We start from the raw sequence: 56,231 nt of genomic DNA, 5'->3' as shown, positions 1-56,231 counted from the left end.
TCGGGCGGCGCGGGCTGAGGTCGAGGAACGGCTCGCGCTGGCTGGAGGCGATCCGCTCGCGGGCTCCGGAGGACCGGCTGGCGCAGGCCCAGGAGAAGCTCGCCGGGCACGGGGTGGCCGTGCTGGTGCTGTCGCGGCTGGTGCCGGCCGGGCGCATACCGGTGATGCTGGCGTGCCTGCTGGCGCAGTGGCCGCTGCGCCGCTTCTCCCGCGGCAATCTGCCCGCCTGTCTGGCCTGGGCGCTGACGTACCAGGTGATCGGCGTTCTCGGCGGCTCGCTGTTCGAGGAGCCCTGGGAGGGCGTGGCGGCGGCCGTCGTCCTCACCATCCTGATCGGCGCGGCGCCGAGCGCCTGGCGCCGGCTGCGCCGCCCGGCCCCTGGGCACCGCTCCGGCTGAGGCCGCCGCCCCGCGGCGCCGCTCCGGCTCGCCCGCCCCGGCTCCCCCGCCCCGGCTCCGACCCGTCAGGTGGGACGGGGGGACTCACGTGACTCACGTGAGGACGCGGGACGCTCCGACGGGGAGGTCCCAGAGGTCCTCTCTGGGCAGGCCCGCCCTGGTCCAGGCGGTGCGGACGCGGGTGAGGGGTTCCAGCACCGGTTCGGCGGACAGCACGAACGTGCCCCAGTGCATGGGGGCCATGCGGCGGGCGCCGAGGTCCTGCGCCGCCCGCACCGCCTCCTCCGGGTCGCAGTGGACGTCCCTGAGCCACCACCGGGGGTCGTAGGCGCCGATGGGGAGCAGGGCGAGGTCGATCCCCGGGTAGCGGCGGCCGATGCGGGAGAACCAGTGGCCGTACCCGGTGTCGCCGGCGAAGTGGACGCGCTGCCCGTCGGGCGCGGTCAGCACCCAGCCGCCCCACAGGCTGCGGCAGGTGTCGGTGAGGGTGCGCTTGGACCAGTGGTGGGCGGGCACGAAGTCGAAGCGGACCGCCGCCCGCCGCCCGCCGCGCTCCCCGTCCGGGGCGCCGTCACCGCTCCTCGCCGGCAGTTCGGCCGCCTCCCACCAGTCCAGCTCGGTGACGCGGGTGAACCGGCGCCGCCGGAACCAGCGGCCGAGGCCGGCCGGCACGAACACCGGTGTGTCGCGCGGCAGCCGGCGCAGCGTGGGCGCGTCCAGGTGGTCGTAGTGGTTGTGGCTGATGACGACCGCGTCGACGGGCGGCAGGGCCTCCCAGGCGACGCCCACGGGCGTGACGCGGGCCGGGGTGCCGACGATGCGCCGGGACCACACCGGATCGGTGAGCACGGTCAGCCCGCCGATCCGGATCACCCAACTGGCGTGTCCCGCCCAGGTGACGGCGATCGTGCGGGCGTCCACGCGCGGCAGCGGACCGGGCTCGTAGGGCAGCAGCGGGATGTCGGCGAGGCCCTCCTTGCCCGGCCGCACGGCGCCCTCGCGGGCGAACCGGGCGATGGCCTTCAGGCCGGGCAGCGGGGCGGTGAGCCGGTCGTGGAAGCTACGGGGCCACACGCGCGGCTCGCCCAGCGGCCGGGGCGCGGCGAGCGGCGGGAAGGGGGCTGACCCCGGGGCGAGGGCGGTGGCGGTCGCGGGGTCGTCGGGCTGCGGGATGCTCCGGGCCGGGGTCGTGGGCGTGGTCGCGGTCGTGGAAGTGGTCGACTCGGACTGCTGCGTCATCGAGGGGGCTCCCATCGCTGAGCGTCGTCGCGGAGATCGTCGAAAACCGACCTCAGGGACATCAACGCGCGTTGCACGTGTGGCAGTTCCAACGGCGCGGGAGACCGGAGGCATTCCTCGCGCTCCTCGTCCGTGCCGTCGATCAGGTCCGCGGTGGACAGCCGTACGCGCAGCGCCCCGAGGTCGTCGCCGAAGCGGTGGCCGCCCGGTGCGGGCACGCCCAGACGCGCGCCGAGCCATTCCTCGAGCTCCTGCGCGTCGCTCACCCCGTGGGCGGCGAGGGCGCCGCGCAGGGGCCCGAGGTCGACGTACAGGTGGCGTCCGGCCTGCGGCGGACGGGCCGGCGCGCCGGCCGCGACCACGGCGGCGTGCGCGGCGCGGGCCACGCGCGCGTGCAGGCGTACGGAGGCGGTCAGGCGCTCGGTGACGGCGTCGGGCTCGTCCAGGGCGTAGGCGGCGGCGACGGCGACCGGTTCGGCGATCCGGGCGTCCAGTGCGGTGAGGACGTCGAGCACGCGCGCGTGCAGCGCGTCGCCGGCGGCCCCGGCGGGGAAGCGGGCGACGGCGGCCGGCCAGCCGGCCGGCAGGAAGGCGCCGGCCAGGTCCGTGACGACGCTGACCCGTTCGGGGAGCATCTCGGCCGGGCTGAGCAGCACCGTCTCGTGCGGCTCGTGCACGGTGTCGCGCCAGGTCTCGTCGCTGACCAGGTGCAGTCCCTCGCCCGCGGCGGCCTCGACGGCCTCGTGCAGCACCTCGGGCGGGGCCACGGTGGCGGTGGGGTCGTCGGCGACGGACAGCACGAGCAGCCGGGGGTCGCCGCCCTCGGCGCGGACCCTGCGGACGGTCTCCAGCAGGGCGTACGGATCGGGTACGCCCCCGCACTCGGCGGGGGTGGCGACGGGGAAGGCGGGCCGCCCCAGCAGGCGCGCGTACGGCACCCACCAGGCGGCGCACGGCCGCGGCACGAGGACGTCCCCGCCGAGCGCGGCGGTCAGCGCCAGCAGCAGGAAGGGCGCGCCCGGCCCGGCGGCCACGCGGTCGGCGGGGGTGGGCAGTCCGCGGCGCATCCAGTAGCCGCGGGCCGCGTCCAGCAGCGCCGTGCCGCCGCCGATGGGCCTCTGCCGGGAGCGGCCGGCGGCCGCGGCGAGCGTGGCGGACAGCTCCGGCAGCACGGGCAGACCGTCGTCGGGGAGTGCCGACGGCCCGTAGCGGACGGGTCCGTGGCCTTCCAGGTCCGTCCGCCGCATGGGATACCTCCGCGCAGTCCCTGGTGCAGTCCCTGGTGCCGTGCCGTGCCGTGTCGTGTCGTCGTACGCCGTGACGCCGGGACGCCGTGACGTCGTGTCGATGGGACGCCGTGGCATCGTGTCGCCGGGTCGCCGCGGGGGCGGGCCGGGTCGGCGGGACCACCGGTCGGTCCACAGGACCACCGGTCGGTCCGCGGTGACGGGTCCGTCCGCGGCGGAGCCCCTTCGGCCCGCGAGTACCCGTAACGGCGCCGTGTCATGGCCCGTCCGGCGCGTCGCGAAGGTCACACCGCTCGCGGGTGTCACGCGGCGCGGGACACCGGCCCCGTCAGCGGCCCGCCCGGTCGCGGCGCCACACCCGGTGCACCGCCGCGCCGCACGCCGCCGCGATCAGCGCACCGCCGCAGATCAGCGCGGGCAGCGACGCGGTGAAGGAGCCGCCCTGCCCGGCCCGCACACCGTGCTGGACGGCGCTGCCGGCGCCGTCGGCGCAGTCGCGGCCGGAGCGTCCCGTGCGCTCGGATCCCCCTGTGCCCTGGGAGCGTCCGGCGTGGTCGCCGCGGTCGGTGCAGGGGGCCGCGGGGCCGTGGGAGTCGTCGGCGTGGGAGTCGTCGTCGTGGGAGTCGTCGGCGGCGGAGTCGTGGGGCGCGGGCAGCCGCCCCGGCTCGCGCGAGGCCCCGTCCCCGGAGCCCGTGTCGCGGCCGGAGCCGCCGGGGGCCTTCGATGCGGCGCTCAGTGCCTGGGCCGGGTCGCGCGCCGGGGTACCGGAGGGCGGGTCGGCGGGAGACGGGTCGCCGGAGGCCGGGTCGTACGTGCGGAGGTCCGCGGGGTCGCGCGCCGGGTCGCCCGCTCCGGCGCCCGCCGCGTCGTCCACCGCGTCGTCCGTCGCGCCGTCCGTCGCTGCGTCCGTCGCTGCGTCCGTCGCTGCGTCGACCGGATCGTCCGCCGGGCCGTCCGCCGAGTCCCGGGCCAGGGGCTGGGGCTGGGGCTGGGCGGGGTCGTACGACGCGTCCGGCGCCGCCTGGTCCGCCGGGCCGGCCGGGTCAGCCGCTGGGTCGTGCGCCAGGGCGTCCTGGAGCAGCGGGTCCTGGGAGGCGTCCTGCGCCTTTGCGGCGCCGGACGGCGACGCCCCGGGCGCCTGGGCGGTAGGAGTCGCCGCGGCCGCCGGAACGGGCAGCGCCTTCCTCCGCGGGGCACCCGTGACTCCGCCGCTCCGGGTGCCGGTGCGTCCGGTGCCGGTCGGCGGTGTGCCGGGGCGGCTTGCGCTGGTGGCTGGGGTGCCGGCACCCGCGGTGCCTGTGCGTCCGGCGTCGGTGCCCGTGGTGCCGGAGTTGCCCGTGCTGGTGCCCGCGGTGCCAGGGCGTCCCGTGCCGGCGGCGCGCGGGGTCTTCCGGAACGCCTCGGGGCAGGGGCCGGTCGCGTGCGTGCCCGGGGCGAGGGGAAGCGCCGGGCCTTCGTGAGCGGTGCCCCCGGCCCGCGGGCACGTGGTGGGGGCGGGAGCGGGGCTGACGCCGGAGCCGGCCGGGCGGAGGGCGTCCGCCGCGACGGCCGCGGTCGCGGCCGTCGCCGTGGCGCCGGTTATGAGGCCGGCCAGAACGGCGGCGTGCAGGGCGCGGGGGACGGTTCGGCGCATCGGCGGGGCTCCTTGGGCCGGCGGCGTCTGAGGGCACGGCGCGTGCCTTCCTTCCGCAGCCATCACAGCCTCCGGCGCCGCGCTCCGCGCGCGGCCGAGCCCCATTCGCGGGACGGCGGACGGCCTATCGGGTGACGCCGGCAGCGGCGGCAGCGGCCCCCGACGCCCCGCATCGCACCCGACGCCCCACGGGCGGGGGTCACGCACGGGCCGGGGTACGCACGGGCCGGGGCAGGCACAGGCGCGGGCCACGCACGGGCGGGGTCACGCACAGGCGCGGGCCACGCACAGGCGGGGTCACGCACAGGCGCGGGCCACGCACAGGCGCGGGCCACGCACAGGCGGGGTCACGCACAGGCGCGGGCCACGCACAGGCGCGGGCCACGCACAGGCGCGGGCCACATCCTGGCGGGGTCACGCACAGGCGCGGGCCACGCACAGGCGCGGGCCACGCACAGGCGCGGGCCACATCCTGGCGGGGTCACGCACAGGCGCGGGTCACGTCCTGGCGGGGTTCACACCCCGTCCCGCATCACCTGGTCGCGCAGGCGGTCGCAGCAGCGGCTGATCAGGCGGGAGACGTGCATCTGCGAGATGCCCAGCTGCTCGGCGATCCGGCTCTGGGTCATGTCGCCGAAGAAGCGCATGTACAGGATGGCCCGCTCCCGCTCGGGCAGCGCCGCGAGCCGCGGCCTGACGGCCTCGCGGTCGACCACGGTGTCCAGCGCCGGGTCGGGCGAGCCGAGGCAGTCGGTCAGCGAGTAGCCGTCCTCGCTGCCGGGCAGTTCGGCGTCGAGCGAGAGGGCGGTGAAACTCTCCAGCGCCTCCAGGCCCGTACGGGCGTCCTCCTCGCTCATGCCGGCGTGCTCGGCGATCTCGGCCACGGTGGGCGCGTGGCGGCCCGGGACGGTCTGGGACAGCTCCTGCGCCGCGAAGCGGACCCGGTTGCGCAGGTCCTGCACCCGGCGGGGCACGTGCAGCGTCCACATGTGGTCGCGGAAGTGCCGCTTGATCTCACCGGTGATGGTGGGCACGGCGTAGCTCTCGAAGGCGTTGCCGCGCTCGGGGTCGTACCGGTCGACGGCCTTGACCAGGCCCAGGGCGGCCACCTGGCGCAGGTCCTCGTAGCTCTCGCCGCGGCTGCGGAAGCGTCCGGCGAGCCGTTCGGCCATGGGCAGCCAGGCCTCGACGATCTCCTCGCGCAGGGCGTCTCGCCGCGCGCCGGGAGGGAGGGTGGCGAGCCGCTGGAACGCCTCGGCGGTGTCGGGTGCGTCGTCGTGCGGGTGGTGCCTCGCGCTCGCTTGAGTTCGCATGGTGCGTCGCAGCTCCCTCGGAGTGCTCGGGGATGGACGGTCACCGTGGGCGCGCGAACCCGGCCGGACCGCGGCACGCGTGGGCGGCCTGGGCCGCTCCCACGGACGTGCCTCCGGTCCGAAGCACTGACTGTGCCCCTGCCCCCGCCGTCCCGTCGCAAACACCCGGTGTCGGCCGACCCTGCACGGGTACGCGGGGGCCACCCCTGACGATGTGGAGGGAGACATGCAGCGAGGCAGCGACCGGCTGAGTGCCCACCGTGACGACGAGATGAAGCACGAACTACAGGGTCTGCTCAGGTCCGGCCATCCCACGCGGAGCGAGGAGTGGCACGACCCGGAGCCCACCGCCGAGGACGACCCGCAGGTCTGGGGTGGTCCGGTGGCGCCGGGCGACTCCCGGGCGTCCCTGGAGACGGTGCGTCTGGAACTGGCCAGGATCCTCGGCCGCAGCGCCTTCCCGGCGACTCCGGGCGAGCTGATGAACGTCCTGCGCCGCAAGAACGCGCCCGACGCGCTCATCGACGCGCTGGACGCCCTGCCACGCAAGGCGCGCTACACCAATGTGCAGGAGCTGGCGAAGGAGCTGACCCGCACCGAGCGGCCCGCGCGGGAGGACCGGGCATAGGCCTGCGCCCCGGGGGTACTGCGGGCGTCGTCGTACCGCACGACCGACCGCGGCATCCCCCGGCTCGCCCACGGGCAGGAAGGGCCCCGAAGTGATGGCTGGACTCGTGAGGGACGTGATGACACCGGGCGTGGTGGCCGTGCGCCCGGACGCCTCGGTGGCGGAGGCGGCACGGCTGATGCGCTCGCAGGACATCGGCGACGTGGTGGTGGCCGACGGGCAGGAGGTCGTCGGCGTGCTGACCGACCGCGACATCGCGGTGCGGGCGGTCGCCGAGGGCCTGGACCCGCAGACGGCCAGCGCCCGCTCGGTGTGCACGCCGGGCGTGCACATCGTGGGGCCGCACGACCCCGTGGCGACGGCCGTCGCCCTGATGCGTGAGCACGCCGTACGGCGGCTTCCGGTCGTCGAGGACGGCCTGCCGGTCGGCATGGTCGGCCTGGGCGACCTCGCCGAGGCGCTGGACCCGGAGTCCACGCTCGCCGGCATCAGCCGTTCCGAGCCTTCTTCCGAACCCCCTTCCGGGCCTTCTTCCGGGCCTCCTCCCGGGCCTTCTTCCGGGCTTGCGGCCGGGCCCCGTTCCGGTCCCCGGCCGGAGTCGGGGCCGCGGGGGCCGCGGGGCGGGTCCGGGAACTGAATCCGAGCACGATCCAGCACGATCGAGCACCTGACCGAGCGCTGGTACGGGCACTACGAGCACTACCGGCACTACGGGCACGGGGTACGGGCCCGTGCCGCGGGCGCCGTCGTACGTGCGACGGCGCCGACGAAAGGAACCCTGAGACATCATGCGCATCGCATTTCTGACCGCCCCCGAGGGCGTGGAGCAGGTGGAGCTCACCGAGCCCTGGCAGGCCGCGAAGGACGCGGGGCACGAGACCGTGCTCGTGTCGACCCGGTCCGGTGAGGTCCAGGCGTTCAACCACCTGGACAAGGCGGACACGTTCCCCGTGGACGAGGTCGTCGCGGAGACCTCCGCGTCCTCCTTCGGCGGGCTGGTCCTGCCCGGCGGCGTGGCCAACCCGGACTTCCTGCGGATGGACGAGAAGGCCGTCGCCTTCGTGAAGGACTTCTTCGACGGGGGCCGTCCGGTGGCCGCGATCTGCCACGCGCCGTGGACGCTGGTGGAGGCCGGTGCCGTACGGGACCGGGTGCTGACGTCGTGGCCCAGCCTGCGCACGGACATCCGCAACGCGGGCGGCACCTGGGTGGACGAGCAGGTGAAGGTCTGCGACCACGGGCCGAACAAGCTGGTCACCAGCCGCAAGCCGGACGACCTGAAGGCGTTCTGCGAGACGTTCCTGGAGGTGTTCGCGCAGGAGACGGCGGGAGCGGGCTGACCCGCGCCGCTTCCTCCCCCGCAGGGCAGCACAACGGCCGGCGTCGGACGTCGGCCGTTGTGCTGCCCTGCGGCTGCCCTGCGGCTGCCCTGCGGCGTGCTTCCCGCGGAGCCCGCCGGCGCACCGCAGGAAGCACGCCGGCGGACACGATCGGGGCCGGACGGGCCCCGCCGGGTCAGGCGCGGGGAGTCGCCGACTCCCCGCATCCGCGTTCCCGTGCGCCTTCCCGGGTGCGGCTCGCGGCGATCGTGCGCCGCGGATTGCGGCGCAGGTACTCCCCCTCGAGCTGCGCCATGCGCTCGTTGTGCGCCCGCAGCGCGTCGTTCGAGCCGTACAGCAGGGTGTCGTGACGCGTGCGGTGGATGGTCTCCAGCTCCTTCATGAGCTGTTGATCGTCCAGCCGCCCCGGGTCGACTCCGGTCATGGTGTTGCCCCGCTCGTCGTGTTCGTTCATGTGGTCCGGGTACCCGCCCGGCGTGCACTACCACCGAACGGCATCCGGGAGGGAGCCATGGATCTCGCTTTTCTGAATCCACTGTACGAACACCCGGGCCCCTGGGCCTCCGTGTACGTCGACACCTCCCGGCGCTCGGAGGACATGGCGCACGAGCTGCATCTGACGGCGCAGGCGATGGGGCGCGAGCTGGCCCAGCAGGGCGCGGGCGAGCCCACCTGCCGGGCGGTGGAGGACGCGATCGACGAACTGCGCCACTCCCCCGACCCGCACGGGCGGGCCCTGTTCGCACGGGAGGGCACCGTCGTCCTGGACCCGCACCTGGCGCGTCCGCCGCAGGGCGGCAGCTGGGCCGAGTGGGCGCCGCTGCCGCGGGTGGGGCCGCTGCTGGACCTGGCGGGCGAGGACCCGGTGGCGATCGTGGCGTACGTCGACCGCAAGGGCGCGGACTTCGAGCTGCGCAGCTCGCTGGGGAGGCAGAAGGCCGCCACGGTGGTGGGACAGCAGTGGCCCATTCACCGTACGAGCAGCGTCGACTGGTCGGAGCGGCACTTCCAGCTGAAGGTGGAGAACACCTGGGAGCACAACGCGGCGGAGATCGCGGACGCGCTGAGCGTGTGCCAGGAGGAGAGCGGGGCCGATCTGCTGATCGTGGTCGGGGACGAGCGGGAGCGGCGCGAGGTGCGCGAGCGGCTGCCCAAGCGGCTGCAGGACCGTGTGGTGGAGTCGGCCCACGGGGCCGGCAGCAGGCTGCTGGACGACGAAGTGGAGCGGATCCGCGCCGAGCACGTCCGTCGGCGGGTCGAGGCGGAGCTGGACCGCTTCCGGTCCGCCAAGGCCCCCGACGACGAGGGCCGTGTCCGGGCCGTGGAGGGCGTGCCGGCGCTGGTCGAGGCGGCCCGTGAGCACCGTCTGGAGGAGCTGCTGATCGCCCCGGACGGCCCCGACAACCACCGGGAGGTGTGGATCGGCGAGGACCCGGACCAGCTGGCGGTGCGCCGTACGGATCTGGAGATTCTCGGTGAGCAGCACTCCTGGCCGGCCCGTGCCGACGACGCCCTGCTCCGCTCCGCGGTCGCCACCGACGCGACGGCCCTGTCCCTGTCGCCGGTGGCACCGACCGAGGAGGACATCCCGTCGGGCGGCCTGGCCGCGATTCTGCGCTGGCGCTGAGCCCGTCCCCGGCCGGGGGCGGGCCGCCCACCGCGACCCGCCGCACGGCGCCGCCGCCCCGACGGAACGCGCGGCGCCCGCGGCCGGCCGGGACGGGGCGCCGCTGCCCGGCAGGCACGCCGGGACGGCCGCACGCATCCGAACCGCACGCTCCCTGCCGCACCCCGCCGACGTCCCCGCACAGGCGGCAACAGCGTCGCGCGGCCGGCCATGCGGGTACGCCCGCCTGCCCCCTGTCGGCCCGGGCCGGGGCGGGGCAGGGCAGGCACTCGGCCCGCCCCGCCCGGTCTCACCGGGCCGCGCGGCCGAGCACCGTCCGATCGGACTCGTCCGGCGACGCGATGCGGGTCGGCATGGCCGGACGTCGCCCTCCCCGCGTCCCCGGACGCCGGCTCCCCCCGCCGGGCCGGAGCCGCCCGGTCCGCGGGCAAGGCTCGCGGGCAAGGCTCCCCGGGGCCCGCCCGGGCAAGGCTCCACCCGGGCCCGCCCGGGCGGCGCTCCACATGGACCGGCCCGGTGCCACCGGGGCTGTCTCGCGCGCTTACCTCGCGCGCTCGACGCGGCGCTCGTCCCAGACCGGTTCGGTCGTCTCGCGGACCCTGCCGTCGCTGCCGAAGACCAGGTAGCGGTCGAAGGAGCGGGCGAACCAGCGGTCGTGGGTGACGGCGAGGACCGTGCCCTCGAAGGCCTCCAGCCCCTCCTGGAGCGCCTCCGCGGACTCCAGGTCGAGGTTGTCGGTGGGCTCGTCCAGGAGCAGGGCCGTGGCACCGGCCAGCTCCAGCAGCAGGATCTGGAAGCGGGCCTGCTGGCCGCCGGAGAGGCGGTCGAAGGTCTGCTCCGCCTGACCGGTCAGCTCGTAGCGGCGCAGCCGGGACATGGCGGCGCCGCGGTCCTGCGCGTGCTCCTTCCACAGGATGTCCAGCAGGGTGCGCCCCCGCAGCTCGGGGTGCGCGTGGGTCTGGGCGAAGTGCCCGGGGACCACGCGGGCCCCCAGCTTCCACCGGCCGGTGTGCGCCACGTCCTCGCCGGCCAGCAGCCGCAGGAAGTGCGACTTGCCCGAGCCGTTGGAGCCCAGGACGGCGACCCGTTCGCCGTAGAACACCTCCAGGTCGAAGGGTTTCATCAGGCCGGTCAGTTCCAGGCCGGCGCAGGTGACGGCGCGTACGCCGGTACGGCCGCCCCTCAGCCGCATGCGGATGTCCTGCTCGCGCGGCGGCTCCGGCGGCGGCCCCGCCTCCTCGAACTTGCGCAGCCGCGTCTGGGCGGCCTGGTAGCGCGAGGCCAGCTCGTGGCTGACGGTCGCCGCCTGGCGCAGGTTCAGCACCAGCTTTTTCAGCTGCGCGTGCTTCTCGTCCCAGCGGCGGCGCAGCTCCTCGAAGCGGGCGAAGCGCTCGCGCCGGGCCTCGTGGTAGGTGGCGAATCCGCCGCCGTGCACCCAGGCGTCGGCGCCGCCGGGTCCCGGTTCGACCGACACGATCTTCTCGGCGGCGCGGGCGAGGAGTTCACGGTCGTGCGAGACGAACAGGACGGTCTTGCGGGTCTCCTTCAGCCGTTCCTCGAGCCAGCGCTTGCCGGGCACGTCCAGATAGTTGTCCGGCTCGTCCAGCAGCAGCACCTCGTCGGTGCCGCGCAGCAGCGCCTCGAGGACCAGCCGCTTCTGCTCGCCGCCCGACAGGGTGCGCACCTGCCGCCACTGCGCCTTCTCGTACGGCACGCCGAGGGCGGCCGTGGTGCACATGTCCCACAGCGTCTCGGCCTCGTAGCCGCGGGCCTCCGCCCAGTCCGCGAGCGCCTGGGCGTAGTCGAGCTGAGCGGCCTCGTCGTCGACCGTCATGATGGCGTGCTCGGCCGCGTCGACGGCCCGGGCGGCCTGCCGGATGTGCGGCGGGGCGACCGACACGAGCAGGTCGCGCACCGTGGTCTCGTCCCGTACGGAGCCCACGAACTGCCGCATCACGCCGAGGCCGCCGCTGACGGTGACGGTGCCGCCGTGCGGCTTGAGCTCGCCGGAGATCAGTCTCAGCAGCGTCGTCTTGCCCGCGCCGTTGGGTCCGACGAGGGCGACGGCGGCCCCCTCGCCCACGCGGAAGGACACGTCGCCGAGCAGCGCCCTCCCGTCGGGGAGGAAGTACTCCAGGTGCGCGGCTTCCAGATGTCCCATGACCACGCATTCTGCGGGCGCCCCGAACACCTGGGCAAACACTTATCCGCAGCTCTCCCGGCCGACGCGCCACCACCGCACCCCGCGGCGCGTCCGCCCCCGCCGCCTGCGCAGCCCCCCGCCTCCCCCGCCGCCGCGGCGGCCGGCGCGCGCGGCAGCGGCCGAGGCCGTTGCGGCGCGGGCGGCAGCGGCCGGGGCCGGCCGCCGGGGCCGGGCGTCGCGGGCGGCGTGGGCGTCGCGGGCGTCGCGGCGCGGGCCCCGGCTCCCCGCGCCCTACCCCGCCCGCAGCGGCCGGCCGGCCGGGCCCGGCTCTCCCGTAGGGGTGATGGTGGCGTCCGCCCAGGTCAGGGCCGTCCAGCCGGTGGCGGGTGTGCCCTCCAGGGCGACCACTCCGGTGTTGCGCAGGGAGTGAGTGGCGGCGAAGTCCGCGTCCAGGTTGCGGGCGCGGACGGCGGTCCACAGCCGGATGGCCGCGCCGTGGCTGACCATGGCGACCGTGCGCGCCCCGCCGCGGGCGGCCTCCGCGACCACCGCGTCGTACCGCGCCAGCGCCTCCGCGCCGGTCTCCCCGCCCGGCCCCGGCATCCGCAGGGACGTTTCTCCCGCGGCCCAGGCCAGCACCGTGCGCATGTACCGCCGTCCGCGCTCGGATTCGCCCGGCTCCCTCTCCAGCTCGCCCGCCGACAGTTCCCGGAGGCCGTCGCGGACGAGGACCTCCAGCCCGCGCGCGGCCGCCAGCGGGGCGGCGGTGAGCTGGGTGCGCACCAGGGTCGAGGCGTACACCGCCTCGACGTCCTCCCCCGCCAGCGCCCCGGGCAGCGCGGCGGCCTGCCGCTCGCCCAGCTCGGTCAGCCCCGGCCCGGGAACGGCCGTGTCCAGCAGCATGTCCACGTTGGAGGGCGTCTGGCCGTGGCGTACGAGGAGCAGGCGCATGGGGACCTTTCCGGTCGGGGCTCGAGCTGCCGTACGGCGCACACCGCGCACAACAAACGGCCGCTTCAGGGTAACGGTCCCTGTATGAGCCCAGACGTCGACCTCACCGCCCCGAAGACCGGTGCCCACTCGGTTCTGCGGCGCCTGCTCGCGGTGGACTCCCGCCTGTTCGAGTTCGCGGCCGAGCGGCACTGGCCGGGCGCCGGGCCCGTGCTGCCGCGGCTGAGCCGCAGTGCGAACCACGGCGTGCTGTGGTTCGCGACGGCGGCGGCCGTGGCGGCGAGCCGGACACCGCGCGCCCGCCGCGCCGCCGTGCGCGGGCTGGCCTCGCTGAGCCTGGCCTCCCTCACCATCAACACGCTCGGCAAGCGCTCGGTGCGCCGGTCCCGGCCGGTGCTGGACCCGGTGCCGGTGATGCGCCGGCTCAAGCGGCAGCCGATCACCACCTCCTTCCCGTCCGGGCACGCGGCCTCCGCCGCCGCCTTCGCGACCGGTGTCGCCCTGGAATCCCCGGCCTGGGGCGCCGCGGTGGCCCCCGTCGCCGTGTCCGTCGCGCTCTCCCGCGTCTACACCGGTGTGCACTTCCCCAGCGACGTGCTGGCGGGTGCGGCCCTCGGCGCGGGCGCCGCCTTCGCCGTACGGGGCCTGGTGCCCACGCGCGCCCAGCTCGCCGCGCCGGCCCGGCCCCGCGCCGACGTGCCGGCGCTGCCCGGCGGCGAGGGCCTGGTCCTGGTGGCCAACAACGCCTCGGGCACCGCCGACCGGGCCCGCGCACTGCGGGACGCGCTGCCCAAGGCGGAGATCGTCGAGTGCGAACCGGACGACGTGCCCGCCGAGTTGGAGCGGGCGGCGGCCCGCGCCCGGGTGCTCGGGGTGTGCGGCGGCGACGGCACGGTGAACGCCGCCGCCGGGACCGCCCTGCGCCACGGCCTGCCCCTGGCGGTGCTGCCCGGCGGCACGCTCAACCACTTCGCCTACGACCTGGGCGTGGAGGACGTACGGGATCTGAGCCGGGCCCTGGAGCGGGGCGAGGCGGTGCGCGTGGACGTGGGCCGCTTCACCGCCGGCGACCACGAGGGCGTCTTCCTCAACACCTTCAGCCTGGGTGTCTACCCGGAGCTGGTGCGCGAGCGGGAGCGCTGGTCGGACCGGATCGGCGGGTGGCCGGCCGGGGTGCTGGCGGCGGTCAAGGTGCTGCGCGCGGACCGGCATCCGCTGGAGGCCGAGATCGGCGGGCGGCGGCGTCCGCTGTGGCTGCTGTTCGCGGGCAACGGCACGTACCACCGGATGGGCCTGGCGCCGGGCCGCCGGCTGGACCTGGCGGACGGCAGGCTCGACGTCCGGGTGGTGCACGGGGGCCGCAGGCCCGCCCTGCGGCTGCTGTCCGCGGCGCTGGCGGGCCCGCTGACCCGCTCCCCCGCCCACGCGGCGGTCCAGGTGCCACGCCTGCGCCTGACCGGTGTCGCGCCCGGCACCCTGCTCGCCTACGACGGCGAGGTCATGGAGGTCGAGGGCGAACTGTGGCTGGAGAACCTGCCGGAGGCGCTGACGGTGTACCGCCCGCTGCCCAAGGACTGACCCCGGCCCCCCTACCCTCCGCTGCCCCTGCCATCCCTCCCCGGCCCCGGCATCGCTGACACGCCGTCAGTCCAGTATGCAAAACGCGGGTCTCATCATTCGGCACGTCCGCGTACCGTGATCCGTACCGCCGCCCCGGGCCCCGCCCCGGGCAAACTTCGTACGAGCGAAGGGGTACAGCCATGCCGACGTCACGGGAGACGGCCGTCTACACGCACGGGCACCACGAGTCCGTCCTGCGTTCCCACACCTGGCGCACCGCCGCCAACTCCGCGGCCTACCTCCTCGGCTCGCTGAAGCCCCACATGAAGGTGCTGGACATCGGCTGCGGCCCCGGCACCATCACCGCCGACCTGGCCGCACTGGTCCCCGACGGGCACGTCACGGGCGTGGACCGGGCCCCGGGCATCCTGGACCGGGCCCGCGCCACGGCCGCCGAACGCGGGGTGACCAACGCCGACTTCGCGGTCGCGGACGTGCACGCCCTGGACTTCCCCGACGACACCTTCTGCGTCGTCCACGCCCACCAGGTGCTCCAGCACGTGGGCGACCCGGTGCGGGCGCTGCGCGAGATGCGCCGGGTGACCCGGCCGGGCGGGCTCGTCGCGGTCCGCGACGCCGACTACGCGGCGATGACGTGGTACCCCGAGGTGCCCGGACTGGACGACTGGCTGGATCTGTACGAGCGGGTGGCCCGCGCCAACGGCGGCGAGCCGGACGCCGGGCGCCGGCTGCGGTCCTGGGCGCTGGCGGCCGGCTTCACCGAGGCCGGCGTCACGTCGGCGTCGAGCACCTGGACGTACGCCACGGACGCCGAACGGGCCTGGTGGAGCGGGCTGTGGGCGGACCGCACCCTCGCCTCGGAGTACGCCTCGCGCGCCACCTCGGGCGGCCATGCGACGGCCGGGGAGCTGCGGGCCGTGGCGCAGGCGTGGCGGGAGTGGGGGCGGTGCGCGGACGGCTGGTTCGCCGTCCTGCACGGCGAGATCCTGTGCCGCAAGGAAGCCTGACCGCCGTCCTCACTTCCGGGGCAGCAGCGGTCCCAGCGGCCCGAGGTCCAGGTTGAGGTCCTCGGGCCGCAGTCCGTAGCGGTCGCGCAGCTCGGCCATGCGGTCCTCCAGGAGCATCAGCGTCAGGCCGATCCGCTCCTCCTGCTCCTCCGTGAGGTCGCCCACGTCGAAGCGGCGCAACGCCTGGCGCTCCATCAGCTGGCGCAGCAGCTCCACGACCGTGAGGACGAGCTTGACCAGATCCCGTTCCACGGTGTCGGGCTCCAGTTCCACACGCTTGCGCGGGCTGCGCGAGGTCACGACGGCTCCTCCAGGGCCTCGAACGGGGAGGGAACGTTCGCGTTGACCGAGCTGATCAGCGCGTTGAGATCGATGCGGACGAGATCGACGTCCGCGATGCGCAGGGTCAGGTCCCCGGTGATGACGACGCCGCCGGCCAGCAACCGGTCGAGCAGGTCCACCAGGGCGATCTCACGGCGTTCGACGACGGTCATGCCCTGCCGCCCTCCCCGGGCACCACTTCCGGTGCCTCCTCGGGCGCCTCGCCCGCGAAGGAGTACGCCGCCCAGGGGCCGGTGAGCTCCACCCGCAGCCCCGGTGCGTCGTCCTTGGTGCGGTCCACCAGTTCCACGAACTCCTCGGAGCGCGCGCGCTGGACGAGGTACGCCGCGTTGAGCACGTTGCGCCCTCCCGTGCCCGAGAGGGCGGCGCTCTGCGGGGCGTGCAGCCGGGAGTCCTCGGCGAAGGCGGCGAGCTGTTCGTGCAGCGCGGTCGCGAAGGTCTCGGCGCGCTGCCACAGGTCCTCGTGGGCGCGGGTCTGCTGCCGGCGCTGCCGCAGATAGTCGCGGCCCGACGCGGGCTTGCGCTCCGGGCGCGCGGCCTCCTCGGGCCGGTCGGTCTCGACGTAGACCTTGACCCCCCACTCCACCCGGCCCTCCAGACGCTGCAGCATCCCGCGGATGTGGTCCTCGCGGGACTCGATCATGGTGCGCACCGCGCTGTCGTCCCGGAAGACGGTCGCCATCCGCAGCGGCAGCGGGGTGGTGACGACGGTGAGCGCGTCGATCACCCCCTGGTGGGCGCGGGCGGTGGCGGCCAGCCAGTCCAGGTCCTCCAGGTGGGCGCGCAGCGGTTCCTCGTCGAAGTCGCGCTCCGGCACCTCGCTGACGACGGCGGTCAGGCCGTGGTGGTGGAGCAGCTTGGGCGGGGCGCCGCCCACCCCGGTCAACTGCGCCTGGAGGGGCGCCCCGAGCGGGCGGCAGACGGCGTAGACGTACCGCAGTCCGGTCATGGTGCCTCCTTCGGGAGCGAACGGCCCGTGCTCTCGCCACCGGACACGCGCCGTGCGCGGTCGGCACGGTGCGTGTCCGGTGTTCCCTGCCCCAGTTCCAGTTCCTCCAGCCGCGCCAGCCGCTCGCGCAGCTCGGCGTTCTCCCGGGCCAGTTCGTCGCGGCGGGCCCGGGAGGAGAGCGCCGGGTCGCTCTCCCACCAGTCGATACCCATCTCCTTGGCCTTGTCCACCGAGGCGACGACGAGCCGGAGCTTGATGGTGAGCAGTTCGATGTCGAGGAGGTTGATGCGGATGTCACCCGCGATGACGACACCCTTGTCGAGCACGCGCTCGAGGATGTCGGCGAGGTTGGCGCCGCTGCTCGGGCCGTAGGGGTCGGACAGCCGGCGGGGAGTCGTCATCGACGGCCCCCGCCCTCGGCGTGCTCGTACTCCTCCTCGGGCACCTCTTCACCCTCCTCGGGCTCCTCCCCGTCGCCCTCCTCCTCGTCCTCGTACTCGCCGTCGTCCTCCTCGTCCTCGTACGGCTCCTCTTCCTCTGCCTCGGACTCGTCCTCGTAGCCGGCCTCGGCCTCTTCCTCCTCCGGCCCCTCCTCGCCCCCCTCTTCCTCCTGTTCCTCCTCCGCCTCGGGCTGTCCGGCGCCCTCGGAGTCCTCGCCCTCCTCCTCGGCGCGTTCCTCCTCGGCGCGTTCCTCCTCGGCGACGGCGTCCTCGTGGCTGCGGACGACCTCGCCGTCGCGGATCTCACCGCGCCAGCCCTCCTCCGCCTCGCCCTTGAGGGTGATGAAGCGGGCGAAGTGCTTCAGGTCGAGCCGGGTGCGGCGGCCCTGGGCGCGCCAGATGTTGGCGGTCTTCTCGAAGAAGCCGCTCGGGTAGTACTCGATCACCAGCAGGATGCGGGTGAGGTTGTCCTCCAGGCGGTGGAAGGAGACCACGCCCCGGGGCGTGCCCTTGGCGCCCTCCGCGGTCCACTGGATGCGGTAGTCGGGCACCTGCTCGGTCGTGGTGGCCTTCCAGCTGCGGCTGGACCACCAGATCTTCCCCTGCCAGTCCGTGGTGGTGTCGTCGCCGCGGCTGACGCTCTTGACGCCCTTGGCGAAGGTGCTGAAGTCCTGGTACTGGGTCCACTGGTCGTAGGCCGTGCGGACGGGTACGCCGACGTCGATGTGCTCGATGATGACGGTCGGCTTGTTCCCCGCCCCGCGCTTGCGCTTGCCTTTGCCGCCCCCGCCGGTGAGGTTCTTCAGCGCTCCCATGACGTTGTCCTTGGCGCGTGAGGCGCCCACCTCCACGGCGGTGCGCAGCGGGCCCTTGCCCTCGGCCAGCTTGCGGCCGCTGTCCAGGGCGAGCTTGGCGAATCCGGGGCTGTTGCCCTCGGCTATGTCGTTGAGCTTTCCGGTGGTCTGGCCGAGCTTGCGGCCGAAGCCGACCAGCAGCCGCTGGGCCTGGGCGGCGAGGTACTCCTGCGCCTCCGCCTTGAGCCGGTCGGCCGCCTCGCTGTGCGCCAGGTCGGTCAGCGGGTTGTCCTTCGTGGCCTTGCCGGCCGCGTCGCCCGCGGCCGAGGTCGCGGATCGCAGGGTCTCGGTCATCGGTCACCGCCGCCCTTCGCCGGCCGGGACCCGGCAGCGCGGGGCGCGCCGGACGCGGCCCTCTTCGCGGCCGTCCGGCCGGCCGCGGTCTTCCCGGCCGCCGCCTTCTTCGCCGCGGCCTTCTTCCCGGGGACCTTCTTCCCCGGCGCCTTCTTCGCGGCCTTCCCGGCGGCCCTCGGGGCCGCGCCCGCGTCCCGGTCCTCGCCGCCGCGGCCCTCGGGCTCCTCCGCCTCGTCGGCCTCCCCGGCCTCCCCGGCCTCGCGGCCCTCACGGTCCTCGTAGTCGTCCTCGTACGGCTCCCGGCCGCCGCCGGCGTCGCGGTCCCCGGTCTCCCGGTCCTCCGTGTCGCCGCCGCCGTCCGGGGCCACGCCCGCCAGGCTGTCGCGGACCTGCGCGGTCCGGCCGTGCAGCCGGTCGGCCAGCGCGGTCATCTGCCGCTCGACCATGGCGCCCGAGGCCGCCTTGCCGACGCCCCGCAGATCCTGGCGCAGCTGGTCCCCGATCTCCTTGAACTGCGGGTTGTCCTTGAGCTGCTGGTTGACCAGGCCGGCGAGCTGCCGCGGGCTCAGGTTCATCTTCTTGCCGGCCACCAGGCTGCCCACGGCGACGGCGAGTTTCAGTTTCTTCGTACGCCCCAGGAGGTATCCGGCCCCTACCGCGAGGCCCAGTCCCACTCGATTCATCGTGCCGTCCCCTCACCTGTCCCCGCGCCACCGCGCAGGCCGATCTCCAGCCGGTCCAGGAGCTCGTCCTCCCGGTGGTCGAATTCCTCCTCGGTGATCTCTCCCGCCTCCAGCTGCTGTTCCAGCTGCGCCAGTTCTGCGCGCACGGTGGCCGGGTCGTAGTAGATGCGCTCGGCCTCGCGCAGTACCTGCCTGATCGCCCAGGCGCTGCCGCGCGCCGGAGCGAACGGCAGCAGCAGCACCTCCGAGATCAGTCCCATGACTCAACTCATTCCGCTCCGGCGTCGGCTCCTGCCGCGGTGCCGGCCGGCTCGGCGGGGCCGGGCTCGACGAAGCTGTAGGGCGGCAGCGGCCCATTGACGCGCAGTTCGAGGTGGGGCAGGTCCTTGCGGGCCTGCTCGACGGCCGTCAGGAACTCCTCCGCCGAGCCCCTGTCGACCAGGAAGGAGGCGTTGACCAGCCAGCCCGTGGACTCGGGGCCCTCGCTGACCGCGGCGGCCGCCGGCTGCAGGGCGCGCAGCACCTCGGCGGCGTCCCCGGCCTCACGGGCCTGCACGGCCGCGGCGACCATCTCGCCGAGCCGGATCTTGTCGTCGTAGCTTCCGCCGCCGGCCCGCCGGTTGGCCTCGGCCTGCGCCCGGATCTCCGGGTTCCCGGACATCACCAGGTGCAGTACGGCCTCTTCGACATGGCTGCCCTTGACGTTGTACTCCACCTTGCCGTCCAGGGCCCGCAGGCGCTCCAGGTAGTGCTCGGCGCGCTCGCCGAGCACGCGGGTGACGGCGTCGTCGTCCGGGGCGACGCTGCCGAACCGCATGGGCAGCACGCAGCCGCCGGCGCCGGCCTCGCTGAGCACGTTCTGGTGGGCGAGCAGGTCCTTGCGCTTGGGGCGCAGCCCCTCGGGCGCGTCGCTGACCACGGCGGCGAGTTCGCCCGCCTCGAGGATGCGGACCTGCCGGGGAGGATCGCCGACGCCGCCCATGCCCTCCGGCAGCGACGGGTGCGAGGCGGCCGTGATCCCGTAGACGTACGTGCTCACTCCTGCTCCTCCTTCCTGCGCGCCGCGGAGGTCTTCCGGGCCCGCGGCCGGGATTCGGTCTCGCCCGCGTTCTCGTCACGGCCCTGCTTGAAGGCCTCGGAGATGGTCTGGGCGGCGCCGGACAGCGCGCCCTTGGACTTGCCGCGCGCGCCGGACTCGGTGACCTCGCCGACGATGTCGGGCAGGCCGGGGTCCTTGTGCGGGCCGGATTCCAGGTCGAGGCGGTTGCACGCCTCGGCGAAACGGAGATACGTGTCCACGCTGGCGACGACGACACGCACGTCGATCTTCAGGATCTCGATACCGACGAGGGACACCCTCACGAACGCGTCGATCACGAGCCCCCTGTCCAGAACGAGCTCAAGAACGTCGTAGAGACCGCTGCTGCCGCCTCCGCCGCCGGATGTCTGTGCCGGGACTACGGTCATGCCGGCCGTGCCTCCTTCTGTACTGGATGACTGTGTGGGCGATGTCTGTGGGCAATGTCTGTGGGCAATGTCTGAGGGCGATGTCTGAGGGCGATGTCTGTGGGCGATGTCCGTGCGCCCGGCGCGGTGCCGGGGCGGGTGCGACCCGGGTGGCCCGGTGCCGGCGGGGGCCTAGCCGGACCGGCGCCCGTCGGCGCGTCCGCGCTCGTAGCGGCGCAGGCGCCGGTAGCCGGTGAGCTGTCCCTCGTCGTCGAGTTCGACCAGGTAGCTCGCCATCAGGCTCATGGTGTCCGGCACCCGGCTGAGTTCGAGGACCTCGACCTCCAGGGACCAGCCGTCCCCGGTCCGCTCGAACGAGGTGACGGACTCCGCCTCCAGGTTGGTCAGCTCCGCGAACTGGGCCTTCGCCTCACGCAGCACCTCCATGGGCCGCGGCCGGCGGGCCGTCGCACGGTTGTCCTCTTCGGTATGAGACTCCTGTGATTTCCGGGGTGTTTTCCGGGGCTGCTGTGATTCCTGCGGCTCGGATGTGTTTTCTGTATTCGCCATGGCCACCTCTTCTCTCCGTGTGGCCGCAGCTTCCCTGGCCAAACCTTCACCGGCGCGGCCATCCCCGGCGCAGGGCGTTCCACCTGCGCAGAGCCGGTATGTGCATCACCCACGCAGTGCGTCGAGGCGGCGCCGGGCCGGTCCGAGGGCCCGGCCGCGCCGGAGCACGCCGGCCCAGGGGTCGGTGCGGGCCTGGTCGAGGGCGTCGGCGATGGTCCAGCGGCCCGGGCCGAGGCCGGGGTCGTCGAGCTGGTCCCAGGACAGGGGCACGGCGACGGGTGCGCCGGGCCGGGCGCGGACGCTGTAGGGGGCGACGGCGGTCTGGGCGTAGCCGTTGCGCTGCACGTCGAGGTAGAGGCGGTCGCCGCGGTCCTTCTTGCGGGCGGCCGTGGTGAACCGGTCGGGGTGCCGGGCGGCCAGTACCTCGGCGGTGTCCCGGGCGAAGGCGCGCACCTCGTCGAAGCCGTGCCGGGCGGCCAGGGGCACGATCACGTGGAGGCCGCGCGAGCCGGTGGACATCAGCGCCGAGGGCAGCCGCAGCTCCCGCAGCAGTCCGCCCAGCAGCCGGGCCGCCTCGCGCACCGGGCCGAACTCGTCGCCGCTTGCCCCGGGCCGTCCAGGCGCCGGGGCCGGGGCCGGGTCGAGGTCGAACACCATCCGGTCCGGGCGGTCCAGCGCGGTGGTGCGCGACAGCCAGCGGTGCAGGGTGAGGCAGGCCTGGTCGGCGAGGTACACGAGGGTGGCCGTGTCGTCGCACACGGTGTGCGTGACCGTGCCGCCCTCCTTGGGGACCTCGGCCCGGGTGATCCAGTCGGGGTAGTGGGCGGGCGTGTTCTTCTGCATGAAGACGGGTCCGTCCAGCCCGTCCGGCCGCCGCTCCAGCATCAGCGGGCGGCCCCGCAGGTGCGGCAGCATGAACGGCGCGACGGACCGGTAGTAGTCGACCAGGTCGCCCTTGGTGTACTCCTTGGCGCTCCCTCCGTCGTCCGGACCGGCCGCGTCGCCGTCGCCGTCGTGGCCGGGGAAGAGGACCTTGTCCGGCCGGTGCACCTCCACCGTGCGCCGGCCGGCCCGCACGGTGCGCGGGGAGCCGCTCACCGCACCACCGCCTTCTCGGCCAGCAGCCGGGCGGCGGCCGCGATCGACTCGGCGTCGATGCCGGCGGCGTGCAGCTGCTCGGCGGGCGAGGCGGAGCCCGGCATCGTACGGACGGCCAGGCGCACCAGGCGCGGTACCGGCCGGCCGTCCAGGAAGGCGTCGAGGACCGCGTCGCCGAGGCCGCCCTCCTCGCGGTGGTCCTCCACGGTGAGCAGGCAGCCGGTGTCCTGCGCGGCCTGCCGCAGCGTGTCGCGGTCGACGGGCTTGACGGAGTACAGGTCGATCACCCGGACCGGGATGCCCGCCTCGGCGAGGGTGTCCGCGGCGGCGAGCGCCTCGTGCAGGGTGACGCCCGCGGCGACGACGGTCAGCCGGTCCTGGGCCGAGGAGCGCAGCACCTTGCTACCACCCACGGGGAACTCCTCGTCCGGGCCGTAGATCACCGGGCTCTCGCCGCGGGAGGTGCGCAGGTAGCGGATGCCGTCCAGGGACGCCATCCGCGCGACCAGGTGGGCCGTCTGGTTGGCGTCGCTCGGGTACAGCACGGTCGAGCCGTGCACGGCCCGCATCATCGCCAGGTCCTCCAGGCCCATCTGGCTGGGGCCGTCCTGACCGATCGAGACGCCCGCGTGGGAGCCGTTGAGGCTGATGCCGGAGCCGCTGACGGCGGCCATCCGCACGAAGTCGTGCGCCCTGGTCAGGAAGGCCGCGAAGGTGGAGGCGTAGGGCACCCATCCGCGCCGGGCCATGCCGACCGCGGTGGCGACCATCTGCTGCTCGGCGATGTAGCACTCGAAGTAGCGGTCGGGGTGCTCCTTGGCGAAGAACTCCGCGCGGGTGGAGTCGCCCACCTCGCCGTCCAGGGCCACGACGTCGCCGCGGGCGGTGCCGAGCGCGGCGAGGGCCTGCCCGAAGGCGTCGCGGGTGGCGGCCTTGTCGCCCTTGTCCCAGCGGGGCAGTTCGAGGCTGCCGTCGCCTACGGGCCGCGACGCCCGGGCGGAGGGCGGTGCGTGCACGCTCACCCGCAGGTCGCGCACGCCGCCGAGTTCCTCGATCGCCTCGTCGGCGTCCTTGACCGGCTTGCCGTGCAGCCCCTCGCGGTCCTCGGTGGCCGCCACGCCCTTGCCCTTGAGGGTGCGCGCGATGATCGCGGTGGGCTGCCCCACGGTGGAGACCGCCTCCCCGTAGGCCCGGTCGACGGCGTCGACGTCGTGGCCGTCGATCTCGATGGTGTGCCAGTCGAAGGCGCGGAAGCGGCGCGCGTAGGCGTCGAGGTCGTGGCCGTGCCGGGTGGGGCCGCGCTGGCCGAGGCGGTTGACGTCCACGATCGCGATCAGGTTGTCCAGGTGTTCGTAGCCGGCGTGCTCGGCGGCCTCCCAGATCGAGCCCTCGGCCATCTCACTGTCCCCGCACAGCACCCACACCCGGTAGTCGGCGTGGTCCAGCCGCTTGCCGGCCAGGGCGATGCCGGCGCCGATGGGCAGGCCCTGCCCCAGGGAGCCGGTGGCGGTCTCCACCCAGGGCAGCCGCTGGGGCGTGGGGTGCCCCTCCAGCCGGCTGCCGAGCTTGCGGAAGGTGAGCAGTTCCTCGTCGTCGATGGCGCCGGCCGCCTTGTAGGCGGAGTACAGCAGCGGTGAGGCGTGTCCCTTGGACAGCACCAGGCGGTCGTTGCCGGGGTGCTCGGGGTGCTCGAAGTCGTACCGCAGGTGGTGGGCCAGCAGTACGGCCATCAGGTCGGCGGCGGACATGGAGGACGTGGGGTGCCCGGAGCCCGCCGCTGCGGCGGCCCGCACGCTGTCCACGCGGAGCTGCTGCCCGAGGTCGACGAGTTCTGCGGTGTTCATGTGTCTCCTTCGGAGAGGTCGTCGTCACGTTTGACCGGGCCGGGAGCGGGGTGCGGCCTGCGCGCGGCACGCCCGGCGGGCGCGGGGCCGCCGGGCCGGCTGCTGCCGGGCTGTTCCGGGGCCGGTTCGCCGCCCGGCTGGTTCTTGGCGGGCTCACCGCCCGGCTGATTCCTGGCGGGCTCACCGCCCGGCTGGTTCTTGGCCGGCTCACCCCCCGGCTGGTTCCTCGCGGGCTCACCGCCCGGGCTTCGCTCGGCGGGGTCACCGGCCTGGGGGTTGCCGGTGGGTCCGGCGCCCGGCTGGTTCCCCGAGGTTTCGCCGCCCGCATGCCGCTCGGCGGGTCCGTCGCCGGGGCGGGCGCTCGCGGAGGCGGCGTCCGCCGCGGTCCCGGCCCGTGGCCCGAGGACCCCCTCCGGCACCCGCGCCAGTTCGGGGGAGGAGGACTCCAGGGGCACCGCCCAGGACCGTACGAGCCCCAACTGCACGGACTGGCGCGGCAGTACGGCGTCCAGCAGCCAGTCCGCGGCCACCCGGACACGGTTGCCCGGCATCGCGGCCAGGTGGTAGCCGCGGGTCACCGCGCCGGCCGCCGGACCGGACAGCGGGATGCCGAGCGGATTGGCGGCGGCCTGGGCCCCGCCGAGGTCGACCACGAAACCGAGGTCGCGGTGGCGGTAGGGGCGGCGCTCGCCGACGCCGAGCGACGCGGCCACGTTGATCGCGGCGACCTTTCCGTGCCGCCAGGCGTGCTGGGCGGTCATCGGGGTGAACTTCCCCGGGTTGTTCAGATCCGGCACGGCGGCCGCGTCACCGCACGCGAACACCTCCGGCCTCCCCGGCACCTGCAGATACGGGTCGACGACCAGCCGGCCGCGCTCCAGCGGCTGACCCGTGCTCTGCACGAGCGGGTCGGGCCGTACGCCGACGCACCACACGAGCGTGCGGGTCGGCACGAACTCGCCGTCCGTGAGCACCACCCCGTCGTGCGTGGCCTCCTTGACGGAGGTGCCCATGCGCACGTCGACGCCGCGCTCGCGCAGCACCCGGTCGGCGGTGGCCGACAGCCGTTCGTCCAGCTCGGGCAGCACGCGGGGCGCGATGTCCAGCAGCAGCCAGCGGGGGCTCATCCCCTGGCGCAGCGGATGCCTGTGCACCTGGGCGTCGGTGTACATCTTGCCGTGCGCGGCGACCTCGGTGCCGGTGTATCCGGCGCCCACCACGACGAAGGTGCAGCGGGCGGCGCAGGACCCCGGGTCGGGGGCGGCGGCCGCCAGCTCCACCTGGCGGGTCACGTGGTCGCGCAGGTACAGCGCCTCCGGCAGCCCGCGGAAGCCGTGCGCGTGCTCGGCGACGCCGGGGATCGGCAGCAGCTTGTTGACGCTGCCCACGGAGAGCACCAGCCTGTCGTACTCCAGCGCGCCCTTCTGGCCCTCCGGGCCGGTGTAGTGCACGGTGCGCGCGTCCAGGTCCACGTCCTGGGCCTCGCCCAGGACCAGCCGTACGTGCCGCAGGGTGTCGGAGAGGGACACGGTGACCCGCCGCGGCTCCAGGATGCCGGCCGCCACCTGGGGCAGCAGCGGCAGGTACAGGAAGTAGTCGGTGGGGTTCAGCACGGTGATGTCGGCCTTGCCCCGGGACATCCGGGACAGGGTCCGGGCCGTGCGGTAACCGGCGAAACCGGCACCGACGATCACGATGCGGGGTCGACTCACGGTTCGCCTCCGGCGCTGTCGCGTGGCTGCTGCGGAACCTCCCGCGTCCCCCTGGCCGGTGCGCCCAAACGTGCCCGGCGCGCGGGGCGGCGGGTGCGCCCGAACGTGCCCGGCGCCCGGGGCGGCGGGTGCGCCCAAACGTGCCCCGCCCGCGGGACGGCGCGCGCCGCCGCGGCGGCGGTTTCCGGCGGGGCCGCCGGGAAACCCGGTGGGGCGTTCCGCCCGCCCACCCCCCGGAGGCAGACCCCCATGCCCGAGTACGGCTACTTCCTCTCGTGCGAGCAGTACGGTCCCGCCGAGCTGATCGAGCAGGCGCGGATGGCCGAGCAGGCCGGCTTCCAGGCGCTGTGGATCTCGGACCACTACCACCCGTGGAACGACGAGCAGGGCCAGAGCCCCTTCGTGTGGTCCGTGATCGGCGCGCTGTCCGAGGCCGTGTCGCTGCCCGTGGAGACCGCGGTGACCTGCCCGACGGTGCGCGTGCACCCCGCGGTGGTGGCGCAGGCCGCCGCCACCAGCGCGGTGATGCTGGACGGCCGGTTCCGGCTCGGGGTCGGCACGGGGGAGGCGCTCAACGAGCACATCCTGGGCGGTCCATGGCCTCCCGCGCACATCCGCCTGGAGATGCTGGAGGAGGCCATCCAGGTCCTGCGGCGGCTGTTCACCGGCGAGGAGGTCAACCACCACGGCACGCACTACACCGTGGAGAACGCCCGCCTCTACACCGTCCCGGACGAGCCCGTGCCGATCGACGTGTCCGGCTTCGGCCCGGCCGCGACCCAGCTGGCCTCGCGGATCGCCGACGGCTACATCACGGTGAGGCCGGACGCGGCCAGGGTGGAGCAGTACCGCAAGGGCGGGGGCGGCGGGAAGCTCGTCAGCGGCGGCACCAAGGTCTGCTACGGCACCGACAAGGACGAGTGCGTGCGCACCGTGCACCGGCTGTGGGCCAACGAGCAGCTGCCGGGCGAACTGGGCCAGGTGCTCCCCTCCCCCAGGCACTTCGAGCAGGCGCAGCAGCTGGTCACCGAGGACATGGTGCGCGAGAACCGGGTGTGCGGCGACGACGTGGAGGAGCACGTGGCGGAGCTGAAGCAGTTCGCCGACGCGGGCTTCGACCGGATCTACGTCAACCAGATCGGCCCCGACCTGCGCGGCTTCTTCGACTTCTACCGCACGAAGGTACTGCCGCAGCTGTGAGGAGGCGAGGCGGGCAGTGGTCGCCCGTCGTGAGGCGGGGAGCGGCGCCCCGCGCGGGGCAGCGGTGCTCCGCTCGGCGCATGGCAGAGCCCCGCTCGCCCGGTCAGGTCACGGGCGGGCGGGGCGACATGGACGGCGGGTGGGCCCCGGACGGGCGGGACGGTGGTCGGTGCCGCCGTCGGGCCCGGTGGTGCCGCGGTCGGGCCGGCCGGTGTCGGGGCCGCCGTCGGGCCGGTCGGCGTCGGGGCCGTGGTCAGGCCCGGTGGTGCGGTTCGATGTCGTTGGTGCCGGGGGCCTGCGGCCGGGTGCCGGCCGGCGGGGCGGGCGGCACGGGCGGGACCGGCGGGCGCGCGGGGACGGTGCCCCGGTGGGCCGCTCCCGCGTCCGCCGCGTGTCCGGTGCCGGACGGGCCGGTCGCGGACGGGCGGGCGGCGGCGCGCAGCGCGGCGGCCACCGCACCGAGGAGGGCCGCCGTGATCAGGGCCGCCGCCCAGCCGGGCAGGACGATCGCCAGGGCCAGTCCCACCGCCAGGGCCAGCGCCGCGCCCGCGTACAGGGCGGCGGCGCCCGACCCGGCGTACAGCGCGGCCGTGCGGCGCCGTTTGCGCGTCTGCTCGCGCAGTTCGTCCCGCACCGTCTCGCGCGCCACCTGCGCCAGCTCGTCGACGAGTTGCCGGTCCAAGTGCTCCAGGTGATCCAAGCGCTCCATGGACCTCGGGTACCCGCACAAGCGTGCGCATAACTCGGCGGTGCGCGGCCCGGCGCTCGGCGCTGCGCGGCCCGGCGGGTGCGGGCGCCGCGGTCACGGGAAGGAACTCCGGCCGCCGTCGTGCCCAACTAGGCTCGTCCGTATGGAGATTCTGGGAGCCACCTTGCGCGTCTGCGTCGACGATCTGGACACCGCGGTGCCGTTCTACGAGCGGCTCGCGGGCGGCACCGCTCTCCGGTTCGAGCGCGGTGGCGTCCAGGCGGCCGCGGTCGGCTGCTTCCTGCTCATGAGCGGCCCGGAGGAAGAGCTCGAGGTGCTGCGCAAGGTGGCGGCGACCATCGCCGTGGAGGACGTCGACGAGGCCCACCGGGTGCTGACCGGGCTCGGCGCCCGCGTCGTCGCGGGCCCGGTCGGCACCCCGGCGGGCCGCAATCTGATCGCCGTGCACCCGGACGGCGCGGTCTACGAGTACGTGGACCGCCGCACCGGCTGACGGCGACCGCGGTACGTGGACCGCCGCACCGGCTGACGGCGACCGCGGTACGTGGACCGCCGCCCGGTTCGGCCTCGGCCCCAGTACGTGGATCGCCGCTCAGGGCGACGGCGGCCGCATCCGGAAGTCGTGGCGCTCGGGCAGCTCCCCGTCGTCGACGCGGGCCCACACCTGCCCGATGCGTTCGTCGCCCTCGCGCAGGTCGGCGACCTCGAAGCCGTCGTCGAAGACGGCCCGCGCCTCGGCGCGCCGCCCCTCGGCGAGCAGCAGTTCGGCCTCCAGCAGCCGGAACCGGCCGCGTGCCCGGGTCGGCGGGTCCAGCCGGTCCCACACGGCGCGCGCGTCGCCGGGCCGTCCCGCCCGCACCAGCGCCTCGATCGCCTCGCGGCCGAGCGCGGCGGTCGCCGCCGTCCACCGCTCGTCGTCACGCCGCTCGTCGCGCCGCTCGGCCTCGTCGCGCCGCTCGGCCTCGTCGCGCCGCTCCCGGCACAGGTCGTCGAAGGCCGCGGCGTACCGGTCGGCGGCGCGCTCGTGGTGGCCCGCCTCCTGGTCGGCGACGGCCAGGCAGCGCAGCAACGGCCAGGTGGACGGGGCCAGTTCGAGAGCCCGCTCCCAGCTGCGCACCGCCTGCGCCCGGTCGCCGGCGTGCCACTGGGCGATGCCGAGGTGGTACTCGGTGAGCGGGGTGGCCGGCGCCGTCTCCAGCATGTCCCGCCAGTGCGGGGCGACGAGGGTCGGTCCCGGGGGCCCGGCGCGGCGCGGTCCGGGGAAGGAGCCCGAGCGCAGCAGTTGCCGCCACGGCTCCTGGTCCGGGCCGACGGCGGCCTCGGCGAAGGGCGTGCCGGGCAGCTTGAAGTCCCCGCGCAGCACTTCGAGCGCGCCCCAGCCGGACCCGGTGGCGAGGATCTCGCCGGGCTCGGTGTCCGCGTGCGGCCGCCAGGCGGCGTAGGCGGCGTCGACGGCGGCGCGGGGCAGGGCGGCGTCGAGGCGTTCCTCGGTGCGCCGCACGGCGGTCTCCCAGTCCCCGGCCGGTGGCGGGGCGTCCAGCGGTCCGTAGGCTTCCAGCCAGGTCAGCTCGGCGCCGGCGTCGATCGGTACGTGCTCCAGCTGGGTGCGGGCCAGTCCGGCCTGGACCTCGCAGTAGCCGCCGGTGCCGGGTTCGGTGAGCCATTCCTGCCAGCGCCGCCCGCCGGGGCCGGCGCCCCAGACGAACAGCTTGCGGCCGCGCAGCAGGTCGGTGGAGGTCTGCACCAGCCCGTGGCCGTGCTCGTCGAGCGCGGCGATCCAGCGCCGGCGCCCGTCGGGCACCTCGTAGAAGTAGTCCGCGGGGTAGGTGCTGTTGAGCGGGTACGTCCGGTCGACGCCGCCGTACTCCGGCACGGGCACCCGGCGCAGCCGGCGTTCGTAGCCGAAGTGCCACGCCTCGGTGGCCGGGGCGAGCACCCGGCGCTCCTCGGGAACGGCGATGTTGGACCACCAGTAGGCCGGCACGGGACGGTCGTGCGGATTGCGCACGCGCACCCCGACCAGGAGGAAGTCGGACCCGTCCGGCAGCCACAGGTCGACCTGGAAGGGCAGGTCGCGCAGCCGCTCCCACTCCCACAGGCGCAGCATCTGCCCGCCGTCGGGTGCGGGGACGCGGGCGGCGTGCAGCGGTGAGCAGGACAGGGCGGTGTGGCCGGTGGCGCCGATGTTCCATTCGATGCCGCCGGAGTACCAGGCGCCGTTGAGGGCGAAGTTGGCGGGCTGCAGCACCGGGTTGCGGTAGAGCAGCTCCCGTCCGGTGGGCGTGTGGACGAGGGAGGCGACGCGGCCGCCGAGGCCGGGCAGCACGGTGGCGCGCAGCCGGTCGTTCTCCAGGACGAGGGCCTCGACGCGGCGGGGCTCGCGCTCTCTGCCGTAGCCGTCGCGCACCGGTACCGGCAGCAGGCTGTGCAGTGGTGCGTAGCCGACCTGGCGGGCCATGTCGCGGGGCAGGTCCCGCTTGTCCCGTTCCTCGATGCGGTGCGTCTCGTCCAGCGGCCGCAGCGCGGGCAGCGGGTTGTCCGGCCCCAACGGTGCGGCGGGCAGCGTCAGTACCTCACGTCGGATCGTCGTCACGACGACCATGGAACCCGGTCCCCGGCGGCCTGGCCAGGGGCGGTGCCGGTCAGGATTGCGCAAAGGCCCCCGGCCGGGCGGCGGCGGGAAGTCCCGCGGCGCGGCGAGCGCGCGGTTCACCGAGGAGGGGCCGCCGGCCCGCGGGTCCTCGCCGCCGTCACCGGCCCGGACACCATGAGGGTCAGCCGCAGGCCCGCATCTCGGCGGTGATCGCCCAGCGTTCGTGGTCGCGCCAGGCGCCGTCGATGTGCAGCATCCGCGGCGAGAACCCCTCCAGGCGGAAGCCGCACCGGCGGGCGAGCGCGATGGACGCGGTGTTGCCGGGCTGGACGTTGATCTCCAGCCGGTGCAGCCGCATCGGGCCGAAGGCGTACCCGACGACCAGATCGAGGCCCTCGCGCATCAGTCCGCGCCCGGCGGCGTGCGCGAAGGCGCCGTAGCCGAGCGCCCCGCACTGGAAGGCGCCGCGCACGATGTTGTTGATGTTGACGAACCCGGCGATGGACCCGTCGTGCTTCTCGCAGACCAGGAAGCCGGCCCGGGCCGGGTCGTCGATCAGCCGCCCCGCGTAGGCGGAGTACGCCTCGGCGGTGTCCGGCGGGAACAGCCACGGGTGGTGCAGGTCCTTGCTCTCCCGGGCCCGGGCGGTGAACTCGTCCGCGTCCCTCTGGGTGAAGGGGCGCAGTCCCACGCGGGGGCCCTCGGCGAGGTGACGGGAGGCGGTGTGCGGCATCCCGCCACCTTAGAGCGGGCCGCCCGGCCGCGGGTCCTCAGCGCAGAGCCGGGTCAGCGCAGGGCCGGGTCAGCGCAGGGCCGGCTCGTCGAGTTCCAGCGTGCCGGCGCCCGCGTCGAGTTCGGCGGCCACCCCGAAGGGGACGGTCAGCGCCCCCTCGCAGTGGCCGAAGCCGAACTCCTCGGCGACGGGGACGCCGAGCCCGCCGAGCCGGTCGGCGAGCAGGGCCCGCACCCGCTCCGGGTCGTCGCAGGCGTGCCAGGAGCCGAGCAGCACCCCGCGCACGCCGTCCAGCCAGCCGGCCCGCAGCAGCTGGGTGAGGTAGCGGTCCAGGCGGTAGGTCTCCTCGCCGACGTCCTCCAGGCACAGCAGCCCGCCGGCCGCGGAGGGCCGGGCGTGCGGGGTGCCGAGGTCGGCGGCGAGCAGTGCCAGGCAGCCGCCCAGGGTGACGCCCCGGGCCCGTCCGGGCACCAGGGCCCGGCCGCCGCCGGAGGCGATGGTGCGGACCGTCTCGGGCGCGAACAGGGTCGCCCGCAGGTGCTCCTGGGCCCGGGCGTTCTTGACGAAGTCGACGCCGGCCGCCATCGGCCCGTGCAGGGTGACCAGGCCGAGGCGGGTGGCGAAGGTCTCGTGCAGGGCGGTGATGTCGCTGAACCCGACGAACACCTTCGGGCCGGCCGCCCGCATCGCCTCCCAGTCGAGCAGGTCGGCCATGCGCTGCGCCCCGTACCCGCCCCGGGCGCACAGCACCGCGTCCACGGCCGGATCGCACCAGGCGCCCTGGAGGTCGGCGGCGCGGTCGGCGTCCGTCCCCGCCAGGTAGTCGAACGTGCCGTGCCGGTCCAGCACGTGCGGGGCCACCACCGGGTCCAGGTCCCAGCCGCGCAGCACGTCGAGCCCGGCCTCGAGGCGCTCCTCGGGCACCGGCCCGCTGGGGGCCACGACGGCCACCCGGGCGCCGGGGGCCAGCCGGGCGGGGCGCAGCAGTTCCTTCACGTGTCGAGCTCCAGGGCCGGGATGCCTGCCGTGGCCAGGCCGAACACCTGAGCGTACAGCGAGAGCTCCGCCTCCAGCGCGCGCACCAGGGTCTCCTCCCGCCGGAACCCGTGGCCCTCGCCCTCGAAGGCGAGGTAGGCGTGCGGCACCCCGCGGCCCTTGATGCGGTCCAGGAACCGCTCGCACTGCGCCGGCGGGCAGATCACGTCGTCCAGGCCCTGGAGCAGCAGGAAGGGCGCGGTGATCCGGTCGGCGTGCTCGGCGGGCGAGCGCTCGGCGTACCGCTCGGGCACCTGGGCCAGCGGCCCGACGAGGGTCTCCAGGTAGCGCGACTCGAAGTCGTGGGTCTCGCCGGTGGCCCAGGCGGTCAGGTCGAGGATGGGGTAGAGGATCGTGCCGCAGGCGTAGACGTCGGTGGTGGTCAGGGAGGCGGCGGTGGTCCAGCCGCCCGCGCTGCCGCCCCGAATGGCGAGCCGGGCGCGGTCGGCGGTGCCCTCCTCGGCGAGTGCGAGCGCGACGGCCGCGCAGTCCTCGACGTCGACGACGCCCCACTGCGCGCGCAGCCGGTCGCGGTACTGGCGGCCGTACCCGGTGGAGCCGCCGTAGTTCACCTCCACGACGCCGATGCCCCGCGAGGTGAAGTAGGCGATCTCCAGGTCGAGCACGAGCGGGGTGCGGCTGGTGGGTCCGCCGTGCGCCCACACCACGTACGGCGGCAGCTCGCCCGCGGGCGCCGTACAGCCGGGGTGGTGCGGTGGATACACGTGGGCGTGGATGTCGCGGCCGTCCGGGCCGGTGAAGGTTCGGGCGTGCGGCTCCGGGTAGTACGCGGGGTCGACCGGGTCGGTGTGCGCGGCGCCGATCACCCGGGCGCGGCCGGTGCGGGTGTTCAGCTCCACGACCTCCGGGGCGCTGCGCGGTCCGGCGGCGACCGCGACCACCCGCTCGCCGTCCGCGGCGAGGCAGGCGTCGAACTCCGTCCAGGGGCCGGCCGCGTCGACGACCTCGCCGGTCTCCGGGTCGAGCACGCCGAGCGAGGCGGCGCCGCGGCCGTGCACGACGGCGATCAGCCCGCTGTCCAGGGGCGCGAACCAGCGCTGCCCGAGCTTCCACAGCGGCCCGCCGAACTCCTCCTCGCGCGGGCACAGGGGCCGGCCGTCGCGGTAGAGGTTCCACCAGCCGCCGCGGTCGCTCGCGTACAGCAGGGAGCCGTCGGCGGTCCACTCGGCCTGGGCGACCGACTCCTCGGGGCCGCCGGCGACGGTCGAGGGCGCCCCGAGCGTGCCGTCCGCGGTCACCTCGGCCAGCAGCAGTTCCGTCCCGTCCCACGGCATCCGCGGGTGGTCCCAGGCGAGCCACACCGCCTTGCGCCCGTCGGGCGAGAGGCGGGCGCCGGTGACGAACCGGTGCGCGTCGTCGGTGAGTTCGCGGACCGCTCGGCGGTCGCCCGCGGCCGAGCCGTCCAGGGGCACGGCGGCGAGCACCCGCCGCACGTCGCCGGGGCCCTCGCCGGTGAACTCCTCCAGCACGCACCACACCTCGTCCCGGCCGGGCGGCACCTGCGGGTCCGCCCAGCGCAGTCCGCCGCCCACGGGCGACACGGGGGTGAGGGGGCGCGGCTGTTCACCGGGACGCCAGCGGTACAGCCGCTGGTCGGCGAAGTGGGCGAAGACCACCAGCGGTACGCCGTCCTCGACCGTCCCGGTCCAGGGCCGGCCGCCGTACTCCATGACGCGGCTGCGCACGTTCCACGGCTCGGGCAGCACCGGCTCCTCGGCGCCGTCCGCCGTGCGCCGCACCAGGGTCCGCCGGCCGCCCTCGGCGGGGCGGGGCTCGGTCCACCACACCTCGTCGCCGACCAGGCCCACGAACTCGGGCCTGCCGTCGTGCGCGGCGGCCAGGGCCGCGTCGACCGGCGAGGGCCAGGAGCCGTACGGCAGGACGCGCGCCGTCCCCCGCCGCGGCTCCCGCACGCCTTCCGCCACGTCCCGTCCCATGTGCTCCCCCACTGCTCCGGTCATGCGCCGCCCCGCTCCTTCCGTCCCGCGTCCGCCCGCCGGCCGCGTCACGCCCTCGCTCCCGCTCATCGGCTCCGTCACACGCTCGCTCATCGGCTCCCCCACCCGGCTCAGGCCGTCCGCAGGAACCGGTCCAGGACCCGGACCCCGAAGTGCAGCGCCTCGACGGGGACGCGCTCGTCGACCCCGTGGAACAGGGCGTGGTAGTCGAAGTCCTCGGGCAGCTTCAGCGGGGAGAACCCGTACCCCGTGATGCCCAGCCGGGAGAACTGCTTGGCGTCGGTGCCGCCCGCCATGCAGTACGGCACCACGTGCCCCTCGGGCGCGAACTCCTCGACGGCGGCCCGCATCGCCGCGAACGCCGGCGCGTCCACCGGAGCCTGGAGCGCCACCTCGCGGTGGACGAACTCCCAGTCCACGTCCGGCCCGGTCAGCCGGTCCAGGGTGGCCCGGAACTCCTCCTCGCCGCCGGGGAGGTACCGCCCGTCGACATGGGCGACGGCCTCCCCCGGGATCACGTTGACCTTGTAACCGGCGTCGAACATGGTGGGGTTGGCGCTGTTGCGCAGGGTGGCCTCCACGAGGCGGGCGGCCGGGCCCAGCTTGTCCAGCAGCGCGTCGACGTCCCTGAGGTCGGTGTCGACGCCGTGGAGCGCGGCGAGTTCGGTGAGGGCCGCGCGGACGGTCGGGGTGAGCCGCAGCGGCCACTCGTGGGCGCCGATCCGGGCCACGGCGGCGGCGAGCCGGGTCACCGCGTTCTCCCGGTTCACCCGGGAGCCGTGGCCCGCGCGGCCGCGCGCGGTCAGCTTCAGCCAGGCGGTGCCGCGCTCACCGGCGGCGATCGGGTAGATCTGCCGTCCGGCGCCGTCGTGGAAGGTGAACGCCCCCGACTCGCCGACACCCTCGGTGCAGCCCTCGAACAGCCCGGCGTGCTCTTCGGCGAGGAACCCCGAGCCGTCCTCCGCGCTGGCCTCCTCGTCGGCGGTGAACGCGATCACCACGTCCCGGCGGGGCCGTACGCCCTGCCGGGCCCAGGACCGCACCACGGCCAGGATCATCGCGTCCATGTTCTTCATGTCGACCGCGCCCCGGCCCCACACCACCCCGTCGCGGACCTCCCCGGAGAACGGGTGGACGCTCCAGTCCGCGGCGCGCGCGGGCACCACGTCCAGATGACCGTGGACGAGCAGGGCGGGCGCCGAGGGGTCGCTGCCCCCGACCCGGGCGACCACGTTGGTCCGGCCCCGGGTGCGTTCCAGCAGCAGGGGCTCCAGGCCGGCGCCCGCGAGGCGTTCGGCGGCGTACTCGGCGGCCGGGCGCTCCCGGCAGTCGCCGCCGCCCCGGTTGGTGGTGTCGATGCGGATCAGGCCGGAGGTGAAGTGGACGACCTCGTCCAGTGCCCGGGCGTCAGCCATACTGCTCCTCCACGGCGGCCGAGGCGATCGTGGTGACCGCCTTGAAGGTGCGGATCGCGTCGTACATCGTGGCGCCGGTGTACGCCACCTTGCGTTCGCCGATGCGGGACACCCCGGGCACGACGGTGACCGCCATGGCGAGGTGCTCGGCGTCGAACTCCACCGCGACGGTGAACGGGCCGTCCCCGGCGGGCCGGTGACGGACCGCCAGCAACGCCGCCTCCTTGGCCGCGGCGCGGATGTCGGCGGCGGTGCGGGCGGGGGTGCGGCACACCGCCGCGTACCGCGAGACATGGTCCTTGACGGCGACCTTCAACGCCCCGGGCGCATATCCGAGGGCGTCCTCGCAGGCCACGTCGTCCCCGGTGACGAGGACCACCGGTACGCCGAACTCCGCGGCCACCCGGGCGTTGAGCAGGCCCTCGCTGGCCCGTACGTCGTCGAGCCACACGCCGGTGATCTGGTTGGCGAGATAGGTGTGGGCGAGGACGCCCTCCATCCCGGCGCCCGCGTGATAGCCGACGAACGCGATGCCGTCCACGTCGCCGTGCTGCACGCCCTCCACCATGGACAGCGCCTTGTGCCGCCCGGTGAGCATCTGCGCCCGCTCGTCCAGCTCCTCCAGCAGCAGGTTGCGCATGGTCCAGTGGGCCTCGTTGACCAGGACCTCGTCGGCGCCGCCGTCGAGGAAGCCCCGCACGGCGGCGTTGACGTCCGAGGTGAACATCGCACGGCACCGCTCCCACTGGGGCGTCCCCGGCAGCACGTCGGCGGGCCAGGTCACACCGGTGGCGCCCTCCATGTCGGCGCTGATGAGGATCTTCATGCGCCTCACGCTACGCGTCCGCGCCGAAGCGCGGCCAGCCCTGTGGACAACTCTCACCGGTGCAGACCAATGGCGCCCCGGACACCGGTCCGGGACGCCGTCGGCCGAGGTCACCGGCGCGTCAGGACGCGGGAGCGCCGGTGCACGGGAGGCGCCGCGTGCGGGAGGCGCCGCGTGCGGGAGGCGACAGGGCACGGGAGGCGACAGGGCACGGGAGGCGACAGGGCACGGGAGGCTCCGGGGCGCGGGAGGCGACAGGGGTCACCGCCCGCCCGCCGGACGCCGGTTCGCGCGGGCGGGGCCGGCGGGCTCAGCGCTCCAGGAAGTCGAAGAGCTCCTCCCAGCGCCGGACGATGGCGTCCGGCTCGAAGCGCCGCACGCTCTCGAGGGCCCGCTCGCCCATCGTGTCGCGCAGCTCCTCGTCGGACATCAACCGCACCAGGTGGCGGGCGAGTTCGACGGTGTTGCCGGGGCGCGCCAGCAGGCCGTCCTGCTCATGGCCGACGATCTCGCGGACGCCGGGTGCGCAGTCGAAGGCCACGCACGGCACGCCGAACGCCATCGCCTCCAGGAGCACCAGCGGGAAGCCCTCGCCGCGGGAGGACTGGACGAACACGGAGGCGGCGCGCAGCGCGGCCGGCACGTCCTCGGTCTGGCCGGCGAAGTCCACCGAGCCGTCCAGCCCGAGCTCCGTGCACCGCTGCCGCAACTGCTCCTCGGACTCCCCCCGGCCGTAGATGCGCAGGGTCCAGCCGGGCTGCTGGGGCGCGGCCTGGGCCCAGGCGTCCAGGAGCAGGTCGACGCCCTTCTCGTGGGAGAGGCGGCCGATGCTCGCCACGACCTTCTCGGTGCGCGGCGACGGCTCGTCGGGCACGAACGGCAGCGGGTTGGGCATGAAGCCCATGTTGTTCATGCCCTCGCCGACCCAGCGGTCGGCGTCCTCCTGGGTGAGGGCCAGCAGGCGGTCGACGTCCTTGTAGTACCTCTTCACCCGCGCGAAGCGGGAGGACTTGCGGGCCGTGTCGAAGGACTCGTGGGTCATGCCGATGACGGTGTGCCCGGCGGTGTCCGCGAGGGCCACCCACTCCATCGCCCACACCTGCGGGACGATGATCACCGCGCCGGGCCGGGCGGCCCGGAACAGTGCCGTCAGCCGGCCCGCGGCGGCCCGCATGTGCGCCTCGTGGCGGCGCAGCGCCGGGTCGGCGGAGCCGAGCAGCCGGCGCCGCCGCGGGCGGCCGGGGGGCCGGCGGGCGTACAGCGTCACCGTCTTGAACGGCGGGTTCTCCCCGAGGTCCATCGGGTGGTTGGCCGGGGCGATGCCGGCGATGGTGACCCGGTGGCCGCGGCCGGCGAGCAGCTGGGCGAGCTGGGCCTGCCAGCGTCCCACGCCGCCGAGTTCGTCGACCTCGTTGGCCACGAAGATGATGTCGCGCTGGGTCATCGGGCCTCTCCCGCGGGGCCGAAGAAACGGTCCACGATCTGCGCCGCGGCGTCTCCGCGGTCGTACTCGCCGTACTTGTCCACGAACTCCTTCAGCCGCGTCTCGTACTGGGTGTGCACGGCGGTCAGGTCGCCGAGCGCGGCGAACAGCTCCTCCTCGGTGCGCGGCACCGGGCCGGGCGCCTCGGCGAGCAGGTCGAAGTAGGTGCCGCGGGTGTCCTCGGCGTACTCCTCCCAGTCGTGGGCGTAGAACACCATGGGGCGCTGGAGGAGGGCGTAGTCGAACATCACCGAGGAGTAGTCGGTGATGAGGCCGTCGGCCAGGGTCAGCAGCGGGGTGATGTCCGGTTCGGAGCTGACGTCGATCACCCGTCCCGCCACCGACGGCGGCAGGGTGAGCCGGTTCAGGTAGTGCGCCCGCACCAGCAGGGTGTACTCCTCGCCGAAGCGGGCGGCGAAGCGCTCCACGTCGAAGGGGAACACGAAGTCCCGTACCCGGCCGTCGGGGTGGGCGCGGAACGTGGGCGCGTACAGCAGCACCCGGCGGTCCGGGCCGATGCCGAGGCGTTCGGCGATCCGCCGCGCCCCGGGGCCGGGCGCGGCGCCCTCCCTGGCCCGCACCAGGGCGTCGTTGCGCGGGTAGCCGGTGCGCAGCAGCTTGTGCTCGGGGATGCGGTAGGCGCGGGCGAGGGTGCGCACGTCGTGCTCGGTGCGGACCACGAAGTGGTCGAAGCGGTCCAGGGCCTGCTGGTAGGCGCGCTGCTCCTGCTCGGACTGCATCCGCTGGGTGGGTTCGTCGAAGCCCATCCGCTTCAGCGCCGAGCCGTGCCAGGTCTGGATGTAGGTGGTCTCGGGGCGCTTGGTCAGCCGCAGCGGGTAGCCCTGGTTGTCGATCCAGAACTCGGCCTGGGCGAGCGCCTTGAGGTACCGCCACGACCAGCGGCGCACCAGCTCCACGCCCGGCCCCTCGGGGAAGCCGGTGGGGCGCTGCCCGGCGTAGGACCAGATGGCCGTGACCGGGGTGCCGCGGCGGCGCAGCTCCTCGTAGATGGCGCGCGGGCTGTCGCTGTACTGCTTGCCGAGGTGGCTCTCGAAGACGACCGTGCCCTTGCGGACCGGGAGCCTGCGCAGCATGCGGTCGTAGACCTGGAGCTTGCGGGTGCCGGAGTTCAGGTCCCGGCGCACGGCCCGCAGTTTGCGGTAGGCGCTCTTGGCGGTGCGTGCCGGGCGGCCGTGCAGGTTGCGCTCGACGGCGGCGCGCCCGGTGCGGGCGAGCCGGCTCTCCTGGATCAGCCGGAAGGCCAGGTGGCCCTTGGCGGACACCTGCGGTTCCAGGCGGTCGGCCATCAGCCGGGTCAGCCGCGGCCGCACGGGGAGGGTCCCGGCGTGTTCCAGGTCGACGGTGCCGACGGTGAGCCGGCTGGTGGTGCGCTTGCCGTCCGCGGTGAGGTGCAGCCGGACGTCCCACACGTCGTCGACGATGCCCAGCGGCCTCAGCTTCCGGGCCAGGGGCACCTCGGCCCGCCAGGCGATCACCTGGCCCTCGTGGCGCGGGGCGGGCACCGGGAAGGTGAACGTCTGCAGGCTGCGGCGGCGGGCGCGGAACTCCAGCTCGGCCGACAGCCGGGCGCCGGGCGCGATGACGCCGAGCGGGTTGACGACCTCGCCGGCGAGCACCACGTCGCCGCCGCGGGCGGTGTACTCGGTGAGCCGGTTGCGCAGGTACATCTGGTTCAGCCGCTTGGCGTGGTAGCCGAGCGCGGTGACGTCGAGGACGGTGCGCGCCTCGGGGTCGTCCAGGTAGCGGTCGGTCCAGTAGATCCGGCCGTCCCGCTCCACCAGCGGGGCGGAGATCTTGTCCCGGTTGATGAGCGTGTCGATGGCCGGCATCAGGTCGGTCCAGTCCTCGCGCAGCAGCAGCTGGGCGCAGATGGCGTGGACGCGGTCGAGCTCGGCGTAGGCGGCCTCGGGGAAGTCCTCCACATAGCCGCGCGCGAGTTCGGCGAAGCCGTGCCGGTAGTCGTCGTCGAGGAACGGCAGTTCCCGCAGGTAGAGCACCAGGTCGTGCTTGAGGAACTTGATGTCCTTGCGCAGCTTCAGCTCGTCCTGGCCGGCCCGCTCGAGCAGGGCGTCGATACGGCGGTGGATCTCGACGCGGTCGGCGAAGTTGCGGATCTCGTTGCGCCGGTTGCTGATCGACTTCGCGGCGGTCTTCTGGACCACGTTCCAGTGGTAGACCGTGTTGGGGATGAGGGTGATCCGCCGCGCGGCCAGGTAGGCCTGGGCGGAGAAGAGCAGGTCCTCGTAGTGGATGCCGCGCGGGAAGGTGAGCTCGTTATCCAGCAGGAACTCGCGCCGGTAGCACTTGTTGGTCGACAGCGTGTCGAAGACGAACAGGTCCGGCAGTTCGGCGACGGAGTCGAGGGTGCGGGTGCCGCGGTACAGCCAGGGGTACCACAGGACCCGCTTGTCGTGACGGCTGTCGGTGTGAACCCGGACACACAGGCCGGAGACGAGGTCGGCGCCGGTGCGGTCGGCGGCCTCGATCATGTTCCGGCAGGCGTTCCGCTCCAGCGTGTCGTCGCTGTCGAGGAACATCACGTACCGGCCGCGGGCCGCCTTGACGCCCTGGTTGCGGGGTTCTCCGCAGCCTCCGCTGTTCTCCGGGAGCCGGATCGCCCGGACCTTTCCGGGGTGGGCCGCGGCGAGCTTCTGCGCGACCTCGTAGGAGCCGTCCGTCGAGCAGTCGTCGGCGATGATCACCTCGACATTGCGCAGTGTTTGCCCAAGGACGGAACCGACGGCCGTCGGAAGCCGCTCTTCGTCGTTGTAGACGATGACGACAACGCTGACGTCCGGATCGGGCGCGACAGTCGACACGGCCACCTCTTGTCTCTGTTCCGTTCGGTCCGCGGGGGAGGTCGGGTCAACCCTACAGCGTGTAGGGATCGCGGAAACACCCACCCCCCTCCAAACTACGTCAATGCGACAATACGCAGTCGCTCAGACACGCAGACCGTACGCCGGCCGCCCCCGGCCCGCCGCCGAGGCCCCGGCGGACCGGGGCGCCGACGGGGGCGGCCCGCCCCGAACCACCTCGGCGGCGGCTCGACGGGGGCGCCGCCGGCGGTGAACTCGGTTGCTTCCAACGTTATTTCACCGTGGGCGAGAGCGTCTCAGTCCTCGTGGCCGAGCTGGAGGTCCCGCTCCGTGCGTCCGCCTCCCGCCACTTGCAGCACCGTGGCGACCGGCGGGTAGCCGGCGGCGATCACGGTGTACTCGCCGGAGGACAGGTCGACGAACCGGAACGTTCCGTCGGGTCCGGTGGTGAGGGTGTCGACCACGTTGCCGGCGGCGTCGAGGAGGGTGACGCGCGCGTCCTCCACGGGCCGCCCGCCGCCGGCCCGGACGGTGCCGCGCAGCACGGCGCCGCCCGCCAGCTCCACGTCCTGGCGGGTCTCCCGGGCGGCCTGCACGGTGACCGGCAGCGCGGCCGGGCGGAACGCGGGCGCGCTGGCGGCGAGGGTGTACTCCCCGGCGACCAGCTCGGAGATGACGTAGCCGCCCTCGCGTCCGCTGCGGGTGGTGGCGACGACCTCGCCGTGCACATTGGTCAGGGTGACGGTGGCGTCCCGTACGGGGGTGCCGTCGGCGGTGCGCACGCCGCCCGCGAGGCGTCCGGCGCCGCCGAGGACCACGTCGAGCTCCACGGGCCGCTCGCCGACGGTCACGGAGACGGCCTGCGGCTGGTGCCCGCCGGCCGCCGCGATCAGGACGTACGCCCCGGGTCCCGGCGTGGACAGCGCATAGCGCCCGTCGTCGCCGCTCGCGCCGCGCCCGATCTGCTGCCCGGAGACGTCGATCAGGGTGAGCGCGGCGCGCGGCACCACGGTCCCGTCCGGGTGCTGCACCGTGCCGCAGACGGGGACCCCGGCCGGGTGCGACGAGCGGGTCTGCGGGGGCACGCCGGGGTGTGCCGCGGTCAGGGGGCCGCCCGCGGTCAGCGGGTCGGTCTCGGTCTCGGAGGCGTGGTGGGACACCAGGGGTTTCTCCTTGAGGAAGAAGGCGACGAGCAGGCCGAGGACGAGCACCGGCACCAGGTAGAGGAAGAGCCGCGGCATGGCGTCGGCGTACGCCCGGACGTAGGCGTCGCGCAGGCCGGGCGGCAGCGCGCGTACCGTCTGCGGGGTGATCGACTGGGGGTCGGGCAGGCCGGGGACCGTCCGTGCGGGCAGGCGTTCGCGCAGCGCGTCGGTGAGGCGGCCCGCGAACAGGGTGCCGAAGACCGCGGCACCGACGCTGCCGCCGATCTGCCGGAAGTAGTTGTTGGCGCTGGTGGCGGTGCCCAGGTCGCGGGGGTGCACGGAGTTCTGCACGGCGAGGACCAGGACGGGCATCACCAGGCCGATGCCGGCGCCGAGGACGGCCATCCAGACGCTGTACTGCCAGCGCGGGGTGTCGATCTCGAGGCGGGACAGCAGCCACATGCCGACGGCGGACAGGGCGCCGCCGAGCAGGGGGTGGCTCCGGTACCGCCCGGTGCGGCTGATCAGCTGTCCGGAGACGATCGAGGCGACGACGATGCCGCCCGTCATGGGCAGCATCAGCAGACCCGACTCGGTGGCCGTGGCGCCGTCCACCATCTGCAGGAAGGTGGGCAGGTAGCTCGCCGCGCCGAACAGGGCCACGCCGACGACCAGTCCGATCAGGCCGCTGACGTTGAAGACGGAGTCACGGAACAGCCTGAGCGGGATGAGCGGCTCGACGGCGAAGCGCTCGACGACCAGGAAGAGGCAGACCGCCACGGCGGCGCCCGCGCCGAGGCCGAGCACGACCCGTGAGTCCCAGGCGTACTCGGTGCCGCCCCAGCTGCTCAGCAGCACCAGGCAGACGGAGGCCGCGGCGAGCAGCAGCGCGCCCAGGACGTCGAACCGGGCCCGGACCGGCGGCCTGGGCAGCTTCAGCACGAGGGTGACGACGGCCAGGGTGACCAGGCCGAAGGGCACGTTGACGTAGAAGCACCAGCGCCAGGAGAGGTGGTCGGTGAAGTAGCCGCCGAGCAGCGGCCCGGCGACCGAGGCGAGGCCGAAGGCGGCGCCGATCAGCCCCATGAAGCGGCCACGCCGCCGGGGCGGCACGATGTCCGCGATGATGGCCTGCACGCCGATCATGAGGCCGCCCGCGCCCACCCCCTGCACGGCGCGGAAGGCGATCAGCTCGTCCATGGTCCGCGCCCGGCCGGCCAGCGCGGAGCCGGCCACGAAGACGACGATGGCGAACTGGAAGACGCCCTTGCGGCCCAGCAGGTCGCCGAGCTTGCCGTAGACGGGCAGTCCGACGGTGGCGGTGAGCAGATAGGCGGTGATCGCCCAGGACATCCGGTCCAGGCCGTGCAGCTCGCCGACGATCTTCGGCAGCGCGGTGGCGACGATCATCTGGTCCAGGGCGGCCAGGAGCAGCGCGAGCATCAGCGCGAGGAAGACCAGCCGCACCCGCCGGGGGCCCGGGACGGCACTCCGCGACGAGGGCGGGGGCGCGGGGATCTCCGGCGCCGCCTCGGCCGGCCCTTCCTGCACCAGAGTGATCCCGCCCACGTGCCGCTCCCTCGTCGTGTCCGTGCACAATTCCCGCATTGAGCGACAACCAGGAACAAGCACGACGAGTTACGGCACTTCGCCGGACTCCGGCGGGATCCACTCGAACCGGTGAGCCGCCAACGGCGCGCGTCCACCGCGGAGTTGCCCGCCGGGTCCGGCGGGCGGGCCTACTTCGCGACCTCGGCGGCGAGCTTGGCGAGCATCGCGTCGTAGATCCGGGCGAGGCCCTTGGGGGCGAAGGTGCGCTCGAAGAAGCCGCCGATGCCGCCGGCGCCCTTCCAGGTGGTGGTGACCACGACCCGGGAGGCGCCCTCGCCGGCCGGGGTCACCCGCCAGGTGGTGACCATGGAGGAGTTGCGGTCCTTCTCGACCAGCTCGCCGTCGGTGGGCTCGGTCACCTCCATGAGGCAGTCGCGGATCCGCTTGCTGGTGGCCTGGAGCTTCCAGTGGACGAGGGTGCCCTCGCCGTCGCCGCCCTCGCGCACCTCGTACTCGCTGAAGTGCTCGGGCAGCAGCCTCTCGCGGGTGCCGCTGTAGTCGGCGAGGGCGTCGAACACCTTCTCCGCGTCCGCCGCGACGACCCGCTCCGTTGTGGCCTCGACCTGCGCCATCCGTTCCTCCAGGACATCCGATCTCGGGGTTGGGGCAAGCCAACCACCCCGCCGCCCGGCCGCCCAAATCGGGTGTGGCAAGTGATCGGTCCCGGCACGCCGGGCGATCGGGATGGGGTCCGGTACGGTCATCCGCACGATCAAGGGAACAAGTGTTCTATTCTGTGGGTCAGTGCTACCGAGGAGGCCTCATGCGCTGGGAGAACCTCACCGCGGACCCGGGCGGCTCCGCGGACCCGGGCGGCTCCGGGGACGCGGAACACGGCCGGGCCGACGCCGCGCTGTTCGGCGCGGACGCCGTGACCACCCGTACCTTCGACACGCCCGAGTTCCGCGGGATCACGTTCCACGAGATCCGGGCCCGCTCGATCATCAACCGGGTGCCGGGCGCCTCGCGCATGCCCTTCGAGTGGACGGTCAACCCCTACCGGGGCTGCACGCACGCGTGCGTCTACTGCTTCGCCCGCAAGACGCACAGCTATCTCGACCTCGACACGGGCCTCGGCTTCGACAGCCAGATCGTGGTCAAGGTGAACGCGCCGGAGCTGCTGCGCCGCCAGCTGGCCTCGCGCCGGTGGCGGGGTGAGCACATAGCGATGGGCACGAACGTCGACTGCTACCAGCGCGCCGAGGGCCGCTACCGCCTGATGCCGGGCATCCTGACCGCCCTGCGCGACCGCGCCAACCCCTTCTCGATCCTGACCAAGGGCACGCTCATCCTGCGCGACCTGGAGCTGCTGACCCAGGCGGCGGAGGTCACCGACGTCGGCCTCTCCGTCTCCGTGGGCTTCACCGACCCCGCGCTGTGGCGCACCGTGGAGCCGGGCACGCCCTCGCCCGAACGCCGGCTGGACGTCGTGCGCACCCTCGGCGAGCACGGCCTGGGCTGCGGGGTGCTGATGGCGCCGGTGATCCCCTTCCTGAGCGACCAGCCCGCCCAACTGCGGGCGACCGTACGGGCGATCGCCCGGGCCGGGGCCACCTCGGTCACCCCGCTGGTGCTGCATCTGCGGCCCGGCGCGCGCGAGTGGTTCATGGCCTGGCTCGGCGCGCACCACCCGCACCTCGTGGGCCGTTACGAGCGGCTGTACGCCGAGGGCGCCTACGCCCCGAAGTGGTACCAGCGCCGGATCACCCGTCAGGTGCACGAGCTGGCCCAGGAGTACGGCATCGGGCCCGCACGTGCGGGGATGCCGCGGCGCATCCGGCCGCCCGAGCCGGTCCCGCCCACGGCGACCGGCCCCGGAGTGTCCGAACCTGTCCAACTCTCGCTCATCTGAGATCATTCGAGCGCATCACGCGGCCCAATTGGGTCAAGAATTGTCGGAACGCGTTCTTCCGGGGGTGCTTTCCGGGACGATGCGGCGAGGATCGCGAGACCCGCGGTCCGCAGCCTCTCCCCGTCCTGGGAGGACTCATGAGAAGAAGCGCTGCCGTGCTGTGCGGTACGGCCGTCGTCGTCGCCGGTTCGCTCACGGCCGTTCCCGCCGACGCGAGCCCGGCACACTCCGCCGGCACCGCGGTCACCGCCCAAGTGGCCAAGGTGACCTGGAAGAAGTGCGGCACCACGGCGAACCCCACGCTCCAGTGCGGGTCCGTCAAGGTGCCGCTGGACTACAGACATCCCACCGGCAAGAAGATCACGCTGGCCCTGTCCCGGGTGCCGCACACCGCGAAGACGTACCAGGGACCCCTGCTGGTCAACCCCGGCGGCCCCGGCGGCAGCGGGCTCTCGCTGGCCGGCTTCGTCGCCTCCTCGCTGCCCAAGAAGGTCGCCGCCCAGTACGACGTCATCGGCTTCGACCCGCGCGGGGTGGGCCGGAGCACCCCCGCCCTCGACTGCAAGCCGGGCTACTTCAAGCCGGTGCGGCCCGACTCCGTGCCGAGCACGCCCGCGATCGAGAAGGCCAACCTGGCGCGCGCCAAGGCCTTCGCGGCCGCCTGCGGCAAGAAGTACAAGAGCCTGCTGCCGCACATCAACACGGTCAACGCCGCCACGGACATGGACTCGATCCGGCGGGCGCTGGGCGCGAAGAAGATCAATTACTTCGGTTACTCCTACGGAACCTACCTCGGCGCGGTCTACGCCAAGCTCTTCCCCGAGCACGTCCGCCGCCTGGTCCTGGACTCCATCGTCGACCCGACCGGCGTCTGGTACGACGACAACATCCAGCAGGACTACGCCTTCGACAAACGCTTCAAGGCCTTCTCGGCGTGGGTCGCCAAGTACGACTCGGCCTACAGGCTGGGCACCGACCCGGCCAAGGTGCGCGCCAAGTGGTACGCGATGCGGGCCGCGCTGGCCAAGAAGCCCGCGGGCGGCAAGGTCGGCGCCTCCGAGCTCGAGGACACCTTCATCCCGGGCGGCTACTACAACGGCTACTGGCCCTTCCTCGCCGAGGCGTTCTCGGCGTACGTCAACGGCAAGAACAGCGCGCCCCTGGTCGACGCCTACAACAGCTTCGCGGCCGTCGACCCCTCCGGCGACAACGGCTACAGCATCTACACCGCCGTGCAGTGCCGGGACGCCTCCTGGCCGCGCGACTGGCGGCAGTGGCGCAAGGACAACTGGTCGGTGTACGCCAAGGCGCCGTTCATGGCGTGGAACAACGCCTGGTACAACGCGCCGTGCGCGTTCTGGCCGACCTCCTCGCAGCGGCCGCTGAACATCGCCAACAGCAAGCTGCCCCCGGTGCTGCTGTTCCAGGCGACCGATGACGCGGCCACGCCCTACCAGGGCGGTGTCACCGTGCACCGGCTGCTGCGCGACTCCAGCCTGGTGGTCGAGCGGGGCGGCGGCAACCACGGCATCACACTGAGCGGCAACGCCTGCCTGGACGACCACCTGTCGGCGTACCTCACCAACGGCAAGGTGCCGCGCGGGCACGTCGGCGTCGCCAACGCGGTCTGCGAGAAGCTGGCCGACCCCAAGCCGCAGAGCGCCAAGAGCGGAAAGGCGCTCGCCGGCGCCTCCGCCTCCGCCTCCGCCGCCCCGCACGGGGTGACGCTGCACGATCTGGTCGGATTCCGCGGCTGACTCGCCGCGCTCCGCGAGCGGGCCGCCGGGCGTGAGTCCGGCGGCCCGTGCGGCGTCCATGACGGCCCGTGGGGGGGCCGGCCCGACGCAACCGCCCGTGGTCCACCATGGACGCATGAGTGAACCGACCGCCGTGGTGCGGGAGATGACCCTGGACGACTGCGCGGCGGTCGCCGCCCTGCGGGTCGGCGGCTGGCGCGGCGCCTACCGGGGGCTGATACCGCAGTCGTACCTGGACGCGCTCAGCGTGGAGCAGGACGCCGAGCGGCACCGCGCGCGCCTGGCCGACCGCGACGGCACGGTGGTGAACCTCGTCGCCGAGGAGGACGGCCGGCTGACCGGATGGGCGTGCCACGGACCGTACCGCGACGGCGAACTGCGCACCGAGGACGCCGAGTTGTACGCCCTCTACGTGGACCCCGGACGCCAGGGCGGCGGTGTCGGGCGCGCGCTGCTGGCGGATACGGTACGGCGGTGCACGGCCGCCGGACACGAGCGCGTGTTCCTCTGGGTGCTCGAGGGCAACGCCCGCGCGCGGCGCTTCTACGAGCGGGCGGGGTTCCGCGCGGACGGCGCCGAGGAGCCGTTCGAGGCGCACGGGGTCGCCGTACCGGAGCTGCGGTACGTCAGAGATCTGCGGGACGGGTCCGCCTTTCCGGACCCGCCGCCCGCCATGGACCCGCCGCCCGCGATGGACCCGCCGCCCTTCACCGGCCGGCCGCCCGCCATGGACCCGCCGGCCTGAGGCTCGTCCCCGCTCACCTCTGGCGCGGGATGCGCGCCAGCGCGCGCACCGCGGCCTCGGCGAGCGCGGGATGGGCGAGCGCCTCGTTGAGCACCGGGCGGGCCCGGGGGTCGGCGAGGTCGCCGAGGCCCTCCACACAGGCGAGGGCGACCCGGCGGTAGGGGTCGTGCGGCTTCAGCCGGCGCCGCAGGGTGGTGATCAGGGCGGGCACGGACTCGGGGGCGCGCAGTTCCACGAGGAGCCGCACCGGGTGCAGCGCGTAGGCGACGCGCAGCTCGTTGGTGGCGAGCGCCGCCGCGGCGCGGGCCGTGCGCGGGTCGCCGAGGCGGGCCAGGGCGTGGGCGGCACCGACGCAGCGCTGCGGGTCGCGGTGGTTGAGCAGCAGGACCAGCGACTCGAAGGCCCGCCGGTCGCCGGCCAGTCCCAGCCGGAACGCGGCCAGCTCCCTGGCCCACAGCGGCTGCCCGGGCGCGGTGAGGATGCCGGCCAGTTCGTCCAGGTCCTCTGTCACCGCGAGGTGGCCGAACACCACCGTGCCGCCCGACTCCTGCCGTAAGCGCTCCGTGAGCGATCGCAACTCTTCGTCCACGAAGGCCAGCGTAGGGGCGCCGCCCTCCGCGCGGGACGTACATCACAAACTCTAGGGGGTGGCGCGCTCGTTACCCACCGGTTAAGCTCAGACGAGCGAGTTACCCACTCGCACTGACTTGCAGTGGCCTGGTGACGCAGCCACTGCGAGTGTTGTCGGTTCGGTGCCCGTAGGTACCGCAGTACGACCCGGCTCCGGGACAGGGCCGGTCGGCATCCCGCCGCTCGACGGGCGTGTGCGCGCCCCGCGGCGAGAAGCACCGGGCGTGTGCGCTCGCAGCCCGGCAACACCCGCATCCCTCTTCCGCACCCGGTGCGCCCTCCGGCGCACCGGGCGGCGCTCCCAGTCGTCACCCTCATTCCTGGAGTCCCGCGATGGCCACTCCCCTCTCCGACACCTCCCTGTCCCCGCTGAAGACGATCGCCGTCGTCGGCCTGGGCACCATGGGCACCGGCATCACCGAGGTGCTCGCCCGCGCCGGCCGCGAGGTCGTCGGCATCGACATCAGCGAGGCCGCGGCGGCCAGGTCCGTCGCCGCCCTGGAGACCTCCACCGCCCGTTCCGTCGACCGCGGCCGGCTGACCGAGCAGGAGCGCACGGACCTGCTGGCCCGGGTGCGCACCTCCACCGACCTGGCCGCCGCGGCCGACGCCGACCTCGTGATCGAGGTCGCGCCGGAGTCGTACGAGGTCAAGCAGCAGATCTTCCGCGAACTGGACGCCGTGGTGCGGCCGGAGACCATCCTGGCCACGGGCACCAACGCGCTGTCCGTGACCCGTCTGGCCGCCGACTCGGCCCACCCCGAGCGCGTGCTCGGCCTGCACTTCTTCAACCCGGCGCCGGCCATGAAGCTGGTCGAGGTCGTCTCCTCGGTGCTCACCGCGCCGCACGCGGTCTCCGCCGTCACCGACCTCGCCCTGGAACTCGGCAAGGAGCCCGTCGCGGTCGGCGACCGGCCCGGCTTCGTCGCCGACGGCCTGCTGTTCGGCTACCTCAACCAGGCCGCCGCGATGTACGAGGCGAAGTACGCCTCCCGCGAGGACATCGACGCCGCGATGCGGCTGGGCTGCGGCCTGCCGATGGGCCCGCTGGCGCTGCTGGACCTGATCGGCGTCGACACCGCGCGCACTGTGCTGGAGGCGATGTACGCCGAGTCCCGGGACCGGCTGCACGCGCCCGCCCCGATCCTCAAGCAGCTCAGCGAGGCCGGTCTGACCGGCCGCAAGGCCGGCCGCGGCTTCTACACCTACGAGGCCCCGGGCAGCGGCACCGTGGTGCGTGACGCCCTGACCCCGCTGGACGGCGACACCCTCACCCCCGGCCGTCCCGTCCGCTCGGTCGGTGTGGCGGGCTCGGGCACCATGGCCTCCGGCATCGCCGAGGTCTTCGCCAAGGCCGGTTACGAGGTCGTCCTCGCCGCACGCAGCGAGGAGAAGGCGCAGGCCGCCAAGGCCCGTATCGGCAAGTCGCTCTCGCGCTCCGTCGACAAGGGCCGGATGACCGCCGAGGCCGCGGCGCAGACCCTGGACCGGATCACGGCGACCGGCAGCTACGACGACTTCGCCGACGTGGACCTCGCCCTGGAGGCCGTCGCCGAGGACCTGGCCGTCAAGCAGCAGCTGTTCGCGACCCTGGACAAGGTCTGCAAGCCGGGCGCGGTGCTGGCCACCACGACCTCCTCGCTGCCCGTGGTGGCCTGCGCCAGGGCCACCTCGCGCCCGCAGGACGTCATCGGCATGCACTTCTTCAACCCGGCCCCGGCGATGAAGCTCGTCGAGGTGGTGCGCACCGTGCTGACCGGTGACGACGTCCACGCCACGGTCCGCGAGGTCTGCGGGAAGATCCGCAAGCACGCCGTGGACTGCGGCGACCGCGCCGGGTTCATCGTCAACGCGCTGCTGTTCCCCTACCTCAACAACGCGATCAAGATGGTGCAGGAGCACTACGCCTCGCTCGACGACATCGACGCCGCGATGAAGCTCGGCGGCGGCTACCCGATGGGCCCCTTCGAACTGCTCGACGTGGTGGGCCTGGACGTGTCGCTGGCCATCGAGAAGGTGCTGCACCGCGAGTTCCGCGACCCGGGGCTGGCCCCGGCACCGCTTCTGGAGCACCTGGTGGCCGCGGGCTGCCTCGGCCGCAAGACCGGCCGCGGCTTCCGCGAATATGCCCGGCGCTGACCGGGGCGGCGACCGGCCCGGCGACTGGTTCGCGGCGGGGCGGGAGTGGGGCGGGCTGCTGGACCCGGCGGCCGGCCCCGCTCCCGCCGGGCACCGGGGAAAGCGGGGACAGGCGCACCAAGCTGCGCGGATGCAGTACGTTCGGGTCATGTCCCAGCCCGCCAGGTCCTCACGTACACCAGCCACGCCCGACGCGCCGGAGAGCGCCGCGGGATCGCGCGCCGCCGCCCAGCGGCTCAAGATGCGCCGGGAGCTCGCGGCCGCCGCGATGGAGCTGTTCGCCACCAAGGGCTACGAGGCGACCACGGTCGACGAGATCGCCGCGGCGGCCGGGGTCGCCCGCCGCACCTTCTTCCGCCACTTCCGCTCCAAGGAAGAGGCGATCTTCCCCGACCACGACGACACCCTGGTCCGCGCCGAGGCGGTGCTGAAGGCCGCCCCCGCGCACGAGCATCCGCTCGACACGGTGTGCCGCGGCATCAAGGAGGTCATGAAGATGTACGCGGCGCGGCCCGAGATCTCGGTCGCCCGCTACAAGCTGACCCGCGAGGTGCCCACCCTGCGGGAGGCGGAGATCGCCTCGGTGGCCCGCTACGAGCGGCTGTTCACCCGCTATCTGCTGGGCCACTTCGACGAGCGGGCGCACGCGGACGACGCCAACGACGACCCGCTGCTCGCCGAGGTCGCCGCCTCCGCCGTGGTGACCGCGCACAACCACGTGCTGCGGCGCTGGCTGCGGGCGGACGGGCAGGGGGACGTGGAGGCCCAGCTGGACCACGCGTTCGCGATCGTGCGCAAGACGTTCGGTAGCGGCATCGGGGCCGGGCGGAGTGCGCCGGCCGAGGCGGCCGAGGCGACCGCGTCGGCCGCGCGGGACGTGCCGCGCCAGGACGGTGCCGCGGCGGTCTCCCGGGAGGGGGAGGTGCTGGTTGCGGTGGCCCGCACGGACGCTCCGCTGGAGGAGGTCATGCGGACGATCGAGGAGGCGCTGAAGGTGCGGTGAGGGGGCCCTCCTCGGCTCCCTTTGCCCACCCGCCCGCCCGACTCGCTGGGGTGAGGCGGCACCGTCCCCCGGGGCTCCGCCCCGGGACCCCGGCAGGGGGCTCCGCCCCCCGCACCCCCCTCTGCCCCATCCGGCCCGCCCGACTCGGTGGGCAGAGAAGTTGCCGCCACGGGGCTCCGCCCCGGACCCCGGCGGGGGCTGCGCCCCCTGCACCCCCTCTGCCCCATCCGACCCGCCCGACTCGCTGGGCCAAGACGGCACCGCCACGGGGGCTCCGCCCCCGCACCCCGGGCGGGCCGCCCCGGACCCCCGGCGGGGGCCGCGCCCCCCGCACCCCCTCTGCCCCATCCGGCCCGCCCGACTCGGTGGGCAGAGAAGTTGCCGCCACGGGGCTCCGCCCCGGACCCCGGCGGGGGCCGCGCCCCCCGCACCCCTCTGCCCCATCCGACCCGCCCGACTCGCTGGGCCAAGACGGCACCGCCACGGGGGCTCCGCCCCCGCACCCCGGGCGGGCCGCCCCGCACCCCCGGCGGGGGCCGCGCCCCCCGCACCCCCTCTGCCCCATCCGGCCCGCCCCGACTCGCTGGGCCAAGACCGCACCGCCACGGGGGCTCCGCCCCGGACCCCACGCGGAGATCCGCCCCCGCACCCCGCGCGGGCCGCCCCGGACCCCGGCGGGGGCCGCGCCCCCCCGCACCCCCTCTGCCCCATCCGACCCAACCGACTCGCTGGGCTCCGCCACGGACCCCGGCGAGGGCTACGCCCCCCGCGCCCCCAGGGGCTCCGCTCCCGCGCCCCCGCCCGCATGTGAGAACGGCCACCCCCAAGGGTGGCCGTTTTGCCATGTCAGCGGTGCTTTTCGCACGGCTCTCGCCTGGCATTCGATCGATCATCGCTCATTTGTTACGTAAAGATTTCGCCTGAGCGAAATTCATGGCACTCAGTGCCTTGTCAGCTGACACGCGGTGTCATACGTTGAAGAGGTCCGGGCGGCCGGCGTGCAGAGACCAAGCGCACGTCGGCTGTCCCAGCAACCTCGTTGCCCGCCCGGACGCCTGCGTCACAGGCACCTCCTGCGCCACAAAGCGCTGCCGAAGCTCCACCCGCCGAACCGACGGCACCCCCTCACCCACCCTCAGCAGCACCGACGTAACCCTCAGCACCCCTCCCTCAGGGTGCTCATCGCCGGAGGCAACACCGTGACCGTGAAGGACATCCTGGACGCGATCCAGTCCGCGGACTCCACGTCCGCCGACTTCGCCGCCCTGCCGCTCCCCGAGTCGTACCGCGCGATCACCGTGCACAAGGACGAGACGGAGATGTTCGCGGGCCTGGAGACCCGCGACAAGGACCCGCGCAAGTCGATCCACCTCGACGAGGTGCCGCTGCCCGAGCTGGGCCCCGGCGAGGCCCTGGTGGCCGTCATGGCCTCCTCGGTCAACTACAACTCCGTGTGGACCTCGATCTTCGAGCCGCTGTCCACCTTCGGCTTCCTGGAGCGCTACGGTCGCACCAGCGAGCTGGCCAAGCGCCACGACCTGCCGTACCACATCATCGGCTCCGACCTCGCGGGCGTCGTCCTGCGCACCGGTCCCGGCGTCAACGCCTGGCAGCCCGGCGACGAGGTCGTCGCGCACTGCCTGTCCGTGGAGCTGGAGTCCTCCGACGGCCACAACGACACGATGCTCGACCCCGAGCAGCGCATCTGGGGCTTCGAGACCAACTTCGGCGGCCTCGCCGAGATCGCCCTGGTCAAGTCCAACCAGCTCATGCCCAAGCCGGGCCACCTCAGCTGGGAGGAGGCCGCCGCCCCCGGCCTGGTCAACTCCACCGCCTACCGCCAGCTGGTCTCCCGCAACGGCGCCGGCATGAAGCAGGGCGACAACGTGCTCATCTGGGGCGCCAGCGGCGGCCTCGGTTCGTACGCCACCCAGTTCGCCCTGGCCGGCGGCGCCAACCCGATCTGCGTCGTCTCCAGCGACCAGAAGGCGCAGATCTGCCGCTCCATGGGCGCCGAGGCGATCATCGACCGCAACGCCGAGGGCTACCGGTTCTGGAAGGACGAGCACACCCAGGACCCCAAGGAGTGGAAGCGCTTCGGCAAGCGCATCCGCGAGCTCACCGGCGGCGAGGACGTCGACATCGTCTTCGAGCACCCCGGCCGCGAGACCTTCGGCGCGAGCGTGTACGTCACCCGCAAGGGCGGCACCATCGTCACCTGCGCCTCCACCTCGGGCTACAACCACGAGTACGACAACCGCTACCTGTGGATGTCCCTGAAGCGGATCATCGGCTCCCACTTCGCCAACTACCGCGAGGCCTGGGAGGCCAACCGCCTCATCGCCAAGGGGAAGATCCACCCGACGCTGTCCAAGGTGTACTCCCTGGAGGACACCGGCCAGGCGGCGTACGACGTGCACCGCAACCTGCACCAGGGCAAGGTCGGCGTGCTGTGCATGGCCCCCGAGGAGGGCCTGGGCGTGCGCGACGAGGAGATGCGCGCCAAGCACATTGACGCGATCAACCGCTTCCGGAACGTCTGAGGCGGCGGAGGTCACAGATGACAGAGCGTCAGCCCGCCGAAGGCAGGCGGGAGAAGGACCGGCCGTGGCTCATGCGGACCTACGCCGGTCACTCCACGGCCGAGGCGTCCAACGAGCTGTACCGGCGCAACCTCGCCAAGGGCCAGACCGGCCTGTCGGTCGCGTTCGACCTGCCGACGCAGACCGGCTACGACTCCGACCACGTGCTCGCCCGCGGCGAGGTCGGCCGGGTCGGCGTACCGGTCGCGCACCTCGGTGACATGCGCCGGCTGTTCCAGGACATCCCCCTGGAACAGATGAACACCTCGATGACGATCAACGCCACGGCCATGTGGCTGCTGGCGCTCTACCAGGTCGTCGCCGAGGAGCAGGGCGCGGACATCACCAAGCTCCAGGGCACGACCCAGAACGACATCGTCAAGGAGTACCTCTCGCGCGGGACGCACGTCTTCCCGCCGGGGCCCTCGCTCCGCCTGACGACGGACATGATCGCGTACACGGTCTCCCACATCCCGAAGTGGAACCCGATCAACATCTGCAGCTACCACCTGCAGGAGGCCGGGGCCACGCCGGTGCAGGAGATCGCGTACGCGATGTCCACCGCGATCGCCGTGCTCGACGCCGTGCGCGACTCCGGCCAGGTGCCGCAGGAGCGCATGGGCGACGTGGTCGGCCGTATCTCCTTCTTCGTGAACGCGGGCGTCCGCTTCATCGAGGAGATGTGCAAGATGCGCGCGTTCGGCCGCATCTGGGACCGGATCACCCGCGAGCGGTACGGCATCGAGAACCCCAAGCACCGCCGCTTCCGCTACGGCGTCCAGGTCAACTCCCTCGGCCTCACCGAGGCGCAGCCGGAGAACAACGTCCAGCGGATCGTGCTCGAGATGCTGGCCGTGACCCTGTCCAAGGACGCCCGCGCCCGCGCCGTGCAGCTGCCGGCCTGGAACGAGGCGCTCGGCCTGCCCCGCCCGTGGGACCAGCAGTGGTCGCTGCGCATCCAGCAGGTGCTGGCCTACGAGTCGGACCTGCTGGAGTACGACGACATCTTCGAGGGCTCGAAGGTGATCGAGGCGAAGGTGGACGAACTGGTCGAGGCGGTGCTCGCCGAGATCGACCACATCCAGGAGCTGGGCGGCGCGATGGCCGCCGTCGAGTCCGGGTACCTCAAGTCCCAGCTGGTCGCCTCGCACGCCGAGCGCCGGGCCCGGATCGAGTCGGGCCAGGAGAAGATCGTCGGCGTCAACATCTTCGAGAGCACCGAGCCCAACCCGCTCACCGCCGACCTGGACACCGCCATCCAGACCGTCGACCCGGCGGTCGAGGCCCGGGTGATCGAGTCCCTGCGGCACTGGCGGGACACCCGCTACCAGCCGCCCTTCAACCACCCGCGCCCCTGCAAGGCGCTGGAGCGGCTGAAGGAGGCGGCCAAGGGCTCCGAGAACCTGATGGAGGCCACCCTGGAGTGCGCCCGCGCGGGTGTCACCACCGGCGAGTGGGCCGGCGCGCTGCGCGAGGTGTTCGGCGAGTTCCGCGCCCCCACCGGCGTGTCCTCCGCGCCCGTCGCGGTGGCCGCGGCGGAGGGCACCGCGCTGGCCGACGTCCGCCGGAAGGTGGAACTGACCGCCCGCGACCTCGGCGTCGGCAAGCTGCGCTTCCTGGTCGGCAAGCCCGGCCTGGACGGCCACTCCAACGGCGCCGAGCAGATCGCCGTACGGGCCCGCGACGCCGGGTTCGAGGTGGTCTACCAGGGCATCCGGCTCACCCCGGAGCAGATCGTGGACGCGGCCCTCGCCGAGGACGTGCACGCGGTGGGCCTGTCCATCCTCTCCGGCTCGCACGCCCAGCTGGTGCCCGACGTGCTGGAGCGGCTGCGTGTGGCCGGTGCCACAGATATACCGGTGATCGCCGGTGGCATCATCCCGAATGGTGACGCCGAGGATCTCAGGGCCGCCGGAGTGGCCGCGGTGTTCACCCCGAAGGACTTCGACATCACCGGGATCATCGGCCGCATCGTCGACGAGATCCGGAAAGCGAACAAGCTCGACCCCCTGGAGGTCCCCGCATGACCAGCCCTGCTCCCCAGGTCAACCGACTGCGCCCGCGGCGCTCCTGCCTGGCCGTCCCGGGCTCGAACCCCCGCTTCCTGGAGAAGGCGCAGGGCCTGCCGGCCGACCAGGTGTTCCTGGACCTGGAGGACGCGTGCGCGCCCCTGGCCAAGCCCGAGGCGCGGCACACCATCGTCAAGTTCCTCAACGAGGGCGACTGGACGGGCAAGACCAGGGTCGTGCGCGTGAACGACTGGACGACGGAGTGGACGTACCGCGACGTCGTGACGGTGGTCGAGGGCGCCGGCCCGAACCTGGACTGCATCATGCTGCCCAAGGTGCAGAGCGCCCAGCAGGTCGTCGCGCTGGACCTGCTGCTGACCCAGATCGAGAAGACGATGGGCTTCGAGGTCGGCCGCATCGGCATCGAGGCGCAGATCGAGAACGCGCAGGGCCTGAACAACGTCAATGAGATCGCGCAGGCCTCCCCGCGCATCGAGACCATCATCTTCGGCCCGGCCGACTTCATGGCGTCGATCAACATGAAGTCGCTGGTCGTGGGCGAGCAGCCGCCCGGCTACCCGGCGGACGCCTACCACTACATCCTGA

At 74.1% G+C, this 56,231-nt stretch carries 48 protein-coding genes and 1 pseudogene (2 of these 49 only partly in view); 17 read left to right on the top strand and 32 right to left on the bottom strand.

What is annotated here, in order from left to right; all coding sequences use genetic code 11:
• Nucleotides 1–398: the 3' portion of a DedA family protein gene (locus ACI2LW_RS14060; protein ID WP_404731429.1), read on the top strand. The gene continues 256 nt to the left of window position 1, outside the view; only the last 398 of its 654 coding nucleotides appear in the window; the start codon falls outside the window, past its left edge; it ends in the stop codon at nt 396–398.
• Nucleotides 399–491: 93 nt separating this feature from the next.
• Here the strand turns inward: ACI2LW_RS14060 and ACI2LW_RS14055 are convergent, their stop codons facing one another.
• From ACI2LW_RS14055 to ACI2LW_RS14040, 4 genes are all read right to left on the bottom strand, one after another.
• A complete protein-coding gene (locus tag ACI2LW_RS14055) occupies nt 492–1,637 on the bottom strand; it encodes an MBL fold metallo-hydrolase (protein ID WP_404731428.1) in 1,146 nt (381 codons plus the stop codon).
• A complete protein-coding gene (locus ACI2LW_RS14050) occupies nt 1,634–2,884 on the bottom strand; it encodes an aminotransferase class I/II-fold pyridoxal phosphate-dependent enzyme (protein WP_404731427.1) in 1,251 nt (416 codons plus the stop codon). Before ACI2LW_RS14050 ends, ACI2LW_RS14055 begins: the two co-directional genes overlap by 4 nt.
• Before the next feature lie 328 nt (nt 2,885–3,212).
• Nucleotides 3,213–4,517, bottom strand: coding sequence for a hypothetical protein (locus ACI2LW_RS14045; RefSeq protein ID WP_404731426.1), 1,305 nt, complete (start codon nt 4,515–4,517; stop codon nt 3,213–3,215).
• A gap of 515 nt (nt 4,518–5,032) precedes the next feature.
• Nucleotides 5,033–5,830, bottom strand: a complete 798-nt coding sequence (locus tag ACI2LW_RS14040) for an RNA polymerase sigma factor SigF (protein WP_404731425.1) — start codon at nt 5,828–5,830, stop codon at nt 5,033–5,035.
• A gap of 226 nt (nt 5,831–6,056) precedes the next feature.
• Between ACI2LW_RS14040 and ACI2LW_RS14035 the strand changes: the two genes are divergently transcribed.
• The 3 genes and pseudogenes from ACI2LW_RS14035 to ACI2LW_RS14025 all read left to right on the top strand — a co-directional run bounded on the left by ACI2LW_RS14035 (nt 6,057) and on the right by ACI2LW_RS14025 (nt 7,798).
• Nucleotides 6,057–6,458 carry a DUF2795 domain-containing protein gene (locus tag ACI2LW_RS14035; protein WP_404731424.1) on the top strand — a complete coding sequence of 134 codons (402 nt, stop codon included), beginning with the start codon at nt 6,057–6,059 and terminating at the stop codon, nt 6,456–6,458.
• A 94-nt stretch (nt 6,459–6,552) separates the two neighbouring features.
• Nucleotides 6,553–6,963, top strand: a pseudogene (locus ACI2LW_RS14030) (CBS domain-containing protein); the annotation flags it as partial.
• Between the two features lie 283 nt (nt 6,964–7,246).
• Nucleotides 7,247–7,798, top strand: a complete 552-nt coding sequence (locus tag ACI2LW_RS14025) for a type 1 glutamine amidotransferase domain-containing protein (RefSeq protein ID WP_404731423.1) — start codon at nt 7,247–7,249, stop codon at nt 7,796–7,798.
• 175 nt (nt 7,799–7,973) lie between these two features.
• Here the strand turns inward: ACI2LW_RS14025 and ACI2LW_RS14020 are convergent, their stop codons facing one another.
• Nucleotides 7,974–8,252, bottom strand: coding sequence for a DUF6158 family protein (locus ACI2LW_RS14020; protein WP_404731422.1), 279 nt, complete (start codon nt 8,250–8,252; stop codon nt 7,974–7,976).
• A 57-nt stretch (nt 8,253–8,309) separates the two neighbouring features.
• Here ACI2LW_RS14020 and ACI2LW_RS14015 point away from each other — a divergent pair, with 57 nt between their 5' ends.
• Complete coding sequence (locus tag ACI2LW_RS14015) at nt 8,310–9,425, top strand: Vms1/Ankzf1 family peptidyl-tRNA hydrolase (protein WP_404731421.1); 1,116 nt, start codon at nt 8,310–8,312, stop codon at nt 9,423–9,425.
• Between the two features lie 541 nt (nt 9,426–9,966).
• Here the strand turns inward: ACI2LW_RS14015 and ACI2LW_RS14010 are convergent.
• On the bottom strand, nt 9,967–11,586 hold the full coding sequence (locus ACI2LW_RS14010; RefSeq protein ID WP_404731420.1) for an ABC-F family ATP-binding cassette domain-containing protein: 1,620 nt from the start codon (nt 11,584–11,586) through the stop codon (nt 9,967–9,969).
• 273 nt (nt 11,587–11,859) lie between these two features.
• Nucleotides 11,860–12,519, bottom strand: coding sequence for a histidine phosphatase family protein (locus ACI2LW_RS14005; RefSeq protein WP_404731419.1), 660 nt, complete (start codon nt 12,517–12,519; stop codon nt 11,860–11,862).
• Between the two features lie 84 nt (nt 12,520–12,603).
• On the opposite strand from ACI2LW_RS14005, the gene ACI2LW_RS14000 reads away from it, so the two are divergent.
• Together ACI2LW_RS14000 and ACI2LW_RS13995 are read left to right on the top strand one after the other, a co-directional pair.
• Nucleotides 12,604–14,097, top strand: a complete 1,494-nt coding sequence (locus tag ACI2LW_RS14000; protein WP_404731418.1) for a bifunctional phosphatase PAP2/diacylglycerol kinase family protein — start codon at nt 12,604–12,606, stop codon at nt 14,095–14,097.
• 182 nt (nt 14,098–14,279) lie between these two features.
• On the top strand, nt 14,280–15,107 hold the full coding sequence (locus ACI2LW_RS13995) for a class I SAM-dependent methyltransferase (RefSeq protein ID WP_404731417.1): 828 nt from the start codon (nt 14,280–14,282) through the stop codon (nt 15,105–15,107).
• A 9-nt stretch (nt 15,108–15,116) separates the two neighbouring features.
• On the opposite strand, the gene ACI2LW_RS13990 is transcribed toward ACI2LW_RS13995, so the two are convergent.
• From ACI2LW_RS13990 to ACI2LW_RS13930, 13 genes are all read right to left on the bottom strand, one after another.
• Nucleotides 15,117–15,407: a gas vesicle protein K gene (locus ACI2LW_RS13990; protein WP_404731416.1), complete on the bottom strand. Its 291-nt coding sequence runs from the start codon at nt 15,405–15,407 to the stop codon at nt 15,117–15,119.
• Nucleotides 15,404–15,601 (bottom strand): gas vesicle protein, encoded by a 198-nt coding sequence (locus ACI2LW_RS13985; RefSeq protein WP_404731415.1) that lies wholly within the window; start codon nt 15,599–15,601, stop codon nt 15,404–15,406. Before ACI2LW_RS13985 ends, ACI2LW_RS13990 begins: the two co-directional genes overlap by 4 nt.
• Nucleotides 15,598–16,398, bottom strand: a complete 801-nt coding sequence (locus ACI2LW_RS13980; RefSeq protein WP_404731414.1) for a GvpL/GvpF family gas vesicle protein — start codon at nt 16,396–16,398, stop codon at nt 15,598–15,600. Before ACI2LW_RS13980 ends, ACI2LW_RS13985 begins: the two co-directional genes overlap by 4 nt.
• Nucleotides 16,395–16,799 (bottom strand): gas vesicle protein GvpJ, encoded by a 405-nt coding sequence (gene gvpJ / locus ACI2LW_RS13975; RefSeq protein ID WP_404731413.1) that lies wholly within the window; start codon nt 16,797–16,799, stop codon nt 16,395–16,397. The genes ACI2LW_RS13980 and gvpJ overlap by 4 nt, the downstream gene beginning before the upstream one ends.
• Nucleotides 16,796–17,986, bottom strand: a complete 1,191-nt coding sequence (locus ACI2LW_RS13970; protein WP_404731412.1) for an SRPBCC family protein — start codon at nt 17,984–17,986, stop codon at nt 16,796–16,798. Before ACI2LW_RS13970 ends, gvpJ begins: the two co-directional genes overlap by 4 nt.
• Nucleotides 17,983–18,669, bottom strand: coding sequence for a DNA primase (locus ACI2LW_RS13965; RefSeq protein WP_404731411.1), 687 nt, complete (start codon nt 18,667–18,669; stop codon nt 17,983–17,985). Before ACI2LW_RS13965 ends, ACI2LW_RS13970 begins: the two co-directional genes overlap by 4 nt.
• Complete coding sequence (locus ACI2LW_RS13960; RefSeq protein ID WP_404731410.1) at nt 18,666–18,929, bottom strand: gas vesicle protein GvpG; 264 nt, start codon at nt 18,927–18,929, stop codon at nt 18,666–18,668. The genes ACI2LW_RS13965 and ACI2LW_RS13960 overlap by 4 nt, the downstream gene beginning before the upstream one ends.
• Nucleotides 18,930–18,937: 8 nt before the next feature.
• On the bottom strand, nt 18,938–19,708 hold the full coding sequence (locus ACI2LW_RS13955) for a GvpL/GvpF family gas vesicle protein (protein WP_404731409.1): 771 nt from the start codon (nt 19,706–19,708) through the stop codon (nt 18,938–18,940).
• On the bottom strand, nt 19,705–20,136 hold the full coding sequence (locus ACI2LW_RS13950) for a gas vesicle structural protein GvpA (protein WP_404731408.1): 432 nt from the start codon (nt 20,134–20,136) through the stop codon (nt 19,705–19,707). Before ACI2LW_RS13950 ends, ACI2LW_RS13955 begins: the two co-directional genes overlap by 4 nt.
• Before the next feature lie 171 nt (nt 20,137–20,307).
• On the bottom strand, nt 20,308–20,685 hold the full coding sequence (locus tag ACI2LW_RS13945) for a gas vesicle protein (protein WP_404731407.1): 378 nt from the start codon (nt 20,683–20,685) through the stop codon (nt 20,308–20,310).
• Nucleotides 20,686–20,790: 105 nt separating this feature from the next.
• Nucleotides 20,791–21,783, bottom strand: coding sequence for a non-homologous end-joining DNA ligase (gene ligD / locus ACI2LW_RS13940; RefSeq protein ID WP_404731406.1), 993 nt, complete (start codon nt 21,781–21,783; stop codon nt 20,791–20,793).
• On the bottom strand, nt 21,780–23,627 hold the full coding sequence (locus ACI2LW_RS13935) for a transketolase (protein WP_404731405.1): 1,848 nt from the start codon (nt 23,625–23,627) through the stop codon (nt 21,780–21,782). Before ACI2LW_RS13935 ends, ligD begins: the two co-directional genes overlap by 4 nt.
• Nucleotides 23,624–25,321 carry an FAD-dependent oxidoreductase gene (locus tag ACI2LW_RS13930; protein ID WP_404731479.1) on the bottom strand — a complete coding sequence of 566 codons (1,698 nt, stop codon included), beginning with the start codon at nt 25,319–25,321 and terminating at the stop codon, nt 23,624–23,626. Before ACI2LW_RS13930 ends, ACI2LW_RS13935 begins: the two co-directional genes overlap by 4 nt.
• A gap of 267 nt (nt 25,322–25,588) precedes the next feature.
• Between ACI2LW_RS13930 and ACI2LW_RS13925 the strand changes: the two genes are divergently transcribed.
• Nucleotides 25,589–26,539, top strand: coding sequence for an LLM class F420-dependent oxidoreductase (locus tag ACI2LW_RS13925; RefSeq protein WP_404731404.1), 951 nt, complete (start codon nt 25,589–25,591; stop codon nt 26,537–26,539).
• A 253-nt stretch (nt 26,540–26,792) separates the two neighbouring features.
• Here ACI2LW_RS13925 and ACI2LW_RS13920 read toward each other — a convergent pair whose 3' ends face one another.
• Nucleotides 26,793–27,248 (bottom strand): phage holin family protein, encoded by a 456-nt coding sequence (locus tag ACI2LW_RS13920; protein WP_404731403.1) that lies wholly within the window; start codon nt 27,246–27,248, stop codon nt 26,793–26,795.
• A 142-nt stretch (nt 27,249–27,390) separates the two neighbouring features.
• Here ACI2LW_RS13920 and ACI2LW_RS13915 point away from each other — a divergent pair, with 142 nt between their 5' ends.
• Complete coding sequence (locus tag ACI2LW_RS13915) at nt 27,391–27,741, top strand: VOC family protein (RefSeq protein WP_404731402.1); 351 nt, start codon at nt 27,391–27,393, stop codon at nt 27,739–27,741.
• Nucleotides 27,742–27,840: 99 nt separating this feature from the next.
• On the opposite strand, the gene ACI2LW_RS13910 is transcribed toward ACI2LW_RS13915, so the two are convergent.
• From ACI2LW_RS13910 to ACI2LW_RS13865, 10 genes are all read right to left on the bottom strand, one after another.
• Nucleotides 27,841–29,850: a DUF5107 domain-containing protein gene (locus ACI2LW_RS13910; protein ID WP_404731401.1), complete on the bottom strand. Its 2,010-nt coding sequence runs from the start codon at nt 29,848–29,850 to the stop codon at nt 27,841–27,843.
• 172 nt (nt 29,851–30,022) lie between these two features.
• Nucleotides 30,023–30,574 carry a GNAT family N-acetyltransferase gene (locus ACI2LW_RS13905; protein WP_404731400.1) on the bottom strand — a complete coding sequence of 184 codons (552 nt, stop codon included), beginning with the start codon at nt 30,572–30,574 and terminating at the stop codon, nt 30,023–30,025.
• A 69-nt stretch (nt 30,575–30,643) separates the two neighbouring features.
• Nucleotides 30,644–31,570, bottom strand: a complete 927-nt coding sequence (locus ACI2LW_RS13900; protein ID WP_404731399.1) for an LD-carboxypeptidase — start codon at nt 31,568–31,570, stop codon at nt 30,644–30,646.
• Complete coding sequence (locus ACI2LW_RS13895; protein WP_404731478.1) at nt 31,567–33,567, bottom strand: prolyl oligopeptidase family serine peptidase; 2,001 nt, start codon at nt 33,565–33,567, stop codon at nt 31,567–31,569. The genes ACI2LW_RS13900 and ACI2LW_RS13895 overlap by 4 nt, the downstream gene beginning before the upstream one ends.
• A 131-nt stretch (nt 33,568–33,698) precedes the next feature.
• Nucleotides 33,699–35,003: a M20/M25/M40 family metallo-hydrolase gene (locus ACI2LW_RS13890; protein ID WP_404731398.1), complete on the bottom strand. Its 1,305-nt coding sequence runs from the start codon at nt 35,001–35,003 to the stop codon at nt 33,699–33,701.
• Nucleotides 34,996–35,829: a M55 family metallopeptidase gene (locus ACI2LW_RS13885; protein ID WP_404731397.1), complete on the bottom strand. Its 834-nt coding sequence runs from the start codon at nt 35,827–35,829 to the stop codon at nt 34,996–34,998. The genes ACI2LW_RS13890 and ACI2LW_RS13885 overlap by 8 nt, the downstream gene beginning before the upstream one ends.
• A gap of 310 nt (nt 35,830–36,139) precedes the next feature.
• Nucleotides 36,140–37,273, bottom strand: a complete 1,134-nt coding sequence (locus ACI2LW_RS13880) for a glycosyltransferase family 4 protein (protein ID WP_404731396.1) — start codon at nt 37,271–37,273, stop codon at nt 36,140–36,142.
• Nucleotides 37,270–40,152 (bottom strand): CDP-glycerol glycerophosphotransferase family protein, encoded by a 2,883-nt coding sequence (locus tag ACI2LW_RS13875; protein ID WP_404731395.1) that lies wholly within the window; start codon nt 40,150–40,152, stop codon nt 37,270–37,272. Before ACI2LW_RS13875 ends, ACI2LW_RS13880 begins: the two co-directional genes overlap by 4 nt.
• A 296-nt stretch (nt 40,153–40,448) precedes the next feature.
• Nucleotides 40,449–42,866 carry an MFS transporter gene (locus ACI2LW_RS13870; RefSeq protein ID WP_404731394.1) on the bottom strand — a complete coding sequence of 806 codons (2,418 nt, stop codon included), beginning with the start codon at nt 42,864–42,866 and terminating at the stop codon, nt 40,449–40,451.
• A gap of 170 nt (nt 42,867–43,036) precedes the next feature.
• Complete coding sequence (locus ACI2LW_RS13865; protein WP_404731393.1) at nt 43,037–43,480, bottom strand: SRPBCC family protein; 444 nt, start codon at nt 43,478–43,480, stop codon at nt 43,037–43,039.
• Nucleotides 43,481–43,671: 191 nt separating this feature from the next.
• Between ACI2LW_RS13865 and ACI2LW_RS13860 the strand changes: the two genes are divergently transcribed.
• From ACI2LW_RS13860 to ACI2LW_RS13850, 3 genes are all read left to right on the top strand, one after another.
• The gene (locus ACI2LW_RS13860; RefSeq protein WP_404731392.1) at nt 43,672–44,760 is read left to right on the top strand and encodes an Rv2578c family radical SAM protein; all 1,089 of its coding nucleotides are present in this window, start codon (nt 43,672–43,674) and stop codon (nt 44,758–44,760) included.
• Nucleotides 44,761–44,897: 137 nt separating this feature from the next.
• A complete protein-coding gene (locus ACI2LW_RS13855) occupies nt 44,898–46,517 on the top strand; it encodes an alpha/beta hydrolase (protein ID WP_404731391.1) in 1,620 nt (539 codons plus the stop codon).
• Nucleotides 46,518–46,632: 115 nt separating this feature from the next.
• A complete protein-coding gene (locus ACI2LW_RS13850; protein ID WP_404731390.1) occupies nt 46,633–47,262 on the top strand; it encodes a GNAT family N-acetyltransferase in 630 nt (209 codons plus the stop codon).
• Nucleotides 47,263–47,275: 13 nt separating this feature from the next.
• Here the strand turns inward: ACI2LW_RS13850 and ACI2LW_RS13845 are convergent, their stop codons facing one another.
• Nucleotides 47,276–47,851: an adenylosuccinate lyase gene (locus ACI2LW_RS13845; RefSeq protein WP_404731389.1), complete on the bottom strand. Its 576-nt coding sequence runs from the start codon at nt 47,849–47,851 to the stop codon at nt 47,276–47,278.
• A 374-nt stretch (nt 47,852–48,225) separates the two neighbouring features.
• On the opposite strand from ACI2LW_RS13845, the gene ACI2LW_RS13840 reads away from it, so the two are divergent.
• The 5 genes from ACI2LW_RS13840 to ACI2LW_RS13820 all read left to right on the top strand — a co-directional run.
• Nucleotides 48,226–50,031: a 3-hydroxyacyl-CoA dehydrogenase family protein gene (locus ACI2LW_RS13840; protein ID WP_404731388.1), complete on the top strand. Its 1,806-nt coding sequence runs from the start codon at nt 48,226–48,228 to the stop codon at nt 50,029–50,031.
• Nucleotides 50,032–50,179: 148 nt separating this feature from the next.
• Nucleotides 50,180–51,034, top strand: a complete 855-nt coding sequence (locus ACI2LW_RS13835; RefSeq protein ID WP_404731387.1) for a TetR family transcriptional regulator — start codon at nt 50,180–50,182, stop codon at nt 51,032–51,034.
• Between the two features lie 1,205 nt (nt 51,035–52,239).
• Entirely contained in the window at nt 52,240–53,577 is a 1,338-nt protein-coding gene (ccrA, locus tag ACI2LW_RS13830) for a crotonyl-CoA carboxylase/reductase (RefSeq protein WP_404731477.1), read from the top strand.
• Nucleotides 53,578–53,594: 17 nt separating this feature from the next.
• Complete coding sequence (locus ACI2LW_RS13825; protein WP_404731386.1) at nt 53,595–55,643, top strand: protein meaA; 2,049 nt, start codon at nt 53,595–53,597, stop codon at nt 55,641–55,643.
• A protein-coding gene (locus tag ACI2LW_RS13820) for an HpcH/HpaI aldolase/citrate lyase family protein (RefSeq protein WP_404731385.1) crosses the window boundary here: on the top strand, nt 55,640–56,231 show its 5' portion. It continues 383 nt past the right edge of the window; 592 of the gene's 975 nt are visible here — the first part of the coding sequence; it begins with the start codon at nt 55,640–55,642; the stop codon falls past the right edge of the window. The genes ACI2LW_RS13825 and ACI2LW_RS13820 overlap by 4 nt, the downstream gene beginning before the upstream one ends.

Origin of the sequence: Streptomyces sp. NPDC004065 (assembly GCF_044903565.1) — a bacterium.
Classification (GTDB): domain Bacteria; phylum Actinomycetota; class Actinomycetes; order Streptomycetales; family Streptomycetaceae; genus Streptomyces.
The sequence above is the reverse complement of the archived record's forward strand: the minus strand, read 5'-3'. Positions and strand labels throughout refer to the sequence as shown.

Coding starts and splice junctions, on each gene's coding strand:
- ACI2LW_RS14055 (WP_404731428.1), bottom strand. CDS start 1,637: ATGACGCAGCAGTCCGAGTCGACCACTTCCACGACCGCGACCACGCCC.
- ACI2LW_RS14050 (WP_404731427.1), bottom strand. CDS start 2,884: ATGCGGCGGACGGACCTGGAAGGCCACGGACCCGTCCGCTACGGGCCG.
- ACI2LW_RS14045 (WP_404731426.1), bottom strand. CDS start 4,517: ATGCGCCGAACCGTCCCCCGCGCCCTGCACGCCGCCGTTCTGGCCGGC.
- ACI2LW_RS14040 (WP_404731425.1), bottom strand. CDS start 5,830: ATGCGAACTCAAGCGAGCGCGAGGCACCACCCGCACGACGACGCACCC.
- ACI2LW_RS14035 (WP_404731424.1), top strand. CDS start 6,057: ATGCAGCGAGGCAGCGACCGGCTGAGTGCCCACCGTGACGACGAGATG.
- ACI2LW_RS14025 (WP_404731423.1), top strand. CDS start 7,247: ATGCGCATCGCATTTCTGACCGCCCCCGAGGGCGTGGAGCAGGTGGAG.
- ACI2LW_RS14020 (WP_404731422.1), bottom strand. CDS start 8,252: ATGAACGAACACGACGAGCGGGGCAACACCATGACCGGAGTCGACCCG.
- ACI2LW_RS14015 (WP_404731421.1), top strand. CDS start 8,310: ATGGATCTCGCTTTTCTGAATCCACTGTACGAACACCCGGGCCCCTGG.
- ACI2LW_RS14010 (WP_404731420.1), bottom strand. CDS start 11,586: ATGGGACATCTGGAAGCCGCGCACCTGGAGTACTTCCTCCCCGACGGG.
- ACI2LW_RS14005 (WP_404731419.1), bottom strand. CDS start 12,519: ATGCGCCTGCTCCTCGTACGCCACGGCCAGACGCCCTCCAACGTGGAC.
- ACI2LW_RS14000 (WP_404731418.1), top strand. CDS start 12,604: ATGAGCCCAGACGTCGACCTCACCGCCCCGAAGACCGGTGCCCACTCG.
- ACI2LW_RS13995 (WP_404731417.1), top strand. CDS start 14,280: ATGCCGACGTCACGGGAGACGGCCGTCTACACGCACGGGCACCACGAG.
- ACI2LW_RS13985 (WP_404731415.1), bottom strand. CDS start 15,601: ATGACCGTCGTCGAACGCCGTGAGATCGCCCTGGTGGACCTGCTCGAC.
- ACI2LW_RS13980 (WP_404731414.1), bottom strand. CDS start 16,398: ATGACCGGACTGCGGTACGTCTACGCCGTCTGCCGCCCGCTCGGGGCG.
- gvpJ (WP_404731413.1), bottom strand. CDS start 16,799: ATGACGACTCCCCGCCGGCTGTCCGACCCCTACGGCCCGAGCAGCGGC.
- ACI2LW_RS13970 (WP_404731412.1), bottom strand. CDS start 17,986: ATGACCGAGACCCTGCGATCCGCGACCTCGGCCGCGGGCGACGCGGCC.
- ACI2LW_RS13965 (WP_404731411.1), bottom strand. CDS start 18,669: ATGAATCGAGTGGGACTGGGCCTCGCGGTAGGGGCCGGATACCTCCTG.
- ACI2LW_RS13960 (WP_404731410.1), bottom strand. CDS start 18,929: ATGGGACTGATCTCGGAGGTGCTGCTGCTGCCGTTCGCTCCGGCGCGC.
- ACI2LW_RS13950 (WP_404731408.1), bottom strand. CDS start 20,136: ATGACCGTAGTCCCGGCACAGACATCCGGCGGCGGAGGCGGCAGCAGC.
- ACI2LW_RS13945 (WP_404731407.1), bottom strand. CDS start 20,685: ATGGCGAATACAGAAAACACATCCGAGCCGCAGGAATCACAGCAGCCC.
- ACI2LW_RS13935 (WP_404731405.1), bottom strand. CDS start 23,627: ATGAACACCGCAGAACTCGTCGACCTCGGGCAGCAGCTCCGCGTGGAC.
- ACI2LW_RS13925 (WP_404731404.1), top strand. CDS start 25,589: ATGCCCGAGTACGGCTACTTCCTCTCGTGCGAGCAGTACGGTCCCGCC.
- ACI2LW_RS13920 (WP_404731403.1), bottom strand. CDS start 27,248: ATGGAGCGCTTGGATCACCTGGAGCACTTGGACCGGCAACTCGTCGAC.
- ACI2LW_RS13915 (WP_404731402.1), top strand. CDS start 27,391: ATGGAGATTCTGGGAGCCACCTTGCGCGTCTGCGTCGACGATCTGGAC.
- ACI2LW_RS13910 (WP_404731401.1), bottom strand. CDS start 29,850: ATGGTCGTCGTGACGACGATCCGACGTGAGGTACTGACGCTGCCCGCC.
- ACI2LW_RS13905 (WP_404731400.1), bottom strand. CDS start 30,574: ATGCCGCACACCGCCTCCCGTCACCTCGCCGAGGGCCCCCGCGTGGGA.
- ACI2LW_RS13895 (WP_404731478.1), bottom strand. CDS start 33,567: ATGGGACGGGACGTGGCGGAAGGCGTGCGGGAGCCGCGGCGGGGGACG.
- ACI2LW_RS13890 (WP_404731398.1), bottom strand. CDS start 35,003: ATGGCTGACGCCCGGGCACTGGACGAGGTCGTCCACTTCACCTCCGGC.
- ACI2LW_RS13885 (WP_404731397.1), bottom strand. CDS start 35,829: ATGAAGATCCTCATCAGCGCCGACATGGAGGGCGCCACCGGTGTGACC.
- ACI2LW_RS13880 (WP_404731396.1), bottom strand. CDS start 37,273: ATGACCCAGCGCGACATCATCTTCGTGGCCAACGAGGTCGACGAACTC.
- ACI2LW_RS13865 (WP_404731393.1), bottom strand. CDS start 43,480: ATGGCGCAGGTCGAGGCCACAACGGAGCGGGTCGTCGCGGCGGACGCG.
- ACI2LW_RS13860 (WP_404731392.1), top strand. CDS start 43,672: ATGCGCTGGGAGAACCTCACCGCGGACCCGGGCGGCTCCGCGGACCCG.
- ACI2LW_RS13855 (WP_404731391.1), top strand. CDS start 44,898: ATGAGAAGAAGCGCTGCCGTGCTGTGCGGTACGGCCGTCGTCGTCGCC.
- ACI2LW_RS13850 (WP_404731390.1), top strand. CDS start 46,633: ATGAGTGAACCGACCGCCGTGGTGCGGGAGATGACCCTGGACGACTGC.
- ACI2LW_RS13840 (WP_404731388.1), top strand. CDS start 48,226: ATGGCCACTCCCCTCTCCGACACCTCCCTGTCCCCGCTGAAGACGATC.
- ACI2LW_RS13835 (WP_404731387.1), top strand. CDS start 50,180: ATGTCCCAGCCCGCCAGGTCCTCACGTACACCAGCCACGCCCGACGCG.
- ACI2LW_RS13825 (WP_404731386.1), top strand. CDS start 53,595: ATGACAGAGCGTCAGCCCGCCGAAGGCAGGCGGGAGAAGGACCGGCCG.